Origin of the sequence: Myroides sp. WP-1 (genome assembly GCF_014145635.1) — a bacterium.
Lineage (GTDB): Bacteria > Bacteroidota > Bacteroidia > Flavobacteriales > Flavobacteriaceae > Flavobacterium.
In genome coordinates this window covers 1-57,671 of record NZ_JACHTC010000006.1, presented here as the reverse complement: position 1 = coordinate 57,671, position 57,671 = coordinate 1, and the positions used below count along the sequence as shown (strand labels likewise).

Sequence of the window (57,671 nt, the reverse complement as noted above, 5' to 3'; positions counted from 1 at the left end):
GACAGAGAAGAAAAGACAGAGAAGAAAATCTAGCTAAATGAAAAAGAAAAAAAACTATATTTTAAATGGGGCTTGTTCTGTAAAAAAAGAACTGTTTGGAGGTAAATATAAATCGGTATTGTTAGAAGATTTTTTTTGTAAAATAAATAGCTCTTGAAAAAAATAGGTGTAAAATTGGATTCTGAAAAAGATGTAATTTGAAAAAATGCAGCACAAAAAAGTGTATTCAAAAAGTAGCATTTTTATCCTTATTTTTTCGTCAAAAAAAATAAATGGAAGAATAGAAAAAACAATAAAATGTTTTTACTTTTTTGAGAAATGAATCCAAACAAAAATTATCATTAAATTTTGTTTTAAAAAAAAAGAAGAGAAGAACGAAAGAAAAAAGCATGCAAAAAATTGAAAGATTAAGTTTCTGTTTTTTTAAAATATCAACTATACCATTCTTCAAAAAAAATGAGAAAGAAGATTTTTTTTAAGCCGAAGGGGAGGATCACTTTTAAAGTTTTTTTGCAGAAATAAAGTTTAAAAAGAAAAAGATATCCTTAGTGGAATTCTTAGAATAAATTTTAATTTTGAAGATCATACTACTTTTTATAAGCGGTAAAAAGTGAATGGTAGAATTAAATGAATCGATGTAATGGAACACCTAAATTTTAGCAAAGACGAAAAAATTGTAGAAGTAAAAGACTACAGTGTTTCTCAAGAAGTTTTTTCCTTGTACTATAATCGCGCTTATGATTTAGTATTGACTGATCCAGTTCCGTCTAAAGAAAAATTAGGAAGCTACTACCAAAGTGAGAATTATATTTCCCATACAGATGGAAAACGAAATTTTTTTGAACGCCTTTATCAAAGTGTAAAAAAAGTTGCGTTGCGCAGAAAAGTGGATTTATTGTTTAGACAAAATAATACAGTAGGAACACTTTTAGATATTGGTTGTGGTACTGGTGATTTTTTAGTTGAAGCACAAAAACGCGGATGGACTGTTACCGGATTTGAACCAAGTGATCAAGCAAGAGTATTAGCTGAAAAAAAGGGAGTACGATTGATTTCTGATTTTAAAGAATTAGCGGATGCTTCTTTTGATGTTATTACACTTTGGCATGTTTTGGAACACATTCCTAATTTAGAAGAGCAAATCGTAGAATTAAAACGCTTGCTGAAAGCGGATGGAAAATTAGTTTTGGCTGTTCCTAATTATAAATCATATGATGCAACATATTATAAAGAGTATTGGGCTGCTTATGATGTCCCACGTCATATATGGCATTTTTCACAAAACTCTATTGCGCGTATTTTTTCAACTTTTCAATTTAAAATTGAAGAAGTTCAACCCATGATTTTTGACAGCTTTTATGTTTCTCTTTTATCAGAAGAGTATAAGACCGGAAAGAGAAATTGGATCAAAGCATTTTTAGTAGGCTTACGTTCGAATGTAGAGGCGCGTAATTCGATGGAATATTCCTCTTTGGTTTATTGTTTAGCTAAAGTGGACTAGTTTCTGCATGAAGCATGAAAAACAAGGTTTAGAAATCGATAAAAGTGATTTTAAAGCGTTTTAAGACACTTTTTTAAATAAAGTGGAGTGTTGCTATTAAGAAAAAAAGATATTGGAATAGTGCTGAGCCTTTAAAAGCTGATTTAATAGTTTTTATTTATTGTTTTTATTTATTGTTTTTATTTTATCTATAAATTTTATTTATTAAAATATATAAGTGCAAATAATGTAGTAAACATTAAAAGTTTTTTTAATTTTACATGTTTTTAAAAAAATCAAAAATGAAAAAAGGTATTTTCGTATTAGGATTAGCTGGATTGTTATTTTCTTGTAACAATAATACAAACACTGCTGCAACAGAATTTAAAACTGCGTATATTGATTCTTCTAAATTAATGACAGAATATCAAGAGGTAAAAGATATTGAATCAAAATACAAAATAAAATCAGAAGAGAAAGGAAAAGAGTTCGAAGGAGAAATTGCACAATTTCAACGCGAAGTTCAAAACTTTCAAGCTAATGCAGCTCAAAAAGGGCAAGCTTGGGCTCAACAAAAAGGTGGTGAGTTACAACGCAAAGAGCAACAATTACAGATGAAACAGCAAACAATTTTTCAAGAATTGCAAGCTGAAAGTGCGAAAGAAATGGATTCTGTAGTGAAGAAAGTTAAATCTCACATTGCTGATTTTGCGAAGAAAAAGAGTTTAGATTATGTGTTTAACACAGAAGAAGCTTCGACTGTTATTTACGGTAAAGAGGAGTATAATATCACAGAAGATATTATTAAAGAATTAAACTCAAAATACAAGGGTACTTCTGCAGCTACTACAGTAGATGATAAGAAAGCAGAAACACCTGCAACAAAAGAAGAAAAATAAGAATATTTAATTACGTATATTATTCAAATAGTCCTAAGCATTCTTAGGGCTATTTTTATTTTCAAACCAATTTATGTTTTATCTTACCTTAAAAAATGGAAAATTTTTCTAGAGAAGCGAAGTATGTTTTACAGTTTATCAACGAGACCAAGCAGTCCATTTTTTTAACAGGAAAGGCAGGTACAGGTAAAACTACATTGTTGAAAGAAATCGTTAGTAGTACGCATAAGAATACGGTTATTGTTGCACCAACTGGAATTGCCGCTTTAAACGCTGGAGGAGTAACGATTCATTCGTTTTTTCACTTTCCATTGGCTGCTTTTATTCCCGATGCTGTAAATCCACCGATCTTCAGTGAATACGTAAAATTCGAAAATCGAATCTCGATCAAGAAGCATTTTCGCATGAGTAACATGCGCCGTTCTTTGTTTCGCAATTTAGAATTGCTCATCGTCGATGAAGTGAGTATGTTGCGCGCTGATGTATTGGATGCAATGGATTTTATGTTGCAAACGATTCGAAGAAACAATCTACCCTTTGGCGGAGTTCAATTGTTGTTTATTGGTGATTTACTGCAATTACCTCCCGTGGTTAAAAATGAAGAATGGGAAGTTTTAAGACGTTATTATGACGGATCGTATTTCTTTCATTCTAATGTAGTTCAGGCCAATCCGCCTTTGTATATAGAATTGGAAAAAGTGTATCGTCAATCAGATGATACATTTATTCAAATTTTAAATAATTTGAGGAATAATAAAATTGACACCACAGATTTACAAGTGTTGAATCAATATGTCAATCCAACTTTTGACCAAAATAAAGTGCAGGGATATATTACCTTAACCACGCACAATGCTAAAGCTGATAAAATCAATTCTGATTCCCTGGAAGATTTAAACGCTAAAGCATATACGTACCAAGCAGAAGTGGTTGGAGATTTTCCGAATTCAATATTTCCCATTGAAAATCAGTTGCATTTAAAAGTAGGAGCTCAAGTTATTTTTGTGAAGAATGACTTGTCCTTTGAAAAGAAGTATTACAATGGTAAAATGGGAATTATACAAAAATTAAGTTCGAGCGAGATTTTTGTAAAGTTTCCCGAAGAAAATGAAGTTATAGAAGTAGAACGCTATGAATGGCAGAATATTCGGTATAAAGTAAATCCCAATAGCAAAGAGATTGAAGAAGAGCTGTTGGGTACCTTTACGCATTACCCTTTGAAACTTGCTTGGGCGATTACCGTGCACAAGAGTCAAGGATTAACCTTCGAGAAAGCGATTTTAGACGTTTCTAAGGTGTTTTTACCTGGTCAGGCATATGTTGCTCTATCTCGATTAAAATCGCTGCAAGGATTGGTTCTATTATCTCCAATACAGATGAATGGATTGAAAAATGATTACGAGGTCATGCAGTATGCCAAAAACAAAGCAGATAAACAAACGTTGGAGGATGAAATTCACAGACAAACGCTTTTGTTTTTAGAAGAAAAATTGGTCGAAGCATTTTCGTGGAAGAATTTGGCGCAAAATTGGCGCAATCACCTTTATTCTTTTGGAGAAGAAAACGATAGAAGCAAGAAGAACGAGTATAAAAGTTGGACGTTAAAGATCGTGCAAACACTGGAGGAATTAGTTGTTTTTGCTGAAAAATTTACCAGTCAATTAAGGCATATTTTCTATCATCAACCAGTGGATGTCAACTACGTTAAGGAGCGCGTTGACAAGGCTTATACTTATTTTTTTCCAACTTTAGATCACGTGGTTTTCGAGCTGCTATTTACAATGGCTCAAATTAGGGGAAAACGCCAAATGAAAGCATTTTTTACAGAGTTGGAAGAGTTAGAAGATCAAACGATCAAGACTGTTTTAGAGCTCAAAAAAGCAAAGTTGCTCTTGGAGTTAGTACTTAAAAAAGAACGTATTACCAAAGATAATCTTCGAAGTTTGGAGGTAGGGGAGTATCGCATTAATCATTTAACAAATATTGCTTCCTTGTTGAGAACTAGTCGATTGGATTTACAAGATGAGTATGATTTATTAGAGGATTTAAAATCGAAAGACAAAGCAAAAAAAGAAAAAAAGAAAAGCACTTTTATTTTGACTTACGAATTGTGGATGGAGGGAATGCGCGTCGAAGAAATAGCTGAGGAGCGCAAGTTAACGGCAACGACGATATTTTCGCATTTAGCTAAGTTAATTAGCGATGGAAAGATAGAGTTAAGCGAAGTACTAGATGAAGCTAAAATAAAGCGTTTAGAAAGCGTATTTACGCAAAATGAAGGTAAACCTCTTGCGGAAATTAAAGCTGCTTCAAACGATGAATTTACTTGGGAAGAACTCAAGTTATATCAACGAACTATACCGAATAGCGAAACGAATTAGTTTCGCTATTTTTTATGGATTAATCGCGTTAATTTTATGGATAGATCTGTGAAGATCATTTTGCTGTTTCCATTTCTTTCGATGTGATAAATAGCATTTGACAATTCTTCAAAGATCTCGTCAATATTAGCTCCATTAACAAAAGGAGCGAAGTTTTCGAGTTTGAATTTTGCTACAGTGGTTTGGTAGTATACGAGATTTGACGATTGATAATTGCAAAGTAAAGCTTGTCTGAAGAGTTCAATGCAAAATTCGAGAAACTGTTTTTGTTGTTCTCGTCCTAATGTGGCCAAATCCTCACTCCATTCGACTAAGTCTTTGATTACTGCAGCATTTCCTTTTGCGCGAAAAGCAGCTCTAACCCAAGAAACAAATTTTTGTTCAAAATCAGAAGAATCTGCAGCGTTAGATAGTAGCTGTAGCGCTTTGTTGTAATTTCCTTGAGCTTGACGAGCTAGTAAAGTTGCTTGTTGTTTCGCACAACCTCGCTCCACCAAAGCTTGTTCTATTTCAACACTGTTTAATGCATTGAAGCGCAATAGTTGGCATCGAGATAAAATGGTTTGTAAAATAGCAGTTTCACTTTCTGCAATAAGAATAAAAATCGTTTTGGCAGGTGGCTCTTCTAAAATTTTTAGAATCTTGTTTGATGCCTCTGTATTGAGTTTATCAGCCATCCAAATGATCATTATTTTATAACCACCTTCATAAGATTTTAGGGCTAGTTTTTTGAGAATTTCCCCAGCTTCATCAACGCCTATTTGACCTTGTTTATTTTGTATATCAATGTGGTTATACCAATCAATTAAACTACCATAAGGATTGTTTTTTATAAAATTTCGCCAAGGTTCTGCAAACTTATCACTTGTAGGGTGTTTAGTTACTTCACTAGTTGTAGCAACAGGATAAACGAAGTGTAAATCAGGATGCATTAACGCATTAAACTTGGTATTACAACTTTCATTTCCGCCTGTATTTTCCCCATCAATATTGCGACAAAGCAGGTATTGAGCATAGGCAATAGCCATGGCTAGTGTTCCTGTTCCTTCTTGTCCAATAAACAATTGAGCATGAGGAATTCGACCTGATGTAGCACTTTGTACTAAGTGATTCTTGATGTGGTTTTGACCAACTATTTCTGAAAATAACATACTGCAAATATAAGTGAATTCTTTGGGTATGAGTAAGCCTTGAAAAAGAAAACTTTCTTTCACACGGGGTTCATTTTACCTTGACGTACTCTTGTCTAAGAGAAGGAGAAAAATAATATAATAATCTAAAATAATCGCACTTTGGATTTTAAAAAGATTTATATTTGCGTTAATCGGAATATATTTTAGAAAAATACAACTATGAAAACAATTGATAATGTGAATTTTAAAAATAAAAAAGTATTAATTCGCGTTGATTTTAATGTCCCTTTAAACGATGCCTTTGAGGTAACGGATACGAATCGTATTGAAGCGGCAAAACCTACTATTGAAAAGGTTATTAAAGATGGAGGGGTGGCTATTTTAGTTTCTCATTTGGGTCGACCTAAAGGGGAAAAAAATGATGCTTTTTCACTTCGTCATATTGCCGATAAAACGGCTGAAGTTTTGGGTACTAAAGTTACATTTGTAGAGGATTGTATAGGAGAAAAGGTAAAACAAGCCGTTGCGAATAGTCAAGCAGGTGATGTTCTTTTGTTAGAAAATTTGCGTTTCTATGCACAAGAAGAGAAAGGAGACGAGCAATTTGCGAAGGATTTAGCTTCTGTTGCTGATTTTTATATCAATGACGCATTTGGAACGGCACACCGTGCACATGCTTCTACAACAATTGTAGCGAAGTTTTTTCCGAATGACAAATGCTTTGGTTATTTATTAGCTAAAGAAATAGAAAGTATTGATAAAGTATTACACAGTACTGAAAAACCTGTAACGGCTATTTTAGGAGGATCGAAAGTTTCTTCCAAAATTACCATTATAGAAAATATTTTGGACAAGGTAGACCATATGATTATTGGTGGGGGAATGGCCTTTACCTTTGTCAAAGCATTAGGTGGTAGCATTGGAAACTCTATCTGTGAAGACGATAAGATGGATTTAGCTCTGCGTATTTTAGAACAAGCTAAGGCAAAGAATGTTCAAATTCACTTACCTATTGACGTAGTTGCCGCTGATGCTTTTTCAGCAGATGCCAATACACAACTAGTAGATGTAAAAGCGATTCCTGCAGGATGGCAAGGACTTGATGTTGGTCCTGAAACTCTTGCTAGTTTGAAAAAAGTGATTTTAGATTCTAAAATCATTCTTTGGAATGGCCCTTTAGGGGTTTTCGAAATGGAAAAATTTGCCAATGGAACCATTGAATTAGGAAACTTTATCGCAGAGGCAACGAAAAATGGCACTTTCTCTTTAGTGGGTGGAGGTGATTCTGTAGCAGCTGTGAAACAATTTGGATTAGCACCTAAAATGAGTTATGTATCAACTGGAGGAGGAGCTATGTTAGAAATGTTAGAAGGACAAATATTGCCTGGTATCAAAGCAATACAAGAATAATTAGTTTAGGGTATAGCTACAAGGTTGTAGTTATACCCTATTTCAAAATACAATATCATGAATTATAAAGGAGTAGCGTTATCCCTTATTAGCCTATTATCTTTTAGCTTAATAGCACAAGAACAAACAGAAGGAGTTGAATTTGGGAAGAAAGAGTTAGATCCACAAGTCTATTTAGATTCTATTAAATCAAGTTTTGTCAATCATTCTGCTAGCCAACGCATCGAGAAACTTTGGCTAGATGAATTGATCAATCAAGATCTGTATGAAGAAATGAATGCCGATCTGACCAATGATGAGTTCTTTTCCAATGAAGATGGAGAATGGGATGGTTTAACAACCGAAGTATTAAAAGAGCGCTTGGCATTATTAAATGAAAAAACGCCTTTCAATGTAGAGTATAACGAGTCATTAGAGCGTTTAATTAAGTCTTTTTTAAAGAAGAGAAAGAAATCATTTGAACGTTTATTAGGGCTTTCGGAATACTATTTTCCCATGTTTGAGGAACAATTAGCAAAAAACAATATTCCGTTGGAAGTTAAGTATTTAGCTATTGTTGAATCTGCATTAAATCCAAAGGCTGTTTCTCATATGGGTGCAACGGGTTTATGGCAGTTTATGTATGCTACAGGAAAACAGTACAATTTAGAGGTTTCTTCATTTAAAGATGATCGTGTTGATCCGTTAAAATCATCAGAAGCAGCGGCTAAATTTTTAAAGGATTTGTATGGTATTTTTGGCGATTGGGATCTTGTTTTAGCTTCTTATAATGCGGGCCCAGGAAATGTTTCAAAAGCTATTCGCCGTTCAAATGGTTTAACGAATTACTGGAATATCCGTCCAAATTTGCCCCGTGAAACGCAAAATTATCTACCCGCATTTTATGCGACAATGTATATTTTTGAATACGCAAAAGAACATGGAATTAAAGCCAATAACAATATTCCGATGAAAGTGGTTCAAACTGATACAGTTGCAATAAAACGCATGATGAGTTTCGATCAGATTTCTAAGTTGTTAGATGTTAGTCCGGAAGAACTAGAATTTTTGAATCCAACATATAAATTAAAAATTATTCCTTACTCTTCAAATGAATTAAACTTCGTGCGTTTGCCATTAGACAAAGCAGGTGTCTTAGTTTCGAATGAAGAGAAAATATACGCTTATGTCGATTTTGAAGATGAGCGAAAAGAAAAACCCAATTACGATATTGCCATTGCACAAACAACGGGTGTACGCAATAAGTATCACACGATACGCAAGGGGGAGAATGTAGGTGTAATTGCTAAAAAATACGGACTTTCTGTTGTGGAATTGAAGCGATTGAACAACATGAAAACCAATGTTATTTATCCTGGCAAAAAACTAATAGTTGGTAAGTCGACAATTGCGCAAGCGTCAACTAATGGATTTTACGTTGTAAAAAAGGGAGATTCGCTATATTCAATTAGCAAAAATTTACCTGGAGTGACTATATCCAAATTGAGAGCTTTAAATAATATGGGAGAAAATCCAACGCTTCAACCAGGAATGAAGTTGAGAATTAATTAAGAGTCATTTGAAACATTTTTTTGTCTATATCGCTTGTTTTATTTTTTGCATAAGCTGTAAAGAGCCTATGCGAAAGCAAGATGTACTTACTCCTTCTCAAGGTCCAATCAATCAAATTTTAGTTGTGATTGACGATGATCTTTGGCTGAGTAATGTAGGCGATACGATTCGAAATTATTTAGCTGCTCGTATTGATGGTATTATTCCCGCTGAACCAAAGTTTGATATTGATCAACAATCGCCGCGAATATTTGCCAATACACCTAAAAGCAGAAAAAATATCGTTTACGTTAGCACAAATGCGGAGCAAAATAAGTTTCAGCTTTTTGTTGACCATTATGCACAACCTCAAAATTACTTTTTACTTGAAGGGAAAGACAATTCTAACCTAATTGAAAACTTTAAACAACATAAAGATTCAATTATTAACTGTTTCCACCATCAAGAAATTGAGGATATTCAAACGCGAATTAAGGAAGGACCAATGTATGAAACGGTGTATTTACACGATCATTACAATATTGATATAGATTTACCAGCTTCGTACAAGCGCGTTTTAGTAAAGGATAATTTCGTTTGGTATAAGAAAGAAATTGCTTCTGGAAATAGCAATATTTTGGTTTATAGCTTGCCTTTTAGCGTGGTCAAACCTTTTACTAAAAAGATCGAATTTATTCAGGATATGGATTATTTAAGAGATTCAGTTGTCGGAAAATTTATTCACGGCTCAGAACCTGATACTTTCATGAATATGAGTGTTGATTTCGAACCATTTAATCGAACCATTTATTTAAAAGGACAAGAAATTACTGAGGTTAAAGGAACTTGGGATATGGAAAATAGTTTTATGGGTGGTCCTTATTTGTCCTACATCATCAAAAAAGAAAACTACTACCTCGTTTTGGAGGGGTTTTCGTATAATCCGTCTATGAGTAAGCGCAATGTGATGCTCGAATTAGAAGCGATAATGCGAACAGTAAAAGTATATAAATAAAAGAGCGGGTCATTTGACCCGCTCTTTTATTTTTTAAAGCTCAATCAAGCGTTTTGCACGATTGTATTATATAATCAGAATAAAGTTAGCGCTTTACTTTAAAAAGGGCTTAAATCGTCTTATTATCCTCTTCTGAAGGTGTTGCTTGGTATTGTTTGACAAATTTTTCAAATAAACTTTTCATTTTGTGTTCTACTTCCTGATAGTTTAAACGATCCTTGGTTTGATAAAACAACATCATCGCAAATTTTTGATCTAATTGATCAAGAATGATTGACTTGTTTTTTCGGTAATTTTCTCGAAGTAATCGCTTGTAATAGTTGCGATCTACGGCCTTTTTAAAGTGGCGTTTAGATACGGATACTCCTGTTTGTAAAGGAGGGGCTTGTTCGTCGTTAACTTCAATATAAACCAAGCGAAGAGGATATTTACTAACAGATTTACCTGTTATAAATAATTCATCTATAAGCCTTTTGGCTTTTAGTTTTTCTTCTTTTGGATAAGTTTCGTTTTGTTTTGTCATAGATGATGCAAAGGTAGAAAAGGAAAACGATATGTATAAAAGAAAAGTCCTAGAATATTCTAGGACTTTTCTTTTATTTTTTTGAAGTTGAATAAACCGCTTGCGGTACATCAATTAGCACAGACTAATTGTGATAAATGTTGTTTTCTTGATTGACATCGGCCATAAATTGACTTGGGTCGATAAGAATGGTTTTTATAGTACTTTTCGGTTTATTGATAATGAATTTGTACTCTGGCTGTGCCCATCCCCATCCTTCTAAAACTGTGCGTTCATACTCAATGTATTGATTGGGTTTACTCCAAAGCATGGCTGTATAAGGAATGTAGAATGTTTCCATTGAACCATCCTGATATGTTACTAAAATATCCAAAGGCATTCCTGCACGTCCAATGCGTTTTAACGTAACTAAGGATTGATTTTTCTGAATTTCTTCCACAAACAAAATACCGTAATCAACGGTGTTATTTGTCATGGTCCAATCAGTCATATACCAATCTAAATTCGCTCCTGTAATGCGTTCTGCGGTGCGTTTAAAATCATTTGGCGTTGGATGCGTAAATTTATATTGACTATAGAATTCTCGAAGTGTTGTCATCATGTTATTCCAACCAATGATATAAGCTAACTGCGTTAAGAAAATAGAACCACGGCTATAAGCAGAAATGGAGTAAGCTCTATTGGTTAAATAGTGATCGGAATGTGTTGTCAAGGGTTCTTGAATGTTGCGTGCAATCATGTTGTAATAGCTTTTGTAGGTTGACGCAAACGGATTTTCATCTTCTAAATTTTCTTTTGGAAGAATTTGTAAAAGCGCTAAGTCTGAAATAAAGGTTGTAAATCCTTCATCCATCCATTCGTGTTTAGTTTCATTTGTCGCAAGTGCATGTTGAAACCAGCTATGTGCTAGTTCATGCGCTGTTACGCCTACTAAACTAGCAAAGTTTCGCTCGCCTGTAATTAGAGTACACATGGAATATTCCATTCCTCCATCGCCACCTTGAATTACTGCATATTGAGAGTAGGGATATTCTCCTACATTCTTATTGAAGAAATCCATTAATTGAGCAGTAATTGGCTGTAGTTTTTTCCAATTTTCGATAATGGCAGGATTGTTTTTGTACAAGAAGTGCAATTTAACGCCATTCGGACCTTCGTAAATGTCGTGTAGATAGTTTGGATCAGCTGCCCAAGTAAAATCCAATACATTTTCAGCTTTGAAGTGCCATGTCAATGTTTTGCCTTTTGCAGGCGTCACTTTTACTCCTTTATCTTCATAACCAAAACCGATTTCATTGTTGTTTTGCAGTACTCCTGTTCCACCAACAATATAGTCTTTATCTAGTGTTATTTTAACATCGTAATTGCTCCAAACACTGTGAAATTCTCTTCCTAAGTATTGTTCTGTATGCCAGCCTTCGAAGTCGTATTCTGCTAGCTTTGGAAACCATTGCGCCATTGATAAAGCCACTCCTTCTTTGCTATTTCTACCTGCTCTTCGAATCATTTGAGGAACTTGGCCTTCAAAAGTCATATCCAATACGGTTGTTTGTTTGGGAGCTAAAGGAGTTCGCAATGTTACCTCTAAGACCGTTCCAACAACGGTGCTTTCTATAGGAGCTCCATCTTGAGCTAGTTTTTTAACCTTTACGAATCCTATTTCATTTTCTTTTAGCTTGTTGATTCTACTTTCATAGATTTTTCTTCCTCTAATTTCTTTGGTGTCAACCATACGAGGATCTGGATCTGGAATACTCATAAGTAAAGCATCCATATCGCTATTGGGTTGAAACGCATTGAAATACAAATGATAGAAAACTTTGCGTAAAGTATCAGGAGAATTATTGGTATATGCGACAGCTTGTGTACCAGTATACGTGAATTTTTTCACGTCCATTTTCACGTCCATGCTGTAGTCAGCATGTTGTTGCCAATACCCTGGATTGGGGTTCTGCTGTGCGTTTGCTTGTGGTATGAAAGGCAAACACAAAAAGAGAGCTACAATTAATTTTTTCATGTCTCAATTTAAATTAAAACTCCACAATAAAGTAATACTTTGTTGTGGAGTATAGGATCTTTTTCTTTGTGTATAAAAAAGTTTACTTTTTTGCTTTTGCTAATGTTTCTGCTAAAATCAAAGCATTGTATACGTTAACAAATTTTCCGGAAGTTGAAATTGAATTGAAATTTCTCACTTCTCTTTTTTCTCCAACGATGACGTTTATATTTACAGGTACACCTGAATCCATGATGATTTTTTTCACTTCAGCAGCTGTAAATTGTGGATAGTATGCGCGTATTAATGCAGCAACTCCAGCCACGTTTGGCGATGCCATAGACGTTCCTTGTAAATATTCATATGAATTGTGTGGCGTTGTAGCGTAGATTTTCACTCCAGGAGCAAAAACGTCTACATCATAATGACCGTAATTTGAGAAAGTAGCAACCATATTCTCTCCAAATTTTGGATTTAAAGCTCCTACAACTAAGAAATTACTAGCTACTTCAGGTCCCATTTTTACGTTGTCATTTGGATAACGTTCTACACCACCTTCGATGTTTAAATCCATAGCGTCATTTCCTGCAGCCACCACGATTAATACATCTTTTGATTCTGCATATTGGATTGCATCACGTACCCATTGGCTGTTTTCTTCAAAGTATTTTCCGAAACTACCATTGATTACTTTAGCTCCATTATCTGCTGCATAGCGAATTGCCAATGCAATGTCTTTATCGTATTCATCTCCATCAGGAACAGCACGTAATGCCATAATTTCAGCAACTTCCGATGCAACACCGTCACCTCCTAAATTGTTGTGTCTTGTTTGTGCAATAATTCCAGAAACGTGTGTTCCGTGTTTTGCTTCATCGCGATCAGGACCAATTACGTTGTTGTCTCCATATACGCGATCGTTAATATTAGTATGGTCATCTCCTACAAGTTCACGACCGTTAAAATCAACATTTAAGTGGTATTTTAATTTGCTATCTCCGTAGTTTTTATACGTTTCTAACCAAGATAGTTCACGACCATTATTTAAAATGTTTGAGATGACTTTTTTAGAGTGTAAGATTTCTTCAGAGGCATCGTCTCCAATGGTATTTAAATCCTCTATTGTATAGTCTTTTTTCCCTAAGAAAGTAGCCAATCTCTCGTTAGCGCGCATTAACATATCCGCTCTAACTTGGATTTCTTTTGCTTCTTGGATTTCTTTTGCTAGCTCTTTTACAGCTCTATTGTATTGCTCAGATCCATCGTTTCCTCTTCTCACTACACGAACCATTTCAACGTTTTCATGTACTGATTTTCCTAAGAAATTCCATCCGTGGATGTCGTCGATATACCCGTTGTTGTCATCGTCAATGTTGTTACCAGCGATTTCTTTTGGATTGGTCCAAACTTGTTTTTTTAAATCATCATGGTCAATCTCAATTCCAGAGTCAATTACTCCTACAACTACTTTTTTAGGAAGTGGTTTTCCTTTTAATAATTCTTCATAAGCACGATCAACAGACATTCCAGGAACTGTATCTCTAAGGATATCTAAGTGACTCCATCTCTTCAATTGTTCTTCTGACAACGGACTTGTTCTCGTTGGTAATTGATCTACTGTTGAGATTGGGGTTTGTATAATAGCTTTTGAGCCTCCGCAGCTAGTTAAAGCAAATGCCAAAGCAGCTGAAAGATAAATAGGTTTAATCAAACGCATTGTTCTTTGTTTTAAATTTCGTTTAAGACCGATAAAAATAGTATATAATTGATTGAAAACGTTCAGCTTAACATTAAATTAAGATATCTGCTACTTTATGTGTTTCATTTAATCTCACTCCTTTTTCGGTATGTTGTACTGTAATTATTTCGTTATGAGCATCATGTTCTAAGAAGAGTAACCAGTTTTCATCTGCAGCCATTTTTAAAAATTTTTCTTTTTCACTTAAGGTTAACAAAGGACGTGTATCGTATCCCATGACATAAGGCAAGGGAATATGTCCTGCAGTTGGCAACAAATCGGCAGTAAAGGCAAGCTTGCGTCCTTTGTAGTCTAGAATGGGGATCATCTGTTTATCCGTGTGTCCATCCGCAAAGAAAATTGAAAAACCTAATTCACTGTTCGCCATAAAATCAGTTTGTTCTCTTGCTATAAATTGAAGTGCTCCACTTTCTTGAATGGGAAGTATATTTTCAGGTAAGAAAGAAGCTTTTTCTCTTGGGTTGGGGTTTATCGCCCAATTCCAATGCTCTTGGTTGGACCAATAATGGGCATTTTTAAAGGCGTTGACATAACCACTTCGCTCTGTATTCCAGTTTACAGCTCCCCCCACGTGATCAAAGTGTAAGTGAGTTAAAAATACATCCGTAATATCGTCTGGATGAAAACCGTGTTTGGCTAGTGATTTTTCTAAGGTATGTTCGCCCCAAAGGGAATAATAACCGAAAAATTTATCCGATTGCTTGTTCCCCATTCCCGTGTCGAGTAAGAGAAGGCGATTACCATCTTCAATAAGTAATAAACGAGCCCCTAAATCAATTTGATTGTTCGAGTCTGCTGGGTTGGTTTTATTCCAAATCGCCTTGGGAACTACCCCAAACATCGCTCCACCATCTAGTTTAAAGTTACCACTTTCGATACTGTATAATTTCATTCTCTTTCTTTATTTATTGTGATTGATGCAAAGTAAGAAAATTATAGCGAATTGGAAAGAAGAGAGAGGAAAGAGGAAAGAGGAAAGAGGAAATCGAAACGCAGTGAAGATTCATCGAACACAAAAAAGAATAAAATCCGAGAGATAAAGAGGAAAGAGGAAATCGAAACGCAGTGAAGATTCATCGAACACAAAAAAGAATAAAATCCGTGAGATAAAGAGGAAAGAGGAAAGAAGAGAGAGGAAAGAGGAAATCGAAACGAAGTGATTCGCCAATCAACAAACACCTCCCAAAAATCACTTTCCTTGGATTTGTTCAATCCTTTCTTTTATTTGTGCCTTATTTATCAAAAAATAGATACGAAATTTGTAACGAAAGCTTTTTAAATAGAAAAAGAATTTATTTACCGTATTAAACCGATTTGGAATTGGTAGTGAATTAGGTAATCTACTGCTTAATAACTAATTAAAAATGATTTAAAACAATAGATTTTATCGATTTTAGTATTAAAACTTCTAATCGTTATAAATATGTTAGTTAGTGTTAGAAACCATTTTTTTATAATACCTTTGTCAATCGGTATAGAATTAATCTATTTTAAGCAAAACGTATGATAAAAGTTTCAGATATAGCAAGTAAGCGTGTAGCTCTTTTAATGGAGGACGAAGGTTTCGATTCTACCATAGACTATGTTCGCGTAGGGGTTGAAAGCGGAGGATGTTCCGGCTTATCGTACCAATTGAAATTTGACCACGGAATCTCAGAAGATGACAAAGTTTTCGAAGATAATGGGGTTAAAATTGCTGTGGATAAAAAAAGCTTTTTGTATTTAGTAGGAACGACTCTTGAGTATTCAGGAGGGTTAAATGGAAAAGGTTTCTACTTTAATAACCCAAATGCAAGTAGAACTTGCGGGTGTGGAGAAAGTTTTTCTTTATAGAACAAAAGGGGAAGGGTTTTCCTTCCCTTTTCACAAAGTAAAGTCTAATGTAGAAGCAGGTAATAATTGCTTTTAAGTACCAATATATGAGCAAGTATACAGAAGAAGATTTAAAAAAAGAATTAGAAGGTAAGGAGTATGAGTATGGATTCTATACAGATATAGAATCAGAAACATTTCCGATTGGATTGAATGAAGACATCATCAGAGCTATTTCTGCTAAGAAAGAAGAACCTGAGTGGATGACAAACTGGCGTTTAGAGGCATTTCGCATTTGGAAAGAGATGACTGAACCGGAATGGGCGAATGTGCATTATGAAAAACCAGATTTTCAAGCAATCTCTTACTATTCAGCACCAAAAAGTAAAGATAAATACAGCAGTTTAGATGAAGTAGATCCAGAATTGTTGGAGACTTTCAATAAATTGGGTATTTCGATTGATGAACAAAAACGTTTGTCTGGCGTTGCAATGGATATTGTTATGGATTCCGTTTCTGTTGCCACTACGTTTAAAGAAACGCTAGCGGAGAAAGGAATCATTTTCTGTTCTATTTCTGAAGCGATTAGAGAATATCCTGAATTAGTTAAAAAATATTTAGGAACAGTTGTGCCGCAAACAGATAATTTCTACGCTGCATTAAATTCAGCTGTTTTTTCTGACGGATCATTCTGTTATATTCCCAAAGGGATTCGTTGCCCAATGGAATTGTCTACCTATTTCCGTATCAATCAGGCGGGAACCGGACAGTTCGAGCGTACTTTAGTAATTGCTGATGAAGGAAGTTATGTTTCTTACTTAGAAGGATGTACAGCACCTTCTCGTGATGAGAATCAATTGCACGCAGCTGTTGTAGAGTTAATTGCATTAGATAATGCAGAGATTAAGTATTCTACGGTACAGAACTGGTATCCTGGAGATAAAGAAGGAAAAGGTGGAGTGTTTAACTTTGTTACTAAACGCGGATTGTGTGAAACAAACGCGAAGATTTCTTGGACTCAGGTAGAAACAGGATCAGCTGTAACATGGAAATATCCATCGTGTGTATTGAAAGGAGATAATTCGGTAGGGGAGTTTTACTCTGTTGCTGTTACCAATAATTTCCAACAAGCGGATACAGGAACAAAAATGATTCACTTAGGTAAGAATACGAAATCGACGATTATATCGAAAGGTATTTCAGCGGGTAAATCTCAAAATAGTTATAGAGGTCTAGTACAAGTAGGTCCACGTGCTGAAAACGCTAGAAACTTTTCTCAATGTGATTCGTTGTTAATGGGTAACGAATGCGGAGCTCATACATTCCCTTACATTGAAGCAAAAAATTCAACAGCTCAGATTGAACACGAGGCAACAACTAGTAAAATTGGAGAAGATCAAATTTTCTATTGTAACCAACGTGGTATTCCTACTGAGAAAGCAATTGCATTGATTGTCAATGGGTTCTCTAAAGAAGTGTTGAACAAGTTGCCAATGGAATTTGCCGTTGAAGCACAAAAATTACTAGAGATTTCATTGGAAGGAAGTGTAGGTTAATCACCCTTCTTCTGATGAAAGTATTCGTATCATTACAAATTTAAAATAACAAACAGTTTATGTTACAGATAAAAAACCTACACGCAAGTGTTGAAAATAAAGAAATATTAAAAGGAATTAATTTAGAAGTAAAAGCGGGTGAAATCCATGCGATTATGGGACCTAATGGTGCTGGTAAGAGTACCTTATCTTCTGTGATTGCTGGAAATGAGGCTTTTGAAGTAACGGAAGGTGAAATGTTATTGGATGGAGAAGAATTGGGTGAATTAGCTCCAGAAGAAAGAGCACACAAAGGTGTGTTTTTATCTTTTCAATATCCAGTGGAAATTCCTGGAGTTTCCGTAACTAATTTCATTAAAACGGCAATCAACGAGGCAAGAAAAGCAAAAGGTGAAGAGGAAATGCCTGCCAATGAAATGTTGAAGAAGATCAAAGAGAAATCAGAATTGCTTGAAATCGATAGAAAATTCTTATCTCGTTCATTGAATGAAGGATTCTCTGGTGGAGAGAAAAAGAGAAATGAAATCTTCCAAATGGCTATGTTAGAGCCGAAAATCGCAATCTTGGATGAAACGGATTCAGGATTAGATATTGACGCTTTACGCATTGTGGCAAATGGTGTAAATAAATTGAAAAGCGAAGACAACGCGGTAATTTTAATTACGCACTATCAACGTTTGTTAGATTATATCGTACCTGATTATGTACACGTTTTATACGATGGAAAAATTGTAAAAACAGGAGGAAAAGAATTAGCCTTAGAACTAGAAGAAAAAGGATACGACTGGATTAAAGAATCGCTATAATCGTTGCGATTTACACAGAATACAGTCATTTTAGTCTAATAGGTAAATAAGGAATATGGAACTTAAAGATAAATTAATAACGTCTTTTGTCGCTTTCGAACAACAATTGAGAGGAGAACACGATTCACTTCACAATATTCGCGTAGAAGGGTTAAAGACATTTGAAGATAAAGGCTTCCCAACAAAAAAAGAAGAAGCGTGGAAATACACTTCTTTGAATTCAATTTTAAAGAATGACTTTTGTGTGGTGCCTAAAAAGGAAGTTGCTGTTGAGTATAAAGATGTAAAACAGTACTTTTTGAGCGATTCTGATACGTATAAATTGGTATTTATCAATGGTATCTTTAGCTCACATTTGTCCTCAACAACACATGATGGACTTGATGTATGTTTGATGTCGTCTGCTTTGACTAAGCCAAAGTACAAGATGATGATTGATACGTATTACAATACAATCACGGATAAAAACGATAGTCTTACCGCTTTAAATACCGCATACGCTGTTGAAGGAGCATTTATCAATGTCCCTAAGAGTAAAGTGGTTTCAAAACCAATTGAAATCATTTATTTGTCAACATCAGGTGAGCAAGCTTTATTGGTTCAACCGCGTAATTTGATCATTGTTGGAGAAAATGCACATGTTCAAATTTTAGAACGCCATCAGAGTTTGGATGAATGCAGTGTATTCACTAACTCGGTTACTGAAATTTTTGGACATAAACGCGCAATCGTAGATTTCTACAAATTACAAAATGATTTGGATACAGGAACTTTGATTGACAACACATTCATCAAACAAAAACAAGAGAGTAGAGTAGCAGTACATACGTTCTCTTTTGGAGGTAAATTGACGCGTAATAACTTGAATTTTTATCAAGATGGAGAGCGCATTGATAGTACGATGAAGGGAATTACTTTGATTGGAGGAAAACAACACGTAGATCACTACACGTTGGTTTCTCATGATAGCCCAAACTGTGAGAGTCACCAAAACTATAAAGGATTGTATGATGACAATTCAGTTGGTGTATTCAACGGTAAGATTTACGTAGATAAAATCGCACAAAAAACAGACGGATTCCAACAAAGCAATAATATTTTATTGAGCGATAAAGCACAGGTATATACAAAACCTCAACTTGAAATTTTCGCTGATGACGTTCGCTGTTCACATGGTTGTACTATTGGTCAATTAGATGAAGAAGCAATGTTTTACATGCGTCAACGTGGTATTCCACAACGCGAAGCTAAGGCTTTGTTAATGTATGCCTTCACAGATGAAGTTATGGAGTCTGTAAAAATCCCTGAATTAAAAGGGAAAGTAGCGAAGTTAATTGCTACAAAATTAGGTGTATCTATGGGATTTGATATTTAAGCGGTATTCGTTTATATAACATATACGATAAAAGGGTAATTAACTGAAAAGTTAATTACCCTTTTTGTTTTTAAATTCTTTTTAAATCGACGAAATAGTGTAGATAAGCTTCTGGTATTTAAAACAATATTTAGTGCCTTAAATCGCATGTAAAAAGCCAGAAAAGAGCGCTAAGCAACACGTACTACCGATAAGATCTTCCAGCAGCACTTATTTGTATGTGTGTAAGTTTTGTTCTACACAATACGTGATTAGTTGAATCTTATTTTTAACTCGGAATTTTTCTGTTAATTTCTTGATGTGTGCTTCTATCGTTCTTCCGCTGAGGTATACTTGTTCACCGATTTCTTTGTTTGTCAATCCTCGACAAGCATGATTAATTATTTGCAACTCTAAAGGCGAAGGGTTGTAAATAGCCCTTTGTTGTGAGTTAAAACGCTCCTCTGTTTCCATTTTAGTTCTTTTCCACTGCGTGATTTGCTCTTGGTGAAAAGAAATATTACCCTTTTGTAATTCGGACAATAAACCGAAAATTAAACTACTGTTTTTCTGACAATAATAGATTTGATCATATTGAGAAAGTAGATGATCTACGTCTTCTTGATAAACTTGTGAATAGGCTATTATAGGGGTACTATTATTTTTATTTCTCAAAATTTTAATGGCTTCTATACCCGTCATAATTGGGGTGAAAACATCAATTAATAGAAAATTATTCTGTTTGAAATATAGTCGATTAATCAGCTCAAAACCATTGGAATAATGGTCAACTATATCGTAGGTACATGTGCGTTGTATATAATCAAATAAGAGATTTTTGAAGTGTAAATCTGACTCACATATGGAAAGGAGAATAGGCATTTTTATTTTTTTGATTAGGATAATGTAAAATTAGTATTATTTTTGAAGCAAATATATTTTTCTCATTAAAAATTTATAATTACTTATTTTATGTCTTTGAAAAATGAAAATATTAATAAAATTTACTTGCATTCTGTTTATTTTGTTGCGAATTTCATATTATTGATGTTAGTATGTTTTTTGGGCGTTTATTTCTTTTTTGAAAGTTCAGATCGACAGTATAAGCAAGTTGAAAGAGACATTTTGCTCTATAAAAATGTACTCAATCAACAGTATGTCTTGAAGAATAAAGTAGATACTCTATACTATCATATGCGTTTACTTAATACGGGTAAAGTGGGGAATGATCACTTCTTAGAACAGTATATTTCTAAAGAAATTGAAGAGATAAAAAATCTAGTTAACAAAGAAAATTCAGATAATTTTAATTGTTATGCTATGTTGCTTACTCAACTAGATAGTATACTGATGTTAAAGACTCAATTGATACAGATTAGCAACAAGGAGAATTTAGCACTGAAGGATCTAAATGAGTGTATGTATCGGTTCAAAAATGTCTACACTGAGTTAATGGAAGATCCTAATCGTAAATAATACATCATGTCACAAAATAAATTTCAAACGCTTTCTCGAGGTGAAAAAATGTATCAGTTTCTCTATTTATTAGGGATGTTAGTTCTTTCTCAAGCATTGCTTGGGGTAATTTGTTTGAGGAACTATCGTTCTCCTTTTTCACAATCGGCTTTATTGGATAGTCAGTTATTAGAGCAAAATAACAAGTTTAACAAGCAGCAAAAACTTGTCGAACCCTTAGTAGAATCAGCTTTTCATAAAATCAATATACTCAATGATACAAGTCCACAACCACAGGTGGAAAATGACGTGATAACGAGTATCAATGCAGTTGCCAATTCTTTTGCGAATACAGCAATTTACGATCCGCGTAAAGAGGCCTACATGCAAATTAGCTACTTCTATCAAATGTTTTTTGAAGACAAGAAAATTGCCGCAAAAAAGACAGAAAATACACTGCAATTTTCCAAGCAGTTTGAGGAATGCTCGATTGGGTTTAAGGATAAAGAGCAGCAATTGAATCAGCGCAAAAATATGCAATCACCTAGGTAGAAAAGATGAAGTACGAAAGAAAAAATAGCGATAGAATTATTCTTTTTCTCGGTGTCATACTATTAGCAATTTTTTTTGGAATCTACTTTTTTCAAAAGAAGTTCTATTACTATGTGTCGGGGGTTGATATCTCGGTGTACCCTTCAGTATTACAAGTTGGAGATACTTTGTGTTTTCGGGAAAATACACCTACAAATGCAGTGAAAAAATGGACGTTTGGCGATGGCAATTTTTCATTGGCTAGTCAAGGGTATCATCAGTATAAAAAACCAGGATTTTACCAAGTAACTTATACCGTCAATGACGAGTATACACAGCATTATTCTGTTGAAGTAAAACAAAACAACAAGGTGGATTATGGCGACTATTTTACTGAGATCGATGCACCTTCAGAAGCAATGCAGTTCGAAAATATCGTTTTTCGTGCGGTAACTGAAAAGGCCACTATGTTTAGTTGGAAGTTTGGCGAGTCAGGTAGTATCGATGCAAAAGACCCTTTCGTTATCTATGAATATAAAGAAGCTGGAGATTATGAAGTTTTTCTCTACACCGATGAAACGGCTTATCCTGTGATTCATAAGATTAGAATTCTCCCCTCATTCAAAAATTTAGTTGATGAATTGAATGTAGATGATACTTATAAAGCTGTAGACCTAGATTTTAAAGAACGCTTGCAGAAAATTGCTCTTGGAGAAGATTTTAATGGGCACTACAATTATTTGGTGAATAAATATTTATGTAGAAATGAAAATGCTCCTGTTACTGTGAATACAGATAAGCGTAATTCTTTCTACTACTACTGTATGGGGTTGAGATTTGATCGCAAAGCAGTTATTCAATCAGTTAAAGTAGGCTTTGATGAACAGCTAAAGTGTGTTAGTAAGGTTGCTATTGTTCAAAATTAGTAAATAAACATGATAGAGAATAGTAAATACAGATTATGGGGAGGGATTCTTCTCTTGGGAACTTCTCTTTGGGGGTGTGGTATAAAGAAAGTAACGGTTCAGAAGACACCTAAAATAAGTGTGGTTTATACGGATAATATACAGGGTTTCCTTTCTGGTCATCCCGCTTATGCAAAGCCTTGGATTGTTTTTTCTGCTCAGAATGACATGCCTGTTTATGCTTCTTCTAAAGCGGTTTCAGCAGATAAAAAAAGTCAGTTTTTAGAGCCTTTAGTCGTCTTAAAGAAAAAAGATGGACGATTAAAAATAGCGAAATACGAAACAGGGAGTATTGTTGATTATAAGCTAGATAAAGAACTCGCTCAACCCATAGGATGGATCAACGAAAAAGATGTTTTGTTATGGACAGCATCACTTTCGAATGAATACAATGGTTTCAGTATAAAAGGGGTCTTGGGCATACACGATAAATCAGTTATTGCAGACAGTGAAAGGTTTATCGAAAACGATTCGATTTTGGTGTATACAGATCCCAGTCTTCTTCATAAAACAGCTTTTAAATTGCCCATGAGTTCCATCGTTTACCTTTACAAGTATACGGCCGATAAGAAAAGAGTTCTCATAGGAGGTCAATCGAGAATTGAAGTGGATAATCCTGAGAGTAAGCCATATGGCTGGATAGATACTCGTATGTTGGGTATTTGGGGGGAACGAACAGCCTTGCGAATGAAATCCACTGCTGAGATTAATGCTCCACAAATTGGAGTTGAAACACAAGGACAACTCCCAGGGTTTTTTACTCCCATTAGTTCTTCTTCCCGAATAGATAAACAGGATATAGGATCTATTTTTCCTTTGTTTTACCATAAAAAAACGGATCACTTTGATCTTCGCTATTTTGATCATCAGCTGGATTACAGTGAAAATCTAGTGTACAACGTAACTGGAAAACCGCTCACACAACCTGTTTATCAATCCATTGTTAAGAATAATAAGAAGTTGAATTTAATTTTTATCGTGGATGGATCAAACGAGAGCAAAGCACATTTGCCGTTGCTAAAAGCAATGTTTCAAGGAATAAATCCGCCTACCTATTTTGATGAAGTAACTTATTCTACACTCTTTTATCGCGTCAATAAGGTCAATAAGTCCTTCTATGACCAGTATAGATGTGATTTTGATGCTTGGAACAAGACTTTTTCAGATCCTTTACAAATGCATGCTTCAGCAGAACCTCTTGTCAGTTTAGTCGATTGTATGGAAGATGTGAGCCAACTTTTAGATTGTAAGTACAACAATCTTATCGTGATTCTAGGACAAGACATCAGTACCCAAGATCAAGAACAAAAAACAGAGATAATACAGCAAATAGTAGCGGCTCATGGGCGGTTGATTTTTTATCAGGTTAACGCTAATTATAATGATAGATACAATGATTTTGTGCTATTTGGAGAAGAGATTATCAAAGCGTCTGCGGATCAATTAGTACCTTATAAAAAACAGCGTCTGATTTTCAATCAAGATGTAGTGGAAGGAAATTCATTTGATTTATCTCAAGGTGATCAAGGACTGTATCAATTGGAGTATCCCAAGCAAAGTATGCATCAAGGGGCTGTTATTTTTCCGAAAAAAGGCGAGGAGAATAAACCTTTACTTCTGCAAACTACCTTTGAAAGAATGATGCATGATATCGCTTTAGATAATCAAAAAATCGACAGTACGCTAACAGCAGCATTTCAAAGTAGATTAGGTGTAGGACGCACGAAAATTAAATCTGCTTATCTCCCCTTGTTTCAGCAAGAGCAAACCTATGTTCCCACAAATCTCGCTCAGCAGTTGGTGAATTATCCATACACTTTTTTACATCCTGGTATACTCAAAAAAGAAGAAATTGAAGACTATGACCAGTTGGAATATGGCGTGCTTTTAAATGAAGAAGAGGTTGAACAATTGCGCAATTACTATATCAGTGTGTATGACCATGTATTTAAAACTAAGAATTTGAGTAATAAGAATATGATTCGAAACTATGTTAAAGCGACTAGAGAGAATCTACTTCCTCCTATCAAATTACCTAAAACGTTTTTATATAATAACCCGTTGTTTATCAGTTTTTTTCAAAAAACAGGATTGTATCAAACAACAATTGATTCACTATCCCATTTACCCTTAAAGAGTTGGAAAAAAGAAAGGGTTATGAACCAAAAAATATTGAAAGACTTTTTTATAAATTTTAAAATAAAGGCAGAAAAAATCAACGAACACAAAGGAGATCAAAACGTTCACTTGCAACAACATCAATCGAGTTTCTATTGGTTTAATCAGGCTTTTATTCCTGCTTTAGATTTTAGTAGCAAGAAAACACAAGAACAATCCTTTGATGGTTTTCCGATAGAATTAGAAAAAACGGAAATTCAAGATATTAGAAGTGAAAGTAGCGCAAAACACGCAAGAGAATATCTTGAACGAGTTAAAAGAGGAATGCCCTAAACACATATATGAATATGAATGTATTATTATCAAATGAATTACTGCAAGAAGTGATTCACATTGCTAAATCAATTGCGAGAGAAAATTATAATTCAACGTATACAGGCGCTCATATTTTACAAGCGTTGATGCATAAGAATATTGATTTACACGATTTTTTACTGAGCCTGGGAAAAGATCCATCCTATTTTTATGAATGGGCAGAGGTACGCATAGAAGCGTACCCCAAGACAACACAACTTGTGGAAGAGATAAGAGAAGAAAGCGATCTTCATACGCTGTGGGAAAGTGCAGATGATGTTAGATGCAAACTAGGTTTAGCAGAGATTACGCCTTTGTGTCTTTTGGCTAGCGTTGTAAAACCCAATGTTGTATTCAATATGGAGCAACTCAAGTCATTGCCTTTGCGTGAATCAGAATTATTTGCTGCATTTCAATCAAAAGATAACCAACACTTTTACGGCAATTCACAAGCACTTGAGACTAGTTTTTACAGTGAAGATAAAGGACATAATCGTTGTGGAGAAGCATTAACCAAATACTGCATTGATTTACTTGAAAAAGCAAAAATTGACGAGGTTAGTAAGATTGTTGGTCGTGAAAAAGAGATGCGAACGCTAGTAGAAATTTTAGGTAGAAAATCCAAGTCTAATGTTATGTTAGTGGGTGAACCTGGTGTGGGTAAGACTACCTTAGTTGAAGGTTTTGCCATGCAATTGAGTCAAGGTCAAGTACCTTCCATGTTGAGAGAAAGTAAATTTTATCAATTGGATTTGAGTTTACTTGTGGCAGGAACGAGTTACAAAGGTGAAATTGAAGATCGATTGAAAAAAGTGTTAACAGCAAGTAAAGCACTTGGACGCACAATTTTGTTTGTAGATGAAATTCACTTATTAGTAGATCAGAAGGCGAATCTTGGAGGTATAGCGAATTTGCTCAAACCCGATTTAGCTAGGGGAGAACTGATCATGATTGGATCTACCACAGTGGAGGAGTATCGAAAACTCATTGAGCCAGAACTCGCTTTTAGCAGGAGATTTGAACGAGTAGAGGTTGTTGAACCCGACGATCAAACATGTATCAAAATGTTGGAAAATCTCGTTGAGTTTTATGAAGATCACCACCGTATTCAAGTAGAAAAGGAAGCATTACCTACTTGTGTAGCCTTAGCAAAGCGATATGCTAAAGATCAAAAATTGCCAGATGCGGCTTTTGACTTGTTGGATCGCACCATGTCTGCAATTGGACTTTTGGATGAACGATCAATCAAGGAACTTGCGTCTTGGAAGATAGATTACGATTGTTGTCAGACAGAAGTTTTTGTCGATGACCATGCAAAAGCAACTGAAATGGTTTGGCTTTACAATCAATTGCAAAATAAGATAAGCCCAATTTTATGGGGATTATTACAAGAACAGCCTGTATTGGATGCTAGTATGTCTAGTGAAAGTTTACATCAGGTTATAGAGGCAATATATGTCGAATTAGTTGAGAATACCAAGCAAAAGGTAACAAGGATATCCAGTTTAGAGTTAGCTGCTGTAATGGCCGCTAAAACGGGAATTCCACTAGGTAAAATACAAGCGCAAGAAAAAGAAAAGTTATTGGCTATGGAGCGATTATTAGGCAAACGTGTGGTTGGTCAGCAACACGCCCTAAAAGTAGTTTCTGATGCAATCGTAGAAAGTCGAAGTGGGTTAAATAAACCTGGGCAACCTATTGGCTCTTTTTTCTTTTTGGGACCTACAGGAACAGGAAAAACAGAACTTGCAAAAGCCATTGCATCTTTGCTCTTCAACGACGAAAAGGCAATGATTCGCTTTGATATGTCTGAGTTTAAAGAAGAACACGCTGCCGCACTATTGTATGGAGCTCCTCCGGGATATGTCGGTTACGAAGAAGGGGGAATGTTGGTCAATAAAATTCGACAACAACCATATGCGGTAGTATTGTTTGATGAAATCGAAAAAGCACACCCTTCTGTTTTTGACGTATTCCTACAATTGATGGACGAAGGTAGAATACACGATAAACTAGGCAAAGAAGGCGATTTTAGCAACGCATTGATCTTATTTACCTCCAATATCGCAAGTGAAAATATAAGTCATGCTTTTGCGGAACAACGCATACCAAGCTCCAAAGAACTGATGGAGCTGATGAAAGGTCATTTTAGACCTGAATTCCTAGCGAGAATTACGGAGATTGTTCCTTTTTCGCCTATTACTTCTGATATGGCACAGCAGATTTTTACGCTGCAATTACAAGGATTAATCACCGCGTTCAACCGATTGAATATTGCCTTTGAAATTTCTGATTTAGCAAAGAATAGGTTGGCGATTTCAGGATTTAACAGCCAGTATGGTGCAAGGCAAATAAGCGGTGTAATTCGGCAAGAAATTGCACGGCCTATTTCTAAAATGCTCGTTAGTGAACAAGTAGTTGCAGGACAAAAAATAGCGGTTGATTGGCAAGATGATCAGGTTGTTTTTCATGTAAGTAAAGAATCCTAAAGATGCACTATACGTTTTTAAAATTTCCTTTTAATCCAGAATATGCAATGGTGGAAGGGCTTCATGTACCAACGTGTAGTTTGGCGGAGAGTATTGCGCAGCATGTGATGCTATTGGTGTTAACGAGAAAAGGAGAAAATAGATTTAACCCAGATTACGGCAATGCAGTATGGGATTTAGAATTTGATAATGCAGTAACAGCGGTAGATTGGGAACGTGTTTTTGAAGAGAGTTTGCAAGAGCAAATTCAAAAATATGAACCTCGAATACGTTTCGCGCAAATTCAAGTTCGAATCGAATATGTCGAGCATACGTATGGAACAAAGGACCTTGTTGAAATTAGGAAAAAAGCAAAAATAGGAATCAACGCTGAACTGACAGAGCTAGGGGAGCTTTTTACGTTTAGTACACATATCTATTTGAGTCCAATGTCTATTGATTAATACAATAACGATGAAAAAGACCATAAACAATTATGCTAAGGAAGGAATTAGATCAAGAATACTTCAAAATGCAACGAAGCTATGGGGTGTTACTAATCCTCAGGCGTTAGATCCCTTTGTTACCTTGTTAGTCGATGCATTTAGTACGGAGATATTTAAGGTAAACAACGATATTGAGAATATTAAAGGGAGTATTTTAGAAAAACTGGCGAAGTTGCTAACCCCAAGTATTTATACCTATCCAAGACCTGCGCATGCTATAGCGATGACAAATCCTTTACAAGCACAAGAAGTTTTGCTAAACCATCAAGAATTTTTCACAAAGAAGATATTTACTTCCAACGTGAAAACGGTGGCAGATCTTAATTTGGATATTCCCTTTACAGCAGTGGATCAAGTGAAGCTGATTAATGCGACGGTGAAGTACAAGATTATTGGTAATATGATCTGGGAAAATGACAATTTTTACAACAGTATACCAACAGTAAAAGTCAACCAATCAACAGCTAGAAATCAGTTGTTTTTAGCCTTTGATCTTAGTGCATATGACTCAGAAAACACACCAGAAAGATTTAGTTTGTACTGTGATAACCCAGCCTATGATAGCCTTGAGTTTGTGTATAAGCTGTTGCCTTTTGTTTCAATGTCGTACAAAGGGAGTCCTTTGCAAGTTAGCAGGGGGTTGACATATCCGGTTACCAGCAGTAAAGAAGGATATGAAGCGACTTTTGAAGAATACTCTATTGAAAATCGGATACAAGAAAACATCAAGAGCATTTATGCTGGTAAATTTATTGAAATAAGCGGGTTTAAAAGAAAAATAGCAGACTTAGAATTGGATGTTTTACCTCAAGAGATCGCTTTTTTAAACGAAAATAGCCAGATTCGAGAGTCAATCGCCGGACAACAATTGTTGTGGATTCAATTTGATTTTCCTCCACAATATACACGAGAAATAATAGAAGGATTTTCGTTTTACCTCAACGCTTTTCCCGTGTACAATAGAGGATGGAAACAAAATGAATCGAGTTTGGATATCATGGGTAATACGATTCCACTAGTGACCCAAATAGGGGAAGAGTTTTTATATACGCACAAAGTGGTTGATAGTCATTCGAGACTTTATAGCGAAATACCTTTTTCCGAGTCCAATAGCTTAACACAAGGACTGTATGCGGTACGCAAGGGCGGGATGGAACGCTTTAGTGAGCGAAATGCCATTGATTTAATCGCACATGTTCTTGAATTAACACGAGATGAGGTATCTGCCTTCAGTATTTTAGATCGAGACAAGGTCATTGAAACACTGCGTAAAATGGTGTATCAAATGCGTGAGCTGAATCAAAAAGTCAAGACAGTTGATAATAGTGTGGCCCGAGATGTTCACTATATTATTGTTGAACCCCTCGAAAAAACAGAGTATGTCAAGGCATCTTATTGGGTTACGCATTGTTCGCTGGCCAATACCATTCGGAAGGGAACACAACTTATCCAGCAAAATAAAGTGTTTACTAATGTTAACCGCCATCTTATATTGCTGAGTACCACAAAAGGCGGAGATCAAGAAAAAACGGGAACAGATGCGATTCAGGCATATAAATATGCATTAACAACTAGGGACAAGATAATTTGCAAAGAAGATATTAAAAATTACTGCAAAATGGTTCTACAAGACCATTGTCAGGAGGTTTTGGTTTCTAGAGGAATTAAGGTAGGCGATAACCCTAAAGAAGGTTTTATTCACACAGTTAATATTGTAATAGTCGTTGATAATTACGAAGAATGGAGTAGTCAATATTGGATCGATTACGCGCGTAGTTTGCAAGAGCAAATTACAAATAGAGCAATTGATGGGGTTGATTATTTGGTGGAGTTTAAAGGTGAAATTTTCAAGGAGGAGATGTAGTGTATGAATGATTTTAACCAACTCTATCTTCAGGACTTTAACAGCCTGTATACGGATTATAAAACAGAAGTTATAGCCTATCATATTTGGAAGAATTACAGAGATATAGACGGTGTTTTTTTAAAGCGATTAGGAGGAAATAATAGAAGTTTTAGCAAAGATTTAAAGCGGATTAAAACGGAGTATATTGATGTGAAAGATCGAATCATCAGTGTAGAAAGTTTTCGAGAAGGTATTTACGATTATTTGCCCGAAGGGATATTTCACGCTCCTTCTTATAGAAGTTCACGCGAGAATATTTCTGATGTAGTCGAACAAATTCGATATGAAAAACGCGTTGAACAAAAAGCTCGAGCCTTTTTTCAACCATTTGAACTAGAAGTGTATTTCTGTCACCTAAAGGCCTTAGATCTCGCCTTTAGTTTTGACAAGTATGACAAAGATGATGCGCTTTTTAAAATGATCGAAGAACTATGGCCTCTATTGAAACTATTAGATGAAAAAAATGCCAAAATATTTGCTTGTTTACTGCCCCATTTACACGCAGCAAGAGGAAAGAAAGACTGGATAGAAAAGTGTCTAAGTGCCTGCTTAGAAGTACCTGTCTCTATTGGCTTTGTTCCTAACAAAATTACGGTGTCGGAACATTTTTCTTCGACTTTGGTTTTGGATGCAATGTGTTTGGGAATAAATAGTGTTTTGACCGGTGAGCACTTTGATGGAGAAAAAAATTGGCACGTTGAAATTGGTCCTATCTCCTATGATCATTTACACATGTACCTTGACGGAAGTCCGTTGAGAAAACTGTTGCAGACCATTTACGATTACTGCTTACCTGTTACTGTTGCCGTTATAGAAACCTTTATAACACACAGAAAAGAAGAATCATTCCTCTTACAAAATAAGAACAATAGTTTGCTTGGGTATTCTACCTATTTGTAAAAAACAACAACAATAGTTATGTATATAGAATTTATAAAAGTTTTTTTCGTAAGCCATTTAATTATACCAACAATACTCGTTTTACTTCTTTTTCCCTTGGTTTTTCTAAAGAAGAAAATGGCCTTTATCAAAACAAAAGAGCTCCTTTTTTACCTGTTGATTAGCGGATGTATCTTGGCTTTGCCTGGGTTGTTGGGATTTACGGGAATTGCGTTTAATCCCTTTTGGTATTTAGTGGGAAGTATAGTATACTTTTTGTTTGGATGGATTCATCTAAAACAATTAGTTCGACGATTTAAAAAGCAAGATGTTCCTTTTGGGTTGTCTGTGACGTTTGAACTGCTATTGACCCTTTTTACCCTGTTATTAGGGGTGTATTTATTTACCTATCTCTTCGATTGGCTCAGCCCTTTCAAAGGATATGCCCTCCTGTCTGCTAGTTGTAGTATTTCCTATTTGATTCCGTTGCTTTTTTACTATAGCTACATACAATTTTTAAATATTCCATTCAGCATCTACAAAACTTGGAGTTATGAAACTAGTCGACAAGTAATTGATTTCGATGGTTTTGATCTAAATAAATTAAAAGTGGTTACCGTAGAGTTGACAAAAAAGGTTGGCGATGGGAATCAGTTTAGAATTAAAGCAAAAATGCTCACTGAAGGGATCTCTTTTGGTGACTGGTTTCAGAAAGTCTTAGAGGATTATAACTTTAAAAATGGAACTAGTAGGATTGAGTTAAACAATGAAGAAGGCATTTATTATAACTGGGTATTTTATGTGAAACGATCTTTTTTCCACTTTCGAAGATACATCGATTTTGAACAGGATAGCACCCAAAATAAGATAAAAGAGCACGATATCATTGTATGTAAAAGAGTAGTTGAAAATAAACAAAACACAAATTAAGATTTATGATAAATCACCCTCCCTATGATGCCGTAAATTGGGTTGACGGCATGAAAATTTCGAAAAAACACTTCGATGCACATACCAATTTTATTCTTGACGGATTAAGAGAAGTACGCGCTGCTTTTTGTAATGTATTTAATTATGGGCTACTTCCCATAGAAACTCAAAAGAGAGAACAATCTTTGTTTTCTATTTTGGGTTCTTTAACCGGAGATCTCGAAGTGATTATTAAACATTGTAGTGCTATAACACCTTTGGGATTTCAAATCGAACTGACCGATTTTCGCATGAGTTTAAAAGCGTTAATGCCTCAGGTTGGAGAAGAATTACAACAACATTCATTCGCCTATTATGTTGTGATTTCAGTTAATCCATTTAACAAGGTTCCCCATGGTGTACTTGATTTAGAAGAAACACCTCCTCGATATCCCTTTACAAAATCTAGTTACCATTTAGAACTTATCTCGGTTGAATCTTTTGATCCTATTGGAATGAGAGAAGGAGGAAATTTTATTATGCTTGGAAAGGTTTACATGCAAGGGGGAACACTAGAGGTTGACGCAAATTTTATTCCTCCTTGTACCAGTGTAATTAGTCATCCACTTTTACTTCAATTCCACGATACGATGACTGGAACGATAGCACTTTTGCAAAAGTATGCCGTGAAAATCATTCAAAAAAACAAGAACGAAAAACAAAATACCAAGATAGGTGATGGTGTTAAGGCGCTCTGCCAGGTATTGATCGATGAAATAGGTGGTGCATACTATCAATTTAGAAATATTATCCCTTATGTATCACCAGTTTATATGGTTGAGGTTTTTTCGAAATGGGCCATTCACTTGCATCTGATTATTCAAACATTAGCACCAGAAGATGTGGAAGAAATGCTCAATTATATCGGAGAATGGAGCGATATAGCTCCTCATACTTTTTTAAATCAGGTATCAACTGTTGCAGAGATCAACTATGAACATGTGAATTGCGCTGCACATTTACATGATATTCAAGTCTTATTGACAAGTTTAGAGAAAATATTTTTGAAACTAAGTGAACTTGATTATATCGGGCAACGCAAAGAAAATATCATCGTTAATGAAGTAGAAATCGCTCCACCATCTAAAGGCAATCGCGGGTGGAGTGTATTAGATTAAAAATGGAGTCGTATGGGTTTGTTTGATCATTTGAAAAAAGTAGTACAGTCGATCTCTAGATCTGTAGACACAACATCCAAACGTACTACTCAAACCAGCGCTTTAGAAGATAAGGAAGGTAATGTATTGAATATCAATATAGATACTTTTTCTAAAAACAAAACAGTAAATAGTAATTTAAATAAAAAAAAGAAAATGACAATGTTTAATTATGGCGTTGGCGGAAATGAAGTTAAGGTTGACGCGAACGAAGCAATTCAAGAGATTCAGGGAAATAAAAGTTTATTAGTGGCCAAATTAACCACTGAGGACACCGTTTCTCCAGAGATTGTAACGGGTTTAAAAACCGTGGAAGAAGTATTTAATTATTATGCTCCTACTATGGAAGTTGAACACGAAACTCCAGAAGGATTAACCGTAAAGGAAGAGTTTAGATTTAAGAACTTAGGTGATTTCACACCTAAGAAAATGGTGGAGAATTCTCCCTTTTTAAAAGGATTAAAAGTAGATGAAGAACAATATAATAAAATTGTTAAACAATTGAGAGTTAATAAGGTACTCCGAAAGATGTTAGAAGATGACGCTGCAAAAAGTGAATTCGCCGAAACCTTGAGAATAATTGCAAAAGAATTAGAAAAGTAAAAAGTAAAGCATGGCAAAATTAGAGCAAGAAACGCAAGTAGTAGCCAATCAGGCACAAGGAATCAATGAAAAGGCAGAACAATCCATAGGATTAGCATTAGAAAAGCTTGGAGGATTTGGATTTGTAGAAACAGTAGTGGATGGGATGGCAAATATGAATCCTGAACGCAAAGCTCGAAAGCAAATTTTTCTGACTGATTCCAGCAAAAAGGAACAGCGAGAAGATTTGTTGAAAAACATTAAGTTGTGGTTAGAATTGCTTGAATCTGGGCAGTCAACAGAAGAGCTTATTGAGCAATGTAAACACAAATCCAATCAAGCCGTTCAATCTTTGAAAAGTAATGTCAAGCAGTCTTTGCAACAATGTCGTGAGTTAGAAGTTTCTTATCGTACCATAGCACAGTTCTACAAAAACACAGAATTGGATAAAGTCGATAATGTTCATATTATCAATGCGTCGATGGAACAAATAACGGATTTAGATAACCCTGTTTTTATCAATCATATCGCAGAAGAATTTAAATTGTTCTACGATCGTCTAGATTTAAGGGATAATTACTCCTTATTATCCATTCCTGGTTATATGGGATCCAATATGGTCATCGATAAATGGGCGAAAATTTGCAATGAAAACAAAGTGATGCTTTTAACGGATTTTGCCAATTTAGATAAACCAGATGATGTTGTTGATTTATTTAATGCTGCTAATTTGACTAGTGGAGATGTGCACAAGAGCAATGTAATTATGACCTGTAACTGGTTGGTTGGACGTGGAAAAGCAGAAGAGGTTGGAGAAGAAGACGACGTGTTTATCGCACCCTCTACATCTTTAACAGGTAAGATTCACAAGACTTTGATGTCTCAAGTAGCAGCAGGTAAAAAACACGGGGGTATTAACGAGGTTGATGCGGTAAAGTTTGAATTGAAAAAAAGCGAAATTTCTCAATTGGAAAAAATGGGACTTGTACCCATGGTCAATGAGTATGGAAAAATTATGGCCTTCTCTGCTAAAACGCTATTTGATGGTGATAATATAGGACTTCAAACGTATTCTGTCGTTCGCGTTTTTGATTATGTAACAAAGGTTTTACTAGATTTTTTAAACCGACGCGCTTTCGAAAATTGGAACGCCAAAAATGAAGATGATTTGCGTAAACAAATTGTTGTGTTTCTGGACGGAATAAAAGGAGCGGATAAACTAATTGAAAAGTTTAAAATCGTTCGTTTTGAACAAGATAAACACCAAAAAGACCGCGTATGGTTAGATATTCGATTGACGCCCTATTTTCCTGCGAAAAGCTTCGTTATTAAGTTAGATGGGCATAAGGGAGATGACGGAAATGATTGGGAAGCAGAATACGTACAAGAATAAATTTATGATCCAAAAAAAGTGTTTGGGTAGTTTATTTAGTGTAATTAATGTTGTTTTATTTTTATTTGAATTGTATATTTATTGAATATAAATAATTGAATTGTTTAATATTAACGTATTTTTTACAGTAAAAGTACTATATTGATTTGGAAATGTTATAAATTTAGGAAGTGGTAGAAAAAAAGTTTTTAAGTTTGTTGAAGTAATAATTTAAAAACAAATAAATATGGCAGAGAATAATTCAAGAGCCGTTTTAAAATTCAATGGAGGAGATGCACAAAAAGTGCTTAACCTTAAGTATGGTGTATCTAGATCAGTAGACGTTTCAGGACGTGTAGCATCTGATCCTTCTAATGCACTAATCACAATTACAATAGAGGCAACTGATAAGTCCGAAATTTTGGAAAGTTTGCTTAATGGCAAGTATAAGCCAACATCAGGTGAGATTATCTTCAATAAATCGCACGAAGAAGGAACTTTAATTTCATTAAAATGGGCAAATGGATATGTGATCCAACATCATGTTGATTTTGATGCAATTAATTCGAATGCAATGTATATCAGTTTTGTTGTGAGTGCAGAGCAAATCGATTATGGTAATTCTGCTTATCAAGGAGTTTGGCCAAGCGCATAATTAAAATGTTGCAAGGTAATACACTGTTTTTATAGCGTCCGGAGTAAGTATCAAGCTTGCTGTATTGAGGTAAGGTTTACGTGCAAGTGGATGACTTACTCTGGATTTTTAGTATGTTTTTGAGGCCTTTTGGTCAGGGGCTATATGCAGAAACATACGCTTTCTATAGACAACTTATCTTTAGCGAATGTGAAAAAGAAATAAGGTCGTTTTACCAATAGGTTAAACGTCCTTATTTTGTTGTTTTTTTTTCGCTAAATAAAATAGGTGTCAATGAATTGTTAGTTCGATACTCAAGATAGGTGTCATTTGGTTCAACTTTACGTAGAACAGCAAAATTACATGAGGCGTGTAGAAACTTTGCAATTGTTGTTGAGGGCAGCAAATACGAATGGAGATTAACAATTGAGGCATGAGTCCATGACTAAGTGGATACGCTTGGGGGGGTACACTTAACCGAATCTCTTGCTCCAATATTTACTTATTACTTTGTTGGGTAAAGATATGTTAGATTCTCGATATACGGAGTGTATCTCTGATAGTGAATGGAATGCTCTAGTTTAACCTTTTTTAGGGAAACGACGGAGAACAAAAACAAAAAATGGCAAAAATATTATTGGAAATAAACAGATAAAATGAAAGAACAAGATAGCGGTTGGTTCATAAATCTCATGCAAATTTTTCCTGAATTACCAGGAATTATATTGCTTTTGTTTGGGATTGTAGTTTGGTATTGGTCTACCAGGGGAAATGAATGGTTGTACGATACCGGAGGACCTGAAGTTTTTACCAATATCACTTGGATTCGAAGCACGTTCGGTGAAGCTATTGCTCGACGACTTAATACGATTGTTTCTTGGGGAATAATTTTTTCAGGAATTGGACTTCTTACCCTTGGTTTATGGTTGCGTCTAGTTGTGCTCCATGGAAAATAATCGGATCAACGATACTGTTTCTTTCCATACTACGTGAAAAGTTAATCGTGAAGCTACTCCAAGTTGTGGGTATGAATTGTCTTTTTAGAAGAATTGATCGTTCCAAGAAGAAGGAGTAAGATTCGTTTCTAACGGAGCAATAACGGTACAGTTAATTTGCAAGCACATACAGTAAGCGCGTTTATTAAATTTTGGTGGTACAGTTGTTTGAGGTTATTAAATATAAACTTTAGTAAAGGTTGTTTTTAGGTCAAAAAAAAATTGGAGTTACCCGAAATAGAGAAACAACAAAAAAACGCTTAAAAACAGCTTTTAAACTCGTTTTTGATGAGGTTGAAGTAGTATCCGTATAAACCTGGTTGATAAGAAGAAAGAAAAAAGCCTCAAAAAGAAATTCTCTTTGAGGCTTTTTTTTATCGTTGTTGATTAAGATTCACAACTGCTACAGTTTACTAAGTTAGTCACCATTTCTTTCGAAACACTTTGACTTCTTTGGTAGTATAGCGTTTTAACTCCTAATTCCCATGCTTCAATCATCAAGCGGTTTACATCCTTAATTGGTAATGAAGACGGAATATTCAAGTTCAAACTCTGTGCTTGATCAACGTATTTTTGTCGAATCGCCGCTTGTTGTATAATTTCCAATTGGCTGATCTCTTTAAACGTCTTGAATACTGCTTTTTCTTCTTCGCTTAACCCTTCTAATTGTTGAACACTTCCTCCAGAGAGCATGATATTTCTCCAAGTTTCTTCATTGTCCATACCTTTAGACTCTAGTAAAGCCGTTAGGTATTTGTTTTTACGCATGAAGTTTCCTTTTGATAATCCTGCTTTGTAGTAGTTGCTGCTGAACGGTTCAATTCCAGGAGATGTTTGTCCTAAAATAGCAGAAGACGACGTGGTAGGCGCAATTGCCATCGTTGTTGTATTTCTTCTACCATAGCCTTTTAAGATTTCTGGTTCTCCATAGATACGAGCTAATTCTTGTGAAGCTTTATCAGCTTTAGCACTGATATCTTCGAAAATTTTGTTGGTCAACATTTTAGCTTCTAATCCCTCAAAAGGAATCATGTTCTTTTGTAAGTAAGAATGCCATCCTAGAACACCTAAGCCCAAAGCTCTATGTCTCTTAGCAAAGCGATTTGCTGAAGCTAAATAGTAGTTTCCTTCTGTTTTTTCGATGAATTCTTGTAATACTGCATCCAAGAAGAAGATAGCAAGTTTTACTGCTTCTGTATCTTTCCATTCGTCGTATAATTCTAAGTTCATAGAAGACAAACAACAGATGAATGATTCATCATCAGAAGAAGGCAACATAATTTCAGAACAAAGATTACTTGCGTTGATACGCATATTTAAATCTTTATATACTTGGGGTTTGTTGCTATTTACGTTGTCAGAGAAGAATAAGTAAGGCATTCCTTTTTGCTGTCTGCTTTCCAGAACTTTGGCCCATAACTGTCTTTTTTCTTTATCTCCGTCAATCATTTCTTTCATCCAATAGTCAGGAATACTTACACCGTAGAATAAGTTTTGAATTGGATTTCCGATATTTTTAATATTTAAAAACTCATCACAATCTGGGTGATCAATATCTAAATAAGCCGCAAAAGCACCGCGTCTTACACCCCCTTGTGAAATGGTATCCATGGCTGTATCGAAAAGCTTCATAAAGCTAACGGCTCCACTACTTTTACCATTGTCTGTAACTGCACTACCTCTTTCGCGAAGATTTCCGAAATAACCTGATGTACCTCCACCAATTTTGGTTTGCATAATAACTTCCCCTAATTTGTGTGTGATTCCCTCAATGCTATCTGGAATATTGACATTGAAACAAGAAATTGGCAAACCGCGTTCTGTTCCCATATTGGCCCAGATCGGTGAACTTAAACTCATCCATCCGCGTTCAATCATCTCTTGAAAAGATTCTTTTAATTCAGGTTTGAATAAGCGTTTTGCCGCTGCCGTTGTAATACGGTCAATGGCTCCTTCAACTGTTTCTCCTTTCAACAAATAGCCTCTGTTTAGGATTTGCTCACTCTCTGAGTTCTTCCACCATAGCTTTTCTTGTAGGTTGTCGTTTTCTTTTACTTCTAATGGTAATGCGAAATTGTTCATAGTGTTTTTTGTGCAATTAAAGGGGTTAATTAGAATAAATCTTCAGCAGTTATACTCTTGTCGTGCTTCGTATAATCTACAGGTCGTTTGGCAAAGAAGTCATCTAAACTATTCGCAAATACTTCTTCTTCAAACCACGCCATCGGTTTATATTGCTCTTGGGTGATATTGTATACCTTTTTCAATCCAATTTTCAACATACTCTCATCCACTCTAAATTTCATAAAGTTTAATAAGTCATGTTTATTCACTGTCTCAATAGCACCTGATTCAAAAATCCAATCTAAAATTTTAGCTTCAATGTCAATCGAAGTTTTTACTACATCATTTACGTGATTAATTAACTCCTCATCAAAGAAATCTGGATATTCCTCGCGGATGATGTTAATAATATAGATTCCTGCGTTAGCGTGAATTTGCTCATCAACAGATGTCCAAGCAATGATGTTACTTACGTTTTTCATTAATCCTTTAAATCTTGTAAAAGAAAGGATGATGGCAAATTGACTGAACAAAGATACGTTTTCAATAAGTAAGGCAAATAAAATTAGCGATACTACGTATTTTTTTCTGTCTGTGCTATTGTTTGAATTTTCTAGTACAGAAGAAAGGTATTCTACACGCTCTTTAATTACGGGAATAGTTAGCAAAGCTTCAAATTCGTCGTTATAACCTAAAACGTCTAATAGACGAGAATAAGCCTCAGAATGTCTAAATTCACATTCAGCAAAAGTTGCTCCTAAACCATTAAATTCAGGTTTTGGAAAATGTCCGTATAGATTTCCCCAAAACGTTTTTACTGCTACTTCAATTTGAGCAATTGCCAATAAACTGTGTTTGATTGCCAATTGTTCATCTTTTGTCAAGTGAGAGTGGAAATCTTGCGTATCGGCCGTGAAATCTACTTCACTATGTACCCAAAATGACTTGTTAATAGCTTCTGTGAATTGATAAATACCAGGGTATTCAAATGGTTTATAGTTCACTCTTTTATCAAAAATAGACATAGCAATATATTTTAAAATTAATAACAGACGTAGTTTTTATAAAGGCAATATATACGAGGTTCTCAAGAAAATAAAACCTGTGTTTTTTGCTTAAGTCTCTTGCTCTTACATGGTTATAATTACAGGTAAATGCAAAAGAGAATAGTGCTAAGTTACTATTTAGATGCTATGATGTCAACTTTATTTTAGATTAAGTTATCAAATATTGTTAATAACTTTTGTAGCCCTTTATAATGCTAGATTTAGCATTGATTTAGGAAGAAAAGTAGAGTCTCATTTTGCAGATTTTGTATAAAAATCAAATTGTATTACCGCGTAAAAAATCGCAAAATGGAGTTGATAAAAAGCAAAACATGCCTTGATAAAAAAATCAAGACATGCTTTGAAAAATAATATAAATTCGGTTTAGTTTAACTGTGCAACAATGGTTCTCCAAGCTTCTAATTCTGGAATTCCAGGTTTTCTTTTTCCAAAGAATTGAACGATGATTTCTCCCATTTCGTTGAAAACTTCAACAGCAGTAACAATACCGTCTTCTGTTGGTTTTCTTACAATCCAAGTTTGCGCAACTTTATCCATGTCTAAGTGCATATTGAAATCTGGATCTAAAATGTTGTACCAATTTTGATGCCACATTGTTTTGTTGATTTCGCCTGTATGGATTTGAATATTCCCTCGGTTACCTACAAAGACCATAATAGGTGTTTTTTCTGTTGACGCTTGTTCTAATAGCGTAATAATCGCTTCTTTTGATATTTGTTTCGCATAGAAGTCGCTCGGAGCTAAACGCAAAGCCTGTGTTCTTGTTACATTGTATTTCTTTAATAAACTAAAGAAATTATGTGTGTCTTTTAGGCTTTCCCATTCTTGTTGGAATCCTTCAACATCAACCTCTTCGTCCAGACGTTCATCTAAATTTTGAATGTAAGGTTCTGTTTTTCCTGTAAAGTCTTGAGTTTCTGCTTTGTATTTTTCTACTAAAGCATCAAAAGCATCGGCATTGCTAATTGAAGTAAGGTAAATTTTGTGAATAGCCTCACCATCTTTACCAAAAAACTGTAAGCTTTTTCTTACAATATTTCCCGTTTCTTCAACCACAGCGAAAACGTATTTCCAATGAGATAAGAAGATGCGTAAATCAATGTCTGGATTTACAAATAAACCTGCATGAGGGTTAGAAAAATCTGGATTGCTGTAAATACCTTTTCTTTCGTGTACACACTCATCGTTGCGAGTTAAAGCCATTACCTTACCTAAGGATTCTATTTCACTTAAAATAGCGACCATTTCAGGTCTTAATAAGGTTGCGGTTTCTCCTAATGTTGTAGCTAACAATTCCATTTCGCTTGCATTTAGTTCGGCAGCAGCATTTCTTATACGCAAACGCGGATTATCTTCTTTTAGTTTTGTCCAACGTTCTTTTAAAGCTAATATTTCAGTATTCATTTTGTACTATTTTTATACTCCAAAGATGATTAATGGAGCGTTATTAACTGGGTTTTTTGTCACGATACACGGAAATTTATACACTTGAGAAATAATTTCTTGCGTCAATACTTTTTCGGGTGCATCATAGCATACTTTTTCTCCTTTGTTTAGTAGTAGGATGCGATCTGCATATTGTGCGGCGATATTGAGATCGTGGATAACAACGATCGCAGTATTGCCTTGTTTGGTAAAATCTTTAATGAGATCGAGGATTTTGTGCTGATGAAGAACATCTAAATTATTGAGCGGTTCATCTAAAAACAACAATTTGTTTTCTACTGAATTATTGAGTTGAGATAGCACACGCGCTAAGTGAACACGCTGTTTTTCACCACCCGAGAGGTGGTTGTATTCACGGTGCTGAAGCGGACATACATCAATGCATTCCATGCTGTGTTGAATCGCTCTTTTGTCTTCTTCTGACGGGGTGTGTTCAAAATAGGGATAGCGTCCCATCATAACAACATCCTCTACTTGTAAGGGAATATCTGTATTGAATGATTGAGAGAATTTAGCCTTGTGTTTTGGAAGCGTCTTTTTACACCACTTTGGATACTCACATTCTTTGAGTAAAATGCGATTACCTGGCTGATGTAACTCGTCCGCAAGTAAGCTCAAAAAGGTTGATTTACCTGCGCCATTTGGTCCTAAAACAGCAATAAATTCTCCATTATTACAACTAAAATCAATGTTGTTAATAAGGAAGGTATCTTTTGCTTTAAAACTAACTTTAAGTGCTTCAATCATTTTACAGTGATTTTTTGAATTTAATTAAAATGGCAATAAAAACAGGTGCTCCCATAATGGCTGTTAAAATTCCAATAGGAACTTCTGTAGGTGGAACTAGCGTTCGGCTAACTCCATCTGCTAAAAGTAGTAAAATACCTCCAGCAAGTATAGATAGCGGTAGGATAAAGTAGTAGTTCGACTTAAAAATTAAGCGTAGAATATACGGGACTACTAAACCAATAAAACCAATAGTTCCAGTAAAGGCAACAATGGTTCCTACCATTAGTGCAGTAAACAATATGATTCTCTTTTTAATGCGCTCTACTGTTATGCCCAAATGATTCGCGTCTCTTTCTCCTAACATCATCGCATTTAAGGCCTTGCCTAAACGAAGTAGATAGAAAAGCGATAGACCTATAACAACGGTTAGGATTGCGATTTTTGTCCAAGTAGCACCAGCTAAACTACCCAAGGTCCAAAAGGTTAAGTTTCTCAACTCTTCATCATTAGAGATAAAAGTTAATAGACCAGTCACGGAACCTGATAGTGCTGTAATGGCTACACCCGATAACAGCAAGACACTGATGTTGGTTTTGCCGTTTACTGTAGCCATTTTGTAAACAAAACTCATCGTCAGAATGGCTCCAAAAAAACTCATAATACTCAATAGCGAATAATGAAGAAATTCAGGGATGAAAGGCTTGATAAAAGCCCCTAAAACGATGGTTATGGATGCAAATAGGACTGATCCAGAGGTGATTCCGATTAAATCGGGGGACGCCAAAGGATTCTTAAACATTCCCTGCAAAGCGGTACCAGATAGAGCCAAACCACCACCTGCCAAAATTGCCATCACAATGCGAGGTAAACGCACATGAGTAATCACATATTGATCACTCGGATTCACCCTCTCAGGATGAAATAGTATATTGACAAGGGTGCTTAAACTACTATCCTCAAAATTGTATACTCCTAGAAAAATAGACACAAAGGCCAAGCATAGTAATACAAGGCCTAGGATGACTACATAAAAAGAGAGTCTTTTCTGCATGTTGTTCTTATTCTGATAACTGTTGATTTAATTGCGTAATAGCTGTTCCAATTCTAGGAGTAAAACCAGTTAGTAACAAACCATCCATAGCGATGATTTTCTTGTTTTTTCCTGCATTTGTGCGGTCAAGCCCTTCGATTTTTAATACGCCATCTACACCGCCCATACTTTGTAAACCTGTATCAAATAGTAAGATGTAATCTGGGTTGCTATTTAGTAAAGCCTCTGGTGTAAGTGGTTTAAAATCGTCGAATCCCGTTACTGCATTTTGTCCCCCTGCTAATTCGATGATGTTTTGCATTGGAGTGTTGTTTCCTGCTACAAATAAGTTAGCAGCTCCTCTTGCATAGATGAAAAGTACTTTAGGCTTGTTCTCAAACGTTTTTAACTGCGCTTGATCTTGGTCAATTTTACTAATTAAAGCCTCGTAATCTGTTAGATTTAATGAAGAAGCTACATCTTGAATTAACTTTTTAGTTCCTGCTACAGAATACTCCTGGTCAATAACCACAATTTTGATCTTTGCATCTTCTAATTGCTTTTTCAAATTGTCGTTTAAATCTTTTTTAGCAATGTAAACAATCGTTGGTTTTAACGCCATTAAAGCTTCAATATTAATCTTATTTACGTGCTCCAATTGTGCTGCTGTCGTATTCAAATCTGCAGGATAGGTACTTGTAACATCGATCCCTACGATATTTTTTCGTTGACCTAAATCAACCAATGTTTCTGTAATAGCTCCACTCAAGGAAACAATACGCTCGTTTGAAGTAGCTACTTCTGTGTTAGTTGTCTCAACAGTTTGTTCTTCTTTACTGTTTTTACACGCAACAATTGACAATGCGAGTAAGACTAAAATTGCCGTTCTTTTCATACCGGATGCTTATTTTAATTAAATCTGAATAGAGGCAAAAATAGGATTTTTTACACTCATACAAAATATATTAAGATTAATTTTAAATAATAGACTATAGCGGAGAATAAAATTGTCTAAATAAAGTAAAAATCGCAGGTAACCTGTTTAGAATAGAGGTGTTCCTATAAATAGGGACAAAGGCAGGAGAAGCTTGTTTTGAGTTTTTGTTTATTCTCTTTTTGTAGGATATTCAATCTTTTATTTGCGCTATCTTTGCGCTATTAAAAAAAGTAAATATGAAAAAAATTGTTTTTACAGCAGTAGTTGCATGTTTGGGTATGACAACTGCTCAAGCTCAATTGGGAAAATTGAGTGGAAAGAAAATTGATGCTTTAGCTACAGTAGCTTCTGCATTTACGGTATCTGATGCGGAGATTAAACAATCAGCAAAAGAAGCTATTAAGTGGATGGATGAAAATAATCAAGTGTGTTCACTGGATTCTAAACAGAAAGATATGCGTGAATACGCGGAGCGTTTAGAACGCATTTTTAGTCCTTATAAAAATTACGACGGATTAGACCTCAATTACAAAGTTTATTATGTTACTGACATTAACGCATTTGCTTGTGCTGATGGAAGTATTCGTGTATTTTCTTCGTTAATGGATATCATGACAGACGACGAATTATTGGCGATTATTGGTCATGAAATCGGACATGTGAAATTAGAGCACACCTTAAACGCATATAAACAAATTCTAATTGCAGAAGGTGCCGTGAAGTATGTGGGATCAACACAAGGAACAGCAGCAGACCTTATGAATTCGAATTTAGGGGGAATGGCAGAAAAATTTATGGGAGCTTCTTTCTCTCGTAAACAAGAAACGGATTCGGATGATTATTCGTATAAATTTTTAGTGTCAAATGGCAAAGATCCTAAAGCACTTGCAGATGGATTTCAAAAGTTTGCTGATATGGAGAAAGAATACGGTGCAGATAAATCATTAGGTGCTAAAATGTCTTCGAGTCACCCTGATAGTGAAAAACGTGTAAAACGCGTTTTAGATAAAATCAAAAAAGGAGATAAAAAGTAAGCTTCATCAAGGATAAAAAAGGGCGGTTTGTAAGCGAAACCGCCCTTTTTTTGTTGGAAGATGAACCAATCGCATTTTTGTTTTACAGTAAGACAAAAGTAAAAAGAAAGTTAAATACAAAATCTTTAGGTATTGGATGCAAGGTATTTAGTCATAGAGTTTTTAAATTTGATCTTTTAGAAGTAAAAGGTATAAGGTGTTTTGGCAATTTATACAGCTATTTTTTAAAGAATAGGGCATTGTATTGCGAATAGATTGTTTTCTGCAAACCAATGGGATTCACTATCTTTGCCTATAATTTTGATTAAAAAAGACAGATTATGTTAGATATAAAAGCAGTTAGAGAAGATTTTCCGATCCTGAAACAGCTGGTAAACGGGAAACCCTTAGTATATTTTGATAATGCTGCTACAGCTCAAAAGCCCAAAGTGGTTGAAGAAGCGATCAAAACATATTACGATACAATCAATGCAAATATTCATCGCGGTGTGCATACATTAAGTCAATTAGCGACGGATGCATATGAAGAATCGAGAAAGAAAATACAGCATCACCTCAATGCAAAAGAGGATCGTGAAATCATCTTCACCTCGGGAACTACGTTTGGAATTAATTTAGTGGCTAGTGGTTTTGGTGCTTTATTACAACCTGGTGACGAAGTGTTAATTTCTGCTTTAGAACACCATTCTAACATTGTGCCTTGGCAGTTTGCTTGTGAGCGTTCAGGAGCTACCCTTAAGGTAATTCCCATGAACCAACAAGGAGAATTAATCATGGAAGAATTTGAGGCGTTGCTATCGAATAACACAAAAGTTATGGCGGTATCGCACATCTCAAACGCACTAGGAACGATTAATCCAATCAAAGAAATGATTGCTAAAGCTCACGCAGTTGGAGCGGCAGTTTTAATAGATGGTGCTCAAGCTACACCACACATCAAACCGGATGTACAAGATTTAGATTGTGATTTTTACGTATTCTCCGGACACAAAGTATGCGGACCAACAGGGACCGGAGTTTTATATGGAAAAGAAGCGTGGTTAAATAAATTACCCCCTTACCAAGGAGGTGGAGAAATGATCAAAACCGTAACCTTTGAAAAGACAACTTATGCGTGCTTGCCTCATAAATTTGAAGCAGGAACACCGAATATTGCAGGTGGAATTGTCTTGGGATATGCCTTAGATTACCTTAATGGTTTAGGCTTTGATGCTATTGAAACTTATGAACACGAGCTTTTAGTTTATGGAACGAAACGCCTATTGGAGATTGAAGGATTGCGTATTGTGGGAACCGCAAAACAGAAAACAGCTGTTATTTCCTTTAATATCGAAGGACTACACCCTTACGATGTTGGTGTAATCGTTGATAAGTTAGGTGTTGCAGTTCGAACAGGACATCACTGTACACAACCAATTATGGATTTTTTCGGAATTCCAGGTACCATTCGAGCTTCTTTTAGCTTTTACAACACGAAAGAAGAAATCGATATTTTAGTGGAAGCAGTTAAAAAAGCACAACAAATGCTTTCATAATACAACTAGAAATTAGAAGAATATGACTATAAGAGAAACACAAGAAGAGATTATCGATGAGTTCTCTATGTTTGAGGATTGGATGCAACGCTACGAGTATATCATCGAATTGGGAAAATCATTACCCCTCATTGATGCAAAGTATCAAGTAGAAGAAAACTTAATCAAAGGTTGCCAATCTCAAGTGTGGTTGCACGCTGAAAATGTCGATGGTAAAGTTACATTTACAGCAAATAGTGATGCCATTTTGACCAAGGGAATCATCGCTATTTTAATCCGTGTTTTTTCCAATCAAAAACCAGCTGATATTCTAGAGGCTGATTTAACCTTTATTGATGAAATAGGGTTGAAAGAACATTTATCACCTACACGTGCGAACGGATTAGTGTCCATGATCAAACAAATTCGCATGTACGCTTTGGCCTTTCAAGCCAAGTAGTTTTTAATTAATAGAAAGAGTTTAAGTATGAAAGAAATAGACGTACAACAATTAGGGGAGAATATTGTTAAAGTTTTAAAAACAATTTACGATCCAGAGATTCCAGTTGATATCTATGAATTGGGATTGATTTACGATGTATTTGTCAACGAAACATATGATGTTAAAATCTTAATGACGTTGACTTCACCTAACTGTCCAGTGGCGGAAACTTTGCCAATGGAAGTAGAAGAAAAAGTAAAATCAATAGACAACGTGAACAATGTGGAAATCGAATTGACTTTTGAACCCGCTTGGTCTAAAGATTTAATGAGTGAAGAAGCACAATTAGAGCTAGGATTACTGTAATATGGAAGGGGAAATTGTAAATAAAGTTGCCAATAGTGCATTGAAAGTCTTTGATTTAGAGGATATGTATCCAACGAATCCAAGAATGGAAATTGACATTACTCAGTGGCTATACGAAGGCTTCGTACTAAGAGAAAAAGAGTTTAGAGCTGCTTTGAAAGAGGTAGATTGGAGCATCTATCAAGATGCTTATGTAGGACTTTTTTGTTCTAGTGATGCTATTCTTCCCGGATGGGCTTATATGTTGCTTACGAGCTATTTACAACCTGTGGCAAAACGCGTGTTTTTAGGTGACAAACACCATTTGGAAAAATCAATTTATCAAGAATTGCTATTTGCGCACGATTTTAGCCAATATCAAGATTTACCCGTAATTATTAAAGGCTGTTCGAAAAAGGAGATTCCAGAGGAAGCTTATGTCTTATCGACTCAGTTAATGATGAATACGGCGCGATCTGTGATGTTTGGTGAAGCATGTTCTGCAGTTCCTGTATTTAAACGTTTAACAAAAAAATAGATTTTTTTTGTCTTTCCCGGCATTTATTGTTATTTTCGTGTTAAAATAACAGTATTATGAGAAAAATTTTGCTTAGCATTGCTGCTGTGTTTATGTTGTATTCTGCACAAGCTCAGGAAGCTGAAGGTACAGAAGTTCAAAAAAACTGGACTTCAAAAGGGAATTTTGCACTTATCGCAAATCAATCTAGTTTTTCAAATTGGCAAGCAGGAGGGGATAATAACCTTGCTGGGAATGTGAATTTGAACTATGATATCAATTACAAAAAAGACGACTGGACTTGGGATAACAAGTTTCAAGTTAGTTATGGTTTAACAAAGCTAAAAGGGGAAAAAGAAAAGAAAACGGATGACCGTTTAGAAATTACCTCTTTACTTGGTAAGCAAATGACAAACAAGTGGTATTACTCTTTGTTCATGAACTTTAAAACACAGATGGATTCTGGATGGGATAAAGACGGGAACAAAAATACACACTTTATGTCTCCTGCTTACTTGCAAATAGGACCTGGTTTGTTGTGGAAACACGATGATAACTTAAAAGTAAACATCGCACCTGCAACTTCTCGTTTTATCATGGTTCATAAGCATTTTACTGAATTTGGTAGTGCTTTTGGGGTTGAACAAGGTAAAACAATGGAATACCAACTGGGGATGGCTGTTAATGGTTACTACAAATTTAACCCAATGGAAAATGTTTCTATTGAGAATATCTTAAACTTGTACTCTAACTATTTAGACAAACCACAAAACGTAGTATTGGATTACCAATTAAACGTTGTGTTGAAAGTGAATAAGTATTTATCTACTAACGTAACTTTCCAAGCGTTGTATGACGATAAAGCGTTTTCAGGTTTCCAAATCAGAGAAATGGTTGGTTTAGGAGTTAACTACACATTCTAATCAACAACTACTATATAAAAAAAGATCGAGCATTTGCTCGATCTTTTTTTATTATAGAAAACTTATTCCTTCTTGTTCAGCCTTTCTTCTCGCTTGATCCGGCCATAAACTAGCCTGTACTTCGCCAATGTGCTTCTTTCTCAAGAGAAACATACACAACCGTGACTGACCAATGCCCCCACCAATACTCAACGGAACTTGTTCGTTGAGAACGAGTTGATGGTATAGTAAGTTTGTTCGACTTGTTGTTTGTGTCATTTCCAACTGATGTTTTAGGGTTGTTTTGTCTACGCGTATGCCCATGGAACTCAATTCTATCGCTTGTTCCAAAACAGGATGCCAAACAAGTAAATCCCCATTTAAACCTTTGTATCCATCTTCTGTAGCTGTGCTCCAATCGTCATAGTCTGAAGCACGACTATCATGCGGTAATCCATCAGACAAGGGATGTCCGACGCCAATTAAAAATACAGCTTGATGTTCTTTAGTGATGGCTTGTTCTCTTTCTTTTGGCGTCAGTGTTGGATACAGCTGTAACAATTGTTCAGCGTGTATAAACGAAATGGTAGGAGGCAGTATTGGCGCTATATTTAGCTCTTGCCAAAGGTGTGCTTCCGTTTCCTTTATCGAAAGATAAATATTGCGTACAATCGCCTTTAAATAGCTCAAACAACGGTTGTGTGAGGCTATTCTCAGTTCCCAATCCCATTGGTCCACGTAGATGGAGTGAATAGGACTGTAATCTTCATCTGCACGTATGGCACGCATGTCTGTTAAAATTCCCTCATATAAAGACAGTTCAAGCTCTTGTAAGCGAATTCTCTTCCACTTGGCTAGTGAATGTACAATTACAGCATTATTTGATAAGAATTTTACAGGAAATGACACCGCTTTTTCTACACCATTTAAGTCGTCGTTTATCCCAGTACCTTCATTTACGAGCATGGGAGATGAAATAGGATACAAGTTTAAGTTTGCACTCAACTTAGAAGCAAAGGTTTGTTTAATTAGAGCAATTGATTTTTCAGTCTGTAAAATTTCTTTTTTAGGCATAATTGTACTGGGTATTAAAGGTTATAAATAAAAAAAGGCCCCTCGAATGAGGAGCCTTGAAACGTTGAATAAATAATATAATAATTAGCTTATCCTTGATCCATAGAAATTCCCCTTCGAAGTGCAGATGCAATTCAAATTAGAAGAGAAATTATTATTTACTACGTGTGTGATAAGCATAACGAATTGGCGTTTGTTTAACGGAAGAATAAAAGTACTAAATTTTATCTTTGCTGCGGTCTAAAATAAAAGTTAAATTTTATCTTCTTCATTTTCAATCAAATGGTCAAAATCTGGATACAAGAAATTATTATACGGAAATCTGGTAATGTGAATTTGTCGAACAGCTTCGTACACTGTTTTTCTGAACTCTTCAAAGTTTTCCTTATTCGTTGCCGAGATGAAAATGGCATTTTCAGGACCTACTTTACCCATCCAAGTTTTTTTCCACTCATCTATAGAATAATGACGCGAAGTGCGTTCGGTCATTAAATCGTCTTCAGCAATTACTTCTGGATGATAAGCGTCAATTTTGTTGAACACCATAATGGTCGGTTTGTCATCACTTTTGATGTCTTTCAGAATTTCGTTGACAGAAGCAATGTGATCTTCAAAATCATGGTGTGAAATATCAACAACGTGTAAGAGTAAATCTGCCTCGCGTACTTCGTCTAAGGTACTCTTGAACGACTCTACCAGTTGCGTAGGTAACTTGCGTATAAAACCAACTGTATCCGAAAGAAGAAACGGCAAATTGCCAATGACAATTTTTCGAACGGTTGTGTCTAAAGTGGCAAACAACTTATTTTCAACAAAGACCTCACTTTTTCCGATAGCATTCATTAAGGTTGATTTACCTACGTTGGTATACCCTACAAGAGCCACTCGAACCATAGCTCCACGGTTGCTGCGTTGAGAAGCCATTTGCTTGTCAATCACCTTTAGTTTTTCGCGCAACAAGGTGATGCGATCGCGAACAATTCGTCTATCCGTCTCGATCTCTGTCTCCCCAGGACCACGCATTCCAATTCCCCCACGCTGTCTTTCCAAGTGCGTCCACATCCCCGCCAAGCGCGGAAGTAAATATTGGAATTGAGCTAATTCAACTTGTGTTCTCGCATAAGAAGTTTGAGCGCGTTGTGCAAAAATATCTAAAATCAAATTCGTGCGGTCTAGAACCTTACAGTCTAATAGACGCGAAATGTTCTTTTGTTGTGCAGGTGACAATTCATCGTCAAATATTACGGTGTGAATGTCGTGTTCGACAATATAATATTTGATTTCCTCCATCTTTCCTGTTCCCAAAAAGGTCTTTGGATTAGGCTGATCAAGCTTTTGACTAAAACGCTTGTGGACCTCCCCACCTGCGGTTATCGTTAAAAACTCAAGCTCATCCAAGTACTCATTTAATTTCGCTTCATCTTGATCTCTATTGATAATCCCTACAATGACAGATCTTTCAAAATTTATTTCTTCTCTTTCAATCATATATATATTGTCTATGGTAACAAAATTAGTAAAAAAATATGGCTTAAGGGTTTAGTTGTTTAATTGTTTGATTTTTTCTCTATTTAGAGATATAAATTTGTGAATATTAGTAAAATCACCTTGTTTTATACGTAATAAATAGTTAATTTTTATTGAGTATAAAATGAATTTATACTCAAAAAGAGGGTTATTTAGTAGATTAATTCAATAATCAAGATTTTCTGTTAAATTTAATATAATAAATAGCATATATTTGGTCCTAATGAACCCAAAACTTATAATGTATGAAAAGAATTACAATGCTATTTGTTTTCTTGTTTAGCATCTCTTGGATGTATGGACAAGATGTAACGATAGGACAAGGAACCTCACGAGAGCGATATCCCTTCGGAGCTTCGTATGGTTTTGAACGTTCTGCTGCTTTATATACAGCAGCGGAGATCAATCAGACAGGATTTATCAATAGCTTGGCATGGAATGTTAGCTACTTAGAGGAAGCAAGACCAATTCGGATATTTTTAAAAGAGGTCGAATCAAGTACGCTTATTGCTGCTAATTGGGATACTTTTATCACTGGAGCGACGCTAGTGTATGATGGTGTTTTTAATCCAAGCAGTACTGGTTTTGTTAGTCAAACTATTTTTCCTTCTTTTAATTATACTGGTGGAGCGAAAAATCTACTCGTTTTAGTAGAGACGAATTATGGTGGTGGTGGCGGTGGTTCCTCGTATGGAGTTCATGCGACAACTGCCGAGAATATGCACTTTTTCGCTCGTACAGATTATGCCCCTCCAACGGTTAATTTAGATGCGGCAACTACAAGGCCAAACATTAAATTATCGTTTGGTGCAGAAGCTACTTGCCCCCCAGCAAGTGCAGTGATTGAAACCATAGGAGCAACTAGGTTTAATTTTACGGTACCTTATGCAACTGCCATGCAGAGCCTAGAGTATGAAGTGCGTTCATCAGGTGCTGCAGGTTCTGGAGCAACAGGATTAGCTGCTTCAGCAACGGTTACTGATTTAAGTACGATGCCTATTGCAGTAACGGGTTTAACCGAGGATACTGCTTATTCCTTGTATGTTCGCCCAATTTGTGCAACGGAAACAACTTCTTTTTCAAGTGCTATAGCTGTTCGAACAGGTCTAGCGGGGGCTATCGGTTCAGGTACAACAACGAATGATTACCTACCTATTTATACTTTTTATGGATCGAATTATTCTCAGATGATTTACACAACTGAAGAGGTAGCCGCTGCTGTCGGAGATCGTCGTTTGGTAGACAAAATAAGATTGTATTATGCAGACGGAGGATCTGATCCAGAAACGTACAACAGTTGGACTGTCTTTATGGGGAATTCGACCCAAGCTAATTTTGCAAGTACTACAGCTTCTTCTTGGGTAGCACATGAAAGCTTAGGACAAGTTTTTTCAGGAGAGGTTGATTTAAGTTTACCTGCTGGACGTTGGATAGAGATTCAATTAGATGAACCTTTTGTATGGGATGGAGTAAGCAATTTGGTCTTAGCAGTATTTGAAGATAGTCCTAGTTATAGTTCGGGTGCTAAGTTTAGAACCTTTGCCACTACAGAAAATAGAGGAATTTTGAAATATACAGATAGTGCATTAAGTCCTGTTATTGCTACTTCAGGATCAGCTTCTAATGTGTATAAATACGTACCTCAATTGCAATTAGCAACCATAGAGAGTCCGGAGTGTTATATGCCACTTGCCTTAAATGGAACCAATGTTACGGAGTCTTCTTTTACGTTGGGATGGAATTTTTTAACTGGTTCAACGAATAATGGATCAGAGTATTATTTAACAACAGATCCAACTCCTCCAACAGAGGATACTGTTATCACAGGAGCTTTTGATCAAGATGTTATAACAGCTGAAATAACTGGATTAGACGAGAATACATACTATTATGTATTTATGCGAACAATCTGTACAAGTGGAGATCGAAGTGAATGGTCTAAAAGACCATTGAAGGTTAAAACTGGATTAGTTCCTGTTGCATTACCATATAGTGAAGAATTTGAGAATAATCCTACCTTTGGTTTTGAAAATGGAGAAAAAAATCTTTGGTTCATCGGTACCGCTGTTCATAATGGAGGAACAAAAAGCTTATATATTAGTAATGATGAAGGGGTATCAAATAAATATTCAATAGGAACAGCCCAAGTTTCTCATGTTTATAAAGATATTATCATTCCAGATGACGCAACTGAGATTGAAGTGCGTTTTGATTGGATAGGAATGGGAGAAGGAAGTGATCCAGCGAATGACTATGACAACGTGGGTTCAGGAGCTGGTGCCCGAACAGGAACAGATAATTTCAGAGTTTGGATGACTCCAGTTTCTTATTTTCCTAGTATAGGAGTAAATACAACTACAGCTAACGGTGTAAAGTTAGGTGTGGATTACTATGGAAACAACGTATTTAGAGCGGGATCAGCCGTTGGAAATGTTGCAGCAGTACAAGGACAAAGAAGACGTATTATCATCGAATGGAAAAACGATAATTCTGGTGGAACACAGCCACCTGCTGCGATAGATAATTTGAACATCACTGTTAAAACATGTGCTAGTCCAACAAACTTTAGAGTTGGTAACACTGCACAGACAACAGCTCAAGTGAGTTGGAATACAGTTCCAGGAGCTACAAGTTATGATATTTACGTATCAGAACAACCGACAATTCCGACAAATACAACAGTGGTTACACATACTACAACTGCGAGTCCATTTACAATTCCCAATTTGAGATCAAATACCGGATATTATTTTTGGATTCGTTCTGTTTGTTCTACTTCAAGTAAGAGTTATTGGGTTGGTCCAATCAAAGTATTAACATCACAAGTACCTGGAGAAGTTCCGTATATCGATGGTTTTGAAGAAAATCATAGCGAATGGACAGTGAATAGAGCTTCTAATTCTTGGATTGTTAGTGGAGTTGTAAATAATGGAGGGACGATGTCTATGATCGTATCTCAAGATGGAGGAAGAACACACACCTATGATACAGGAGCATACTCGGTCGCGCATGCTTATCGCGATATCTTAGTTCCAGATGATGCTGAGGAATTGCTCTTAACGTATGATTGGAAAAATATGGGAGAGATTAAGAGAGGTAAAGGGGTTGACTTTTTCCGAATTGTAAAAGTTCCCGTAACAACTTTCCCATCTCGAGGATCAGCACTGACGTTGAACGATGAGAACGTTTTAGTAGGAATGCCGTTTTATGGCGATTCAGACCGCTTCAAAAGAGAAGGTGCTGCTATTGATGTTCGCGCTAATCAAGGTCAAGTGATTCGAATTGTATTGGAGTGGAAGAACGATTATGAGAAAGGAGTACAACCACCAGCAGCAATAGATAATATAAATATTGACTATTCAAGTTGTCCTGCGGTGACGGATGCTACGGCAGAACTTATCCGCCGTACAGACGACTTTATATTATCATGGACGCCTAAGGGAACTGAAACTCGTTGGCAGGTGATTACACAACAACAGGGAGCAGGTCGTCCCGATTATTTGGCAACTACAGGTGTCATTGTTGAAGGAACGCCAGAATATATTATCGAGAATGTTCCACAAGGTGAATATTTTGAATACTATGTTCGCCCAATTTGTGGAGAAGGCGATGACGAGAGTTTAGGTGTGTGGTATGGACCAATTCAATATTCGAATTTCTTGCCTCCAATGTGTGCAGATATCGATGAAGGCCCAGTAGAGTGGCCGAAAAATGAAAAATTTGACTATTTGATTTGCCAAGATGGTCCTGTAAATCAGACTTTAGTGGCCAATTATTTTGATATTAAAAAGACGGATAGATATACCGTAGAATCAATTCCTTATGATCCTCCTTTCCCATTCTTTGGTGGAGATGCCATTGACCTAACACAAGATGACGAATGGTCTGATGTTATTGACCTTGGTTTTAATTTCTGTTTCTATGGAATAAACTATGATAAAATCTTGATTTCAACGAATGGTGCCATTACGTTTAGTATTGAAGGAGAAGTTGAAGGAGGAAGGGTTGAACCCGGATCATATAGCGCATACAGTGTAAATCAACCAGTACCTTATCCATCTACGGCTGATAATGCTCCATTTATGGCTGCTATTCACGGAATCATGCAAGATGCGGATCCTTCTGATTCGCCAGATGATTATTCTGTGAACTATCAAATTTTAGGGGCTGCTCCATGTCGTGCTTTGGTATTTAATATGTACCACATGGGAATGTTTAGTTGTGGATTCGATGAAAACGATATTGAAGGCTCAACAACAACAACTCAAATTGTGCTGTATGAAGGAACCAATATTATTGAAGTCTATGTGAAAAATAGAAAATACTGTAGTTCGATGAACAGTGGAAAAGGGCTAATAGGAATCCAAAATGAGGATGGTACAGTGGGAATTGCCCCTCCAGAACGCAATACGGGGGCATGGAATGCTTCAAATGAGGCTTGGCGTTTTATGCCTGACGGTGACACTTCTGTAGATTTTAAATGGTATAAAAACGGAGAAGAGTATTCAACAGAAAGTGAAATTGATGTTGTTATTACAGAATCGGTAAACTATGTTGCTAGAGCAGTGTATGAAACTTGTGGGGATAATAATCTTGTTATTGAGCGTGAGTTCAATTTCTTGAAAGAAGACTTTGATGTAGCCTCTTTACCAAATGTTTATACCTGTGGAAGTTTTGAAGATGAAGGTAAGGTGTTGATTGATATTTCAGAGAATAAAGCGCTTGTTTTTGCTGATTTGGGAGAAGGAAGTATGGATAAGTATACCGTAGAGTACTTTGCAGACCCAGAATTTAAAACGCCTGTACTTGATATCGTGGAAGTGACAGGAGAACTTCTTGTATACGTAAAAGTGACAAACCTCACAACCAAGTGTAGTAAAACAGTGAGCTTTAAAGCAATTCGCGTGGCTCCTGTTCAACCTACAAAGTTAGGAAAACAAGAGGGCTGTGAAAGCGTTGTGTTGCCTAACCTATTAGAAGGTGAAGTTTATTATAGTCAACCAAACGGACAGGGAACAATGTATAAAGGAGGCGATGTTTATGACGTAATTGGAGATAGCGTTTTATATGTACAACGAACAGGTAGTCAGGGATGTAAATGGGATGCTCCAGTCGATATTACGGTTTATGCTGCTGCAGAGGTGGACAAAATTCAAGATGTTGTCATGGAGTGTGAGGTATATGTATTACCTGCTTTGTCGGAAAATAATCGCTATTTTACAGCCCCTAATGCTCAAGGAGAAGAGCTGATGCCAGGAGAGCGAATCCTTGAACCAAGAAAGATTTATGTTTATGCAGTTAATGGTACAAGTAAGGTGTTCTGTGATGCTGAACACAGTTTTACAGTCGATTATATAGATTGTCCAATTCCGAAGGGTATTTCACCAAATGGCGATGGAATAAACGATACTTTTGATTTGAGTAATCACGGAATTTCGAAGATTCAAATCTTTAACCGTAACGGTGTTGAGGTTTACTCACACGGATTAGGGTATAAGAAGGAATGGTTTGGACAGAACAATTCTGATAAATTGCTCCCAGTAGGAACATATTATTATGTAGTTGTTTCTAACGGAAAAGTCAGAACAGGTTGGGTACAACTTAATTATTAATAGTAGCAATCAACTGTGTGGCAACACACAGTTGATTCTCAATAAACAAGTATAACGTATATGAGAAAAATATATTTAACATTAGGACTATTGAGCGTGCTTAGTAGTTTAGATACACAAGCCCAACAAAATCCTCAATACACCCAATACATGTACAACATGAGTGTTGTCAATCCTGCGTATGCTGGATCCAAAGACGCTGTATCCATGGGAGCTTTGTACCGCAAACAATGGGCAGGCTTTGATGGCGCTCCACAAACGGGAACGTTTTTTATCAACAGTCGCGTGGGTAAGAAAGTTGGAGTTGGGTTGTCTTTTATCAATGACCGCATTGGTCCAGTAACGGAGAACAATATCTACGGAGATTTTTCATATACTTTGGAGTTAGGCGGCGTGCATAAATTAGCGTTAGGGGTAAAAGCCGGTGCAACGTTTCACAGTGCCGATTTGTTTTCTAAAGTAGGAAATGGGTATACCTTAGATCCCGCTGACCCTGCATTTGGTGCAGATAGCAAGTCGACGCTTTTTAATGCGGGAATTGGAGCGTACTACTATACGGATAAATACTACGTTGGTTTGGGAGTACCGAATTTAATTAAGGAATACTACTTGAATTACGACGGAAAAGACTTTGGACAACGCGAGATACACATGTACTTGAATGGGGGTTATGTATTTGATTTAGATCAGGACTGGAAATTAAAGCCCTCGACGATGATTAAATACGCGATGAACTCACCTGTATCGTTTGATTTGAACGTTAATGTGATGTATCAGAACAAGATCGAGGCAGGGCTTAGTTACCGCTTAGAGGATGCTATTGGCGGAATGATCAACTACCGCGTTACTCCTCAATTGCGCGTGGGTTATGCATATGATTACGTTA

At 35.8% G+C, this 57,671-nt stretch carries 47 protein-coding genes (1 of these 47 running past the window's edge); 33 read left to right on the top strand and 14 right to left on the bottom strand.

What is annotated here, in order from left to right; translation table 11 throughout:
* The 4 genes from H4K33_RS07900 to H4K33_RS07885 form a co-directional block, all read left to right on the top strand.
* Positions 1 to 33, top strand: the end of a protein-coding gene (locus H4K33_RS07900) for a hypothetical protein (protein ID WP_182647917.1). 114 nt of this gene lie to the left of the window's left edge; only the last 33 of its 147 coding nucleotides appear in the window; its start codon lies beyond the left edge, outside the window; the stop codon is at positions 31 to 33.
* Between the two features lie 607 nt (positions 34 to 640).
* Positions 641 to 1,501 carry a class I SAM-dependent methyltransferase gene (locus H4K33_RS07895; RefSeq protein ID WP_182647916.1) on the top strand — a complete coding sequence of 287 codons (861 nt, stop codon included), beginning with the start codon at positions 641 to 643 and terminating at the stop codon, positions 1,499 to 1,501.
* A gap of 281 nt (positions 1,502 to 1,782) precedes the next feature.
* Positions 1,783 to 2,379, top strand: coding sequence for an OmpH family outer membrane protein (locus tag H4K33_RS07890; protein ID WP_182647915.1), 597 nt, complete (start codon positions 1,783 to 1,785; stop codon positions 2,377 to 2,379).
* Positions 2,380 to 2,474: 95 nt separating this feature from the next.
* A complete protein-coding gene (locus tag H4K33_RS07885; RefSeq protein WP_182647914.1) occupies positions 2,475 to 4,760 on the top strand; it encodes a helix-turn-helix domain-containing protein in 2,286 nt (761 codons plus the stop codon).
* 5 nt (positions 4,761 to 4,765) lie between these two features.
* Here the strand turns inward: H4K33_RS07885 and H4K33_RS07880 are convergent, their stop codons facing one another.
* Positions 4,766 to 5,911, bottom strand: coding sequence for a DNA polymerase III subunit delta' (locus tag H4K33_RS07880; protein ID WP_182648011.1), 1,146 nt, complete (start codon positions 5,909 to 5,911; stop codon positions 4,766 to 4,768).
* A 201-nt stretch (positions 5,912 to 6,112) separates the two neighbouring features.
* On the opposite strand from H4K33_RS07880, the gene pgk reads away from it, so the two are divergent.
* The 3 genes from pgk to H4K33_RS07865 all read left to right on the top strand — a co-directional run bounded on the left by pgk (position 6,113) and on the right by H4K33_RS07865 (position 9,848).
* Complete coding sequence (gene pgk / locus H4K33_RS07875; protein ID WP_182647913.1) at positions 6,113 to 7,303, top strand: phosphoglycerate kinase; 1,191 nt, start codon at positions 6,113 to 6,115, stop codon at positions 7,301 to 7,303.
* A gap of 57 nt (positions 7,304 to 7,360) precedes the next feature.
* A complete protein-coding gene (locus tag H4K33_RS07870) occupies positions 7,361 to 8,854 on the top strand; it encodes a lytic transglycosylase domain-containing protein (protein ID WP_182647912.1) in 1,494 nt (497 codons plus the stop codon).
* Between the two features lie 67 nt (positions 8,855 to 8,921).
* A complete protein-coding gene (locus H4K33_RS07865; RefSeq protein WP_182647911.1) occupies positions 8,922 to 9,848 on the top strand; it encodes a DUF4837 family protein in 927 nt (308 codons plus the stop codon).
* 109 nt (positions 9,849 to 9,957) lie between these two features.
* Here H4K33_RS07865 and rnpA read toward each other — a convergent pair whose 3' ends face one another.
* The 4 genes from rnpA to H4K33_RS07845 form a co-directional block, all read right to left on the bottom strand.
* Positions 9,958 to 10,371, bottom strand: a complete 414-nt coding sequence (rnpA, locus tag H4K33_RS07860) for a ribonuclease P protein component (protein ID WP_182647910.1) — start codon at positions 10,369 to 10,371, stop codon at positions 9,958 to 9,960.
* A 124-nt stretch (positions 10,372 to 10,495) separates the two neighbouring features.
* Positions 10,496 to 12,388, bottom strand: coding sequence for a M1 family metallopeptidase (locus H4K33_RS07855; protein ID WP_182647909.1), 1,893 nt, complete (start codon positions 12,386 to 12,388; stop codon positions 10,496 to 10,498).
* 82 nt (positions 12,389 to 12,470) lie between these two features.
* A complete protein-coding gene (locus tag H4K33_RS07850; protein WP_182647908.1) occupies positions 12,471 to 14,084 on the bottom strand; it encodes a S8 family peptidase in 1,614 nt (537 codons plus the stop codon).
* A gap of 73 nt (positions 14,085 to 14,157) precedes the next feature.
* Complete coding sequence (locus H4K33_RS07845) at positions 14,158 to 15,018, bottom strand: MBL fold metallo-hydrolase (RefSeq protein WP_182647907.1); 861 nt, start codon at positions 15,016 to 15,018, stop codon at positions 14,158 to 14,160.
* 611 nt (positions 15,019 to 15,629) lie between these two features.
* Here H4K33_RS07845 and H4K33_RS07840 point away from each other — a divergent pair.
* The 4 genes from H4K33_RS07840 (at position 15,630) to sufD (ending at position 19,675) form a co-directional block, all read left to right on the top strand.
* Complete coding sequence (locus H4K33_RS07840) at positions 15,630 to 15,959, top strand: iron-sulfur cluster assembly accessory protein (protein ID WP_182647906.1); 330 nt, start codon at positions 15,630 to 15,632, stop codon at positions 15,957 to 15,959.
* Positions 15,960 to 16,045: 86 nt separating this feature from the next.
* Positions 16,046 to 17,494, top strand: coding sequence for a Fe-S cluster assembly protein SufB (gene sufB, locus H4K33_RS07835; protein ID WP_182647905.1), 1,449 nt, complete (start codon positions 16,046 to 16,048; stop codon positions 17,492 to 17,494).
* A 59-nt stretch (positions 17,495 to 17,553) separates the two neighbouring features.
* Positions 17,554 to 18,300, top strand: a complete 747-nt coding sequence (sufC, locus tag H4K33_RS07830; RefSeq protein ID WP_182647904.1) for a Fe-S cluster assembly ATPase SufC — start codon at positions 17,554 to 17,556, stop codon at positions 18,298 to 18,300.
* A 55-nt stretch (positions 18,301 to 18,355) separates the two neighbouring features.
* Positions 18,356 to 19,675: a Fe-S cluster assembly protein SufD gene (gene sufD / locus H4K33_RS07825; RefSeq protein ID WP_182647903.1), complete on the top strand. Its 1,320-nt coding sequence runs from the start codon at positions 18,356 to 18,358 to the stop codon at positions 19,673 to 19,675.
* 210 nt (positions 19,676 to 19,885) lie between these two features.
* Here the strand turns inward: sufD and H4K33_RS07820 are convergent, their stop codons facing one another.
* A complete protein-coding gene (locus H4K33_RS07820; RefSeq protein WP_182647902.1) occupies positions 19,886 to 20,536 on the bottom strand; it encodes a response regulator transcription factor in 651 nt (216 codons plus the stop codon).
* A 90-nt stretch (positions 20,537 to 20,626) separates the two neighbouring features.
* Here H4K33_RS07820 and tssO point away from each other — a divergent pair, with 90 nt between their 5' ends.
* The 14 genes from tssO to H4K33_RS07750 all read left to right on the top strand — a co-directional run bounded on the left by tssO (position 20,627) and on the right by H4K33_RS07750 (position 36,506).
* Positions 20,627 to 21,130, top strand: a complete 504-nt coding sequence (gene tssO / locus H4K33_RS07815) for a type VI secretion system TssO (protein WP_182647901.1) — start codon at positions 20,627 to 20,629, stop codon at positions 21,128 to 21,130.
* Between the two features lie 6 nt (positions 21,131 to 21,136).
* Positions 21,137 to 21,661, top strand: coding sequence for a type VI secretion system transmembrane protein TssO (locus H4K33_RS07810; RefSeq protein ID WP_182647900.1), 525 nt, complete (start codon positions 21,137 to 21,139; stop codon positions 21,659 to 21,661).
* Positions 21,662 to 21,666: 5 nt separating this feature from the next.
* Positions 21,667 to 22,566, top strand: coding sequence for a PKD domain-containing protein (locus H4K33_RS07805; RefSeq protein WP_182647899.1), 900 nt, complete (start codon positions 21,667 to 21,669; stop codon positions 22,564 to 22,566).
* 9 nt (positions 22,567 to 22,575) lie between these two features.
* On the top strand, positions 22,576 to 25,056 hold the full coding sequence (tssR, locus tag H4K33_RS07800) for a type VI secretion system protein TssR (RefSeq protein ID WP_182647898.1): 2,481 nt from the start codon (positions 22,576 to 22,578) through the stop codon (positions 25,054 to 25,056).
* A 14-nt stretch (positions 25,057 to 25,070) separates the two neighbouring features.
* Entirely contained in the window at positions 25,071 to 27,566 is a 2,496-nt protein-coding gene (locus tag H4K33_RS07795; protein ID WP_182647897.1) for an ATP-dependent Clp protease ATP-binding subunit, read from the top strand.
* Between the two features lie 2 nt (positions 27,567 to 27,568).
* Positions 27,569 to 28,009 (top strand): GPW/gp25 family protein, encoded by a 441-nt coding sequence (locus tag H4K33_RS07790; RefSeq protein ID WP_255493610.1) that lies wholly within the window; start codon positions 27,569 to 27,571, stop codon positions 28,007 to 28,009.
* 10 nt (positions 28,010 to 28,019) lie between these two features.
* Positions 28,020 to 29,915 carry a type VI secretion system baseplate subunit TssF gene (locus H4K33_RS07785; RefSeq protein ID WP_182647896.1) on the top strand — a complete coding sequence of 632 codons (1,896 nt, stop codon included), beginning with the start codon at positions 28,020 to 28,022 and terminating at the stop codon, positions 29,913 to 29,915.
* 3 nt (positions 29,916 to 29,918) lie between these two features.
* Positions 29,919 to 30,857: a type VI secretion system baseplate subunit TssG gene (locus H4K33_RS07780; protein ID WP_182647895.1), complete on the top strand. Its 939-nt coding sequence runs from the start codon at positions 29,919 to 29,921 to the stop codon at positions 30,855 to 30,857.
* Positions 30,858 to 30,875: 18 nt separating this feature from the next.
* On the top strand, positions 30,876 to 31,766 hold the full coding sequence (locus tag H4K33_RS07775; RefSeq protein WP_182647894.1) for a TssN family type VI secretion system protein: 891 nt from the start codon (positions 30,876 to 30,878) through the stop codon (positions 31,764 to 31,766).
* 5 nt (positions 31,767 to 31,771) lie between these two features.
* Positions 31,772 to 32,923, top strand: a complete 1,152-nt coding sequence (locus H4K33_RS07770; RefSeq protein WP_182647893.1) for a hypothetical protein — start codon at positions 31,772 to 31,774, stop codon at positions 32,921 to 32,923.
* Positions 32,924 to 32,935: 12 nt separating this feature from the next.
* Positions 32,936 to 33,565, top strand: a complete 630-nt coding sequence (locus tag H4K33_RS07765; RefSeq protein WP_182647892.1) for a hypothetical protein — start codon at positions 32,936 to 32,938, stop codon at positions 33,563 to 33,565.
* A 10-nt stretch (positions 33,566 to 33,575) separates the two neighbouring features.
* A complete protein-coding gene (locus H4K33_RS07760; RefSeq protein ID WP_182647891.1) occupies positions 33,576 to 34,937 on the top strand; it encodes a DUF5458 family protein in 1,362 nt (453 codons plus the stop codon).
* A gap of 226 nt (positions 34,938 to 35,163) precedes the next feature.
* Positions 35,164 to 35,571, top strand: a complete 408-nt coding sequence (gene tssD / locus H4K33_RS07755) for a type VI secretion system tube protein TssD (protein WP_182647890.1) — start codon at positions 35,164 to 35,166, stop codon at positions 35,569 to 35,571.
* Between the two features lie 635 nt (positions 35,572 to 36,206).
* Positions 36,207 to 36,506: a hypothetical protein gene (locus H4K33_RS07750; RefSeq protein ID WP_182647889.1), complete on the top strand. Its 300-nt coding sequence runs from the start codon at positions 36,207 to 36,209 to the stop codon at positions 36,504 to 36,506.
* Positions 36,507 to 36,932: 426 nt separating this feature from the next.
* Here the strand turns inward: H4K33_RS07750 and H4K33_RS07745 are convergent, their stop codons facing one another.
* The 6 genes from H4K33_RS07745 to H4K33_RS07720 form a co-directional block, all read right to left on the bottom strand.
* Positions 36,933 to 38,627 carry a ribonucleoside-diphosphate reductase subunit alpha gene (locus H4K33_RS07745; protein ID WP_182647888.1) on the bottom strand — a complete coding sequence of 565 codons (1,695 nt, stop codon included), beginning with the start codon at positions 38,625 to 38,627 and terminating at the stop codon, positions 36,933 to 36,935.
* Between the two features lie 29 nt (positions 38,628 to 38,656).
* Complete coding sequence (locus tag H4K33_RS07740) at positions 38,657 to 39,634, bottom strand: ribonucleotide-diphosphate reductase subunit beta (RefSeq protein WP_182647887.1); 978 nt, start codon at positions 39,632 to 39,634, stop codon at positions 38,657 to 38,659.
* A 405-nt stretch (positions 39,635 to 40,039) separates the two neighbouring features.
* Entirely contained in the window at positions 40,040 to 41,080 is a 1,041-nt protein-coding gene (locus tag H4K33_RS07735; RefSeq protein ID WP_182647886.1) for a hemin-degrading factor, read from the bottom strand.
* Positions 41,081 to 41,092: 12 nt separating this feature from the next.
* Positions 41,093 to 41,869 (bottom strand): heme ABC transporter ATP-binding protein, encoded by a 777-nt coding sequence (locus tag H4K33_RS07730; protein ID WP_182647885.1) that lies wholly within the window; start codon positions 41,867 to 41,869, stop codon positions 41,093 to 41,095.
* A 1-nt stretch (position 41,870) separates the two neighbouring features.
* Complete coding sequence (locus tag H4K33_RS07725; RefSeq protein WP_182647884.1) at positions 41,871 to 42,902, bottom strand: iron ABC transporter permease; 1,032 nt, start codon at positions 42,900 to 42,902, stop codon at positions 41,871 to 41,873.
* Positions 42,903 to 42,909: 7 nt separating this feature from the next.
* A complete protein-coding gene (locus H4K33_RS07720; RefSeq protein ID WP_182647883.1) occupies positions 42,910 to 43,776 on the bottom strand; it encodes a hemin ABC transporter substrate-binding protein in 867 nt (288 codons plus the stop codon).
* Between the two features lie 278 nt (positions 43,777 to 44,054).
* Here H4K33_RS07720 and H4K33_RS07715 point away from each other — a divergent pair, with 278 nt between their 5' ends.
* The 6 genes from H4K33_RS07715 (at position 44,055) to H4K33_RS07690 (ending at position 48,593) form a co-directional block, all read left to right on the top strand.
* A complete protein-coding gene (locus tag H4K33_RS07715; protein WP_182647882.1) occupies positions 44,055 to 44,852 on the top strand; it encodes a M48 family metallopeptidase in 798 nt (265 codons plus the stop codon).
* Positions 44,853 to 45,172: 320 nt separating this feature from the next.
* Positions 45,173 to 46,387: an aminotransferase class V-fold PLP-dependent enzyme gene (locus tag H4K33_RS07710; RefSeq protein ID WP_182647881.1), complete on the top strand. Its 1,215-nt coding sequence runs from the start codon at positions 45,173 to 45,175 to the stop codon at positions 46,385 to 46,387.
* A gap of 22 nt (positions 46,388 to 46,409) precedes the next feature.
* Positions 46,410 to 46,826: a SufE family protein gene (locus H4K33_RS07705; RefSeq protein WP_182647880.1), complete on the top strand. Its 417-nt coding sequence runs from the start codon at positions 46,410 to 46,412 to the stop codon at positions 46,824 to 46,826.
* Positions 46,827 to 46,853: 27 nt separating this feature from the next.
* Complete coding sequence (locus tag H4K33_RS07700; RefSeq protein WP_182647879.1) at positions 46,854 to 47,174, top strand: iron-sulfur cluster assembly protein; 321 nt, start codon at positions 46,854 to 46,856, stop codon at positions 47,172 to 47,174.
* A 1-nt stretch (position 47,175) separates the two neighbouring features.
* Positions 47,176 to 47,691 carry a DUF2480 family protein gene (locus tag H4K33_RS07695; RefSeq protein WP_182647878.1) on the top strand — a complete coding sequence of 172 codons (516 nt, stop codon included), beginning with the start codon at positions 47,176 to 47,178 and terminating at the stop codon, positions 47,689 to 47,691.
* Positions 47,692 to 47,747: 56 nt separating this feature from the next.
* Positions 47,748 to 48,593 (top strand): DUF3078 domain-containing protein, encoded by an 846-nt coding sequence (locus H4K33_RS07690; protein WP_182647877.1) that lies wholly within the window; start codon positions 47,748 to 47,750, stop codon positions 48,591 to 48,593.
* A gap of 51 nt (positions 48,594 to 48,644) precedes the next feature.
* Here the strand turns inward: H4K33_RS07690 and asnA are convergent, their stop codons facing one another.
* Together asnA and hflX are read right to left on the bottom strand one after the other, a co-directional pair.
* Positions 48,645 to 49,646 carry an aspartate--ammonia ligase gene (gene asnA, locus H4K33_RS07685; protein ID WP_182647876.1) on the bottom strand — a complete coding sequence of 334 codons (1,002 nt, stop codon included), beginning with the start codon at positions 49,644 to 49,646 and terminating at the stop codon, positions 48,645 to 48,647.
* A 252-nt stretch (positions 49,647 to 49,898) separates the two neighbouring features.
* A complete protein-coding gene (hflX, locus tag H4K33_RS07680; protein ID WP_182647875.1) occupies positions 49,899 to 51,134 on the bottom strand; it encodes a GTPase HflX in 1,236 nt (411 codons plus the stop codon).
* Positions 51,135 to 51,418: 284 nt separating this feature from the next.
* Between hflX and H4K33_RS07675 the strand changes: the two genes are divergently transcribed.
* The gene (locus tag H4K33_RS07675) at positions 51,419 to 56,785 is read left to right on the top strand and encodes a gliding motility-associated C-terminal domain-containing protein (RefSeq protein WP_182647874.1); all 5,367 of its coding nucleotides are present in this window, start codon (positions 51,419 to 51,421) and stop codon (positions 56,783 to 56,785) included.
* 60 nt (positions 56,786 to 56,845) lie between these two features.
* A partial coding sequence (locus H4K33_RS07670; protein ID WP_182647873.1) for a type IX secretion system membrane protein PorP/SprF occupies positions 56,846 to 57,671 on the top strand: 826 nt, incomplete at its 3' end.

Coding starts and splice junctions, on each gene's coding strand:
- H4K33_RS07845 (WP_182647907.1), bottom strand. CDS start 15,018: ATGAAATTATACAGTATCGAAAGTGGTAACTTTAAACTAGATGGTGGA.
- H4K33_RS07725 (WP_182647884.1), bottom strand. CDS start 42,902: ATGCAGAAAAGACTCTCTTTTTATGTAGTCATCCTAGGCCTTGTATTA.
- H4K33_RS07740 (WP_182647887.1), bottom strand. CDS start 39,634: ATGTCTATTTTTGATAAAAGAGTGAACTATAAACCATTTGAATACCCT.
- H4K33_RS07735 (WP_182647886.1), bottom strand. CDS start 41,080: ATGAATACTGAAATATTAGCTTTAAAAGAACGTTGGACAAAACTAAAA.
- H4K33_RS07850 (WP_182647908.1), bottom strand. CDS start 14,084: ATGCGTTTGATTAAACCTATTTATCTTTCAGCTGCTTTGGCATTTGCT.
- H4K33_RS07840 (WP_182647906.1), top strand. CDS start 15,630: ATGATAAAAGTTTCAGATATAGCAAGTAAGCGTGTAGCTCTTTTAATG.
- H4K33_RS07790 (WP_255493610.1), top strand. CDS start 27,569: ATGCACTATACGTTTTTAAAATTTCCTTTTAATCCAGAATATGCAATG.
- tssO (WP_182647901.1), top strand. CDS start 20,627: ATGTCTTTGAAAAATGAAAATATTAATAAAATTTACTTGCATTCTGTT.
- pgk (WP_182647913.1), top strand. CDS start 6,113: ATGAAAACAATTGATAATGTGAATTTTAAAAATAAAAAAGTATTAATT.
- H4K33_RS07675 (WP_182647874.1), top strand. CDS start 51,419: ATGAAAAGAATTACAATGCTATTTGTTTTCTTGTTTAGCATCTCTTGG.
- sufB (WP_182647905.1), top strand. CDS start 16,046: ATGAGCAAGTATACAGAAGAAGATTTAAAAAAAGAATTAGAAGGTAAG.
- tssR (WP_182647898.1), top strand. CDS start 22,576: ATGATAGAGAATAGTAAATACAGATTATGGGGAGGGATTCTTCTCTTG.
- H4K33_RS07765 (WP_182647892.1), top strand. CDS start 32,936: ATGGGTTTGTTTGATCATTTGAAAAAAGTAGTACAGTCGATCTCTAGA.
- H4K33_RS07865 (WP_182647911.1), top strand. CDS start 8,922: ATGCGAAAGCAAGATGTACTTACTCCTTCTCAAGGTCCAATCAATCAA.
- H4K33_RS07895 (WP_182647916.1), top strand. CDS start 641: ATGGAACACCTAAATTTTAGCAAAGACGAAAAAATTGTAGAAGTAAAA.
- H4K33_RS07885 (WP_182647914.1), top strand. CDS start 2,475: ATGGAAAATTTTTCTAGAGAAGCGAAGTATGTTTTACAGTTTATCAAC.
- H4K33_RS07700 (WP_182647879.1), top strand. CDS start 46,854: ATGAAAGAAATAGACGTACAACAATTAGGGGAGAATATTGTTAAAGTT.
- H4K33_RS07810 (WP_182647900.1), top strand. CDS start 21,137: ATGTCACAAAATAAATTTCAAACGCTTTCTCGAGGTGAAAAAATGTAT.
- H4K33_RS07695 (WP_182647878.1), top strand. CDS start 47,176: ATGGAAGGGGAAATTGTAAATAAAGTTGCCAATAGTGCATTGAAAGTC.
- H4K33_RS07745 (WP_182647888.1), bottom strand. CDS start 38,627: ATGAACAATTTCGCATTACCATTAGAAGTAAAAGAAAACGACAACCTA.
- H4K33_RS07890 (WP_182647915.1), top strand. CDS start 1,783: ATGAAAAAAGGTATTTTCGTATTAGGATTAGCTGGATTGTTATTTTCT.
- H4K33_RS07785 (WP_182647896.1), top strand. CDS start 28,020: ATGAAAAAGACCATAAACAATTATGCTAAGGAAGGAATTAGATCAAGA.
- H4K33_RS07880 (WP_182648011.1), bottom strand. CDS start 5,911: ATGTTATTTTCAGAAATAGTTGGTCAAAACCACATCAAGAATCACTTA.
- H4K33_RS07760 (WP_182647891.1), top strand. CDS start 33,576: ATGGCAAAATTAGAGCAAGAAACGCAAGTAGTAGCCAATCAGGCACAA.
- sufD (WP_182647903.1), top strand. CDS start 18,356: ATGGAACTTAAAGATAAATTAATAACGTCTTTTGTCGCTTTCGAACAA.
- H4K33_RS07710 (WP_182647881.1), top strand. CDS start 45,173: ATGTTAGATATAAAAGCAGTTAGAGAAGATTTTCCGATCCTGAAACAG.
- H4K33_RS07855 (WP_182647909.1), bottom strand. CDS start 12,388: ATGAAAAAATTAATTGTAGCTCTCTTTTTGTGTTTGCCTTTCATACCA.
- H4K33_RS07795 (WP_182647897.1), top strand. CDS start 25,071: ATGAATGTATTATTATCAAATGAATTACTGCAAGAAGTGATTCACATT.
- rnpA (WP_182647910.1), bottom strand. CDS start 10,371: ATGACAAAACAAAACGAAACTTATCCAAAAGAAGAAAAACTAAAAGCC.
- H4K33_RS07720 (WP_182647883.1), bottom strand. CDS start 43,776: ATGAAAAGAACGGCAATTTTAGTCTTACTCGCATTGTCAATTGTTGCG.
- sufC (WP_182647904.1), top strand. CDS start 17,554: ATGTTACAGATAAAAAACCTACACGCAAGTGTTGAAAATAAAGAAATA.
- tssD (WP_182647890.1), top strand. CDS start 35,164: ATGGCAGAGAATAATTCAAGAGCCGTTTTAAAATTCAATGGAGGAGAT.
- H4K33_RS07690 (WP_182647877.1), top strand. CDS start 47,748: ATGAGAAAAATTTTGCTTAGCATTGCTGCTGTGTTTATGTTGTATTCT.
- asnA (WP_182647876.1), bottom strand. CDS start 49,646: ATGCCTAAAAAAGAAATTTTACAGACTGAAAAATCAATTGCTCTAATT.
- H4K33_RS07715 (WP_182647882.1), top strand. CDS start 44,055: ATGAAAAAAATTGTTTTTACAGCAGTAGTTGCATGTTTGGGTATGACA.
- hflX (WP_182647875.1), bottom strand. CDS start 51,134: ATGATTGAAAGAGAAGAAATAAATTTTGAAAGATCTGTCATTGTAGGG.
- H4K33_RS07780 (WP_182647895.1), top strand. CDS start 29,919: ATGAATGATTTTAACCAACTCTATCTTCAGGACTTTAACAGCCTGTAT.
- H4K33_RS07775 (WP_182647894.1), top strand. CDS start 30,876: ATGTATATAGAATTTATAAAAGTTTTTTTCGTAAGCCATTTAATTATA.
- H4K33_RS07730 (WP_182647885.1), bottom strand. CDS start 41,869: ATGATTGAAGCACTTAAAGTTAGTTTTAAAGCAAAAGATACCTTCCTT.
- H4K33_RS07820 (WP_182647902.1), bottom strand. CDS start 20,536: ATGCCTATTCTCCTTTCCATATGTGAGTCAGATTTACACTTCAAAAAT.
- H4K33_RS07750 (WP_182647889.1), top strand. CDS start 36,207: ATGAAAGAACAAGATAGCGGTTGGTTCATAAATCTCATGCAAATTTTT.
- H4K33_RS07870 (WP_182647912.1), top strand. CDS start 7,361: ATGAATTATAAAGGAGTAGCGTTATCCCTTATTAGCCTATTATCTTTT.
- H4K33_RS07770 (WP_182647893.1), top strand. CDS start 31,772: ATGATAAATCACCCTCCCTATGATGCCGTAAATTGGGTTGACGGCATG.
- H4K33_RS07805 (WP_182647899.1), top strand. CDS start 21,667: ATGAAGTACGAAAGAAAAAATAGCGATAGAATTATTCTTTTTCTCGGT.
- H4K33_RS07705 (WP_182647880.1), top strand. CDS start 46,410: ATGACTATAAGAGAAACACAAGAAGAGATTATCGATGAGTTCTCTATG.